Here is a 57671-nt window from a genome sequence, read left to right as displayed (position 1 = left end):
ACGATCGGCGACGACGAGGTCGACTCGGCCACCGGCGTCTCCTACGAGCTCGGCTCGGGCGACCTGCTCGAGGGCATCGACGAGGCGCTCGAGTCCCTCACCGCCGGTGAGTCGACGACCTTCGAGTCGACGCTCGTCGGTGGCGACCGCGAGGGCGAGACCGCCCAGATCGCCGTGACCGTCACCGCAGTCAAGGAGCGCGAGCTCCCCGAGGCCGACGACGAGTTCGCGCAGATCGCGAGCCAGTTCGACACGATCGACGAGCTCAAGGCGGACCTCAAGGAGCAGATCGCGAAGTCGAAGACCTTCGGTCAGGGCGCCGCCGCCCGCGACAAGCTCGTCGAGAAGCTCATCGAGGACGTCAACATCCCGATCTCGGAGAAGCTCATCGAGGACGAGGTGCACCGTCACCTCGAGCAGGAGAACCGCCTCGAGGACGACGAGCACCGCAAGGAGGTCTCCGAGTCCAGCGAGAAGGCCTTCCGCTCGCAGATCCTCCTCGACGCGATCGCCGAGAAGGAAGAGATCCAGGTCTCGCAGGAGGAGCTCACGCAGTACCTCATCCAGGCCGCTGCGCAGTACGGCATGGAGCCGGCCGAGTTCATCCGCGTCATCGACCAGAACGGGCAGATCCCGGGCATGGTCGGCGAGGTGGCCCGCTCGAAGGCCGTCGCGACCGTCCTCTCCAAGGTGACCGTCAAGGACTCCAACGGCGGCGACGTCGACCTCTCCGCCTTCACGGCTGGTGTCGCGCAGACCCCGGCGGAGGACGCTGAGTAAGCGTCCCCACCCTCCGAACGGGAGGCGCGGTGCCAGCTGGCACCGCGCCTCCCGTCCGTTTCCGGGGCGGTGGAACCGCCCAGAGCGAACAGACGCGAAGTGGTGCGTTGCACCCGATAAGTTCGACATCAAGCGACAACTGAACGGGAGCTTTTCCATGGCCGAAGCGACACTGAACCCCAGTGTTTTTGACCGCCTTCTGAGAGACCGGATCGTGTGGCTCGGCTCCGAGGTCCGCGACGACAACTCGAACGAGATCGCAGCGAAGCTGCTGATGCTCGCGGCCGAGGACCCTGAGAAGGACATCTACCTCTACATCAACTCGCCCGGTGGCTCGATCACCGCCGGCATGGCGATCTACGACACGATGCAGTTCGTGCCGAACGACATCGTCACGGTGGGCATCGGCCTCGCGGCCTCGATGGGGCAGTTCCTGCTCTCGTCGGGCACCCCGGGCAAGCGCTACATCACCCCGAACGCGCGCGTGCTGCTGCACCAGCCGTCGGGTGGCTTCGGCGGCACCGCTGCCGACATCCAGACGCAGGCGAAGGTCATCCTCGACATGAAGCAGCGGATGGCCGAGCTCACGGCGGAGCAGACCGGCAAGTCGATCGAGCAGATCCTCAAGGACAACGACCGGGACAACTGGTTCACGGCGCAGGAGGCCCTCGAGTACGGCTTCGTCGACCACCTCCGGGCGTCCTCGAACGAGGTCGTGGGCGGCGGTGGCACCGTCGGTGACGGTGAGACCCCCACCTCGGCTGCCGAGCCCGAGTCCAACTGACCACCACCGAAGAAAAGGAAACGAGAATGCACCTCCCCATGCTCGGTGGCGCGCAGAACGTCCCGGCTCCGTCCGACCGCTACATCCTCCCGAGCTTCGAGGAGCGCACGGCCTACGGCTACAAGCGGCAGGACCCGTACGCGAAGCTCTTCGAGGACCGGATCGTGTTCCTCGGTGTCCAGGTCGACGACGCGTCGGCCGACGACGTCATGGCGCAGTTGCTCGTGCTCGAGTCGATGGACCCGGACCGCGACATCGTCATGTACATCAACTCGCCCGGTGGCTCGTTCACCGCGATGACGGCGATCTACGACACGATGCAGTACATCCGTCCGCAGATCCAGACGGTCTGCCTCGGTCAGGCTGCCTCGGCGGCGTCGGTGCTCCTCGCTGCCGGGACCCCCGGCAAACGACTGGCGCTCCCGAACGCCCGCGTGCTCATCCACCAGCCGGCGACCCAGCAGGGTGGCGGGCAGGCGTCCGACATCGAGATCCAGGCGGCGGAGATCCTCCGCATGCGCACCTGGCTCGAGGAGACGCTGTCGAAGCACTCGAACCGCACGCCGGAGCAGGTCAACAACGACATCGAGCGCGACAAGATCATGTCCGCGGAAGAGGCGTTGGAGTACGGCCTGATCGACCAGGTCCTGACCAGCCGCAAGAACCTGCCGGCGCTCGTCAAGTAGCGCTGCAGCACGAAGGCCCCGCACCGTCCGGTGCGGGGCCTTCGTGCGTTGCGGGCCGGCCGGGAGGCACGGTGCGGGTCCGGCGCGTCGGCGTCAGTCCTCGTCGGGTTCGTCGGGCGACGGCGCTGCCGGGCGTCGGCGGAGGAGCAGCAGCACCGCGACGACCGCGCCGACCAGGACGACCCCGCCCGCGCCGATGAACAGCGCGTCCGTGGTCGCCGAGTCGCCCGAGCCCGACGCGGTGCCGTTCGTCGGTGCCTCGGAGGACCCGCCGGACGCCGTCGCACACGTGGGTGGCTCGGACGCGCCCGACGCCGGGGAGAACCCAGACGGTGCCTTCCAGGTGAAGGTGTACTCGTCCGACACGGTGTGCCCGTCTGCGGAGACGATCTGCCACTCGACCGTGTACTTGCCCGAGGAGCCGAGCGCGGCCTTCGTGGTCATCGAGGGCCCGTCGACGTCGAGGCAGCCGTCCTCGTAGTACTTCCCGTCGGGACCGACGATCCGGTACGCGAACCCGGCGTTCGATCCGCCGATGTCGAGGAGCTTGTCGTTCGTCGTGATCTCGAACGCCTTCGGCAGGGACGTGAGCGTCCCGTCGACCTTCGGCGTCGAGGCGATCATGTAGTTGTGGGCGCTGGCAGGAGCCGCGAGACCGAGGACCGCACCGCCCGCGATCGTGAGGGCCGTGGCAGACACGGCCACGAGCCTCCCGGCCGCACGGAACCGACCGTGCGGTGCACGCGCAGCCGGTCGCTGGAGGCGAGTCGTCACTTGCCGGTCCGTCGGCGGGTCGAGGCGACCGCGACGACCAGGGCGGCCGCGCCGAGCACGAGTCCGCCGAGGCCGAGGAAGCGCCCGACGAGGTCCGGTCCGCTGGCCGTGCTCGACGTCTCGGAGGCGGCGGTCGAGGTCTCCACCGGGTCACCGTCGGCCTCGGTGGCGACGGCCTTGGTCAGGACGATCGACGGGGCGGGGTGCTCGGGCTCCGCCTTGCCGTCCTGCTGCTGCTGGTCCCACTCGGTGGAGCCCTTCTCGCAGGTCTGCGTGACGGGGATCTCGACGCGGTCGCCGGCCTTGCCGTCGGGCAGGGAGAACGACAGCGAGAACGTGTCGCGCTCGTCGGCGGGGAGCGGGGTCTTCGCCGCGTAGGTGACGCTGGTGACGCGCTGGCCGGCGTCCTCGGTGGACTCATCGTCCGCGGAGGCCGAGGGGCTGGTGTACGGCTCGGTGGTCTTCGTGATGGTCCAGTTCGGGTTGACGGTCGGGGTCACCTCGATGATGCTCTCCGGGACGTGGAACGTCAGCTTCGTCGTGGGGGAGCCGTCGCAGCCGTGCGGGACCGAGAACGTCGCGGTCGTGTAGGAGTCCGCCGCGGTGGAGGTGGCGGTGGCCTCGACGTGGGCGCTCGCGGCCGCGGCGGTGCCGAGGACGATCGCGGCGGTGACGCCGAGGGTTGCCGCACCGAGGACGGCGACGCGCTTGGGCATGGTGTTCCTTCCCGGACTTCTACAACTTGTAGAGAAGACTCGGACACGGTAGCAGGATCGAACGCCCTGGGCGAACGCGCATCGCGAAACCGGCCGGGCGTCGCGGTGGCTGTCGTCGGTTGCGGTTAGGCTCGGACACAGCCGGTGGATCAGCACCGGGAGGATCGTCAGGCGTCGGTTCCGACGGAGTCGTCGCACGGCCGAGGGAGGGCACGCACATGGCACGCATCGGAGAGAGCGCTGACCTGCTCAAGTGCTCCTTCTGCGGCAAGAGCCAGAAGCAGGTCCAGCAGCTCATCGCCGGCCCGGGCGTCTACATCTGCGACGAGTGCGTCGAGCTCTGCAACGAGATCATCGAGGAGCGCCTGGCCGAGGCCGGCGAGGACACCACGAGCGGCGACTTCGAGCTCCCCAAGCCCCGCGAGATCTTCGACTTCCTGCAGGAGTACGTGATCGGGCAGGACCCCGCCAAGCGTGCGCTGGCCGTCGCGGTCTACAACCACTACAAGCGCATCCGGGCGCAGGGGCAGATCACCGCCGCCGAGGACCGCGACGACATCGAGATCGCGAAGTCGAACATCCTGCTCATCGGCCCGACCGGCTGCGGCAAGACGTACCTCGCGCAGACGCTCGCGAAGCGGCTCAACGTGCCGTTCGCCGTCGCCGACGCCACGGCCCTGACCGAGGCCGGGTACGTCGGCGAGGACGTCGAGAACATCCTCCTCAAGCTCATCCAGGCCGCCGACTACGACGTCAAGCGCGCCGAGACCGGCATCATCTACATCGACGAGGTCGACAAGATCGCCCGGAAGGCCGAGAACCCGTCGATCACCCGTGACGTCTCGGGCGAGGGTGTGCAGCAGGCGCTGCTCAAGATCCTCGAGGGTACGACGGCCTCGGTCCCGCCGCAGGGCGGCCGGAAGCACCCGCACCAGGAGTTCATCCAGATTGACACGACGAACGTGCTGTTCATCGTGGCCGGGGCGTTCGCCGGGCTCGAGGACATCGTGTCCTCCCGGGTCGGCAAGCGCGGCATCGGGTTCGGTGCTCCGCTGCACAGCCCGCTCGACCAGCAGGACCTCTACGCGGACGTCCTGCCGGAAGACCTCCACAAGTTCGGACTCATCCCGGAGTTCATCGGTCGTCTGCCCGTCGTGACCACGGTGTCGCAGCTCGACCAGGCCGCGCTCATGCAGATCCTCACGGAGCCGAAGAACGCGCTCGTGAAGCAGTACCAGCGGATGTTCGAGATCGACGGCGTCGAGCTGGAGTTCGAGCGGGGCGCGCTCGAGGCGATCGCCGACCTCGCCGTGCTGCGCCAGACGGGTGCCCGCGGCCTCCGCGCCATCCTCGAAGAGGTGCTCGGCCCGGTGATGTTCGACGTCCCCTCGGACGACGACGTCGCACGCGTGGTGATCACCCGCGAGTCCGTGCTCGAGAACGCGGCGCCGACGATCGTGCCGCGGCCGCGCGCGAAGCGCATCGAGAAGTCCGCGTAGCGCACGGCCCGGGGGCGCCGCGTCGCGTCCCGTCGCGTAGAACCACGAAACCGACGTCGAACCGCCCCCGCAGGTGGGTTCGACGTCGGTTTCGTGGTTCGATCCGCTGGCGCCGACGCGGCGCGCCGCAGCGCCGCGCGCTACTCGAGCCCGCGGCGACGGAGCAGCGGCCCGACCTCGGCATCGCGCCCGCGGAAGTCGCGGTACGCCTCGAGCGGGTCCTTCGATCCGCCGACGCCGAGCAGCTTCTCCGCGAAGCGCGCGCCGGCCGAGCGTGAGAGCCCGCCGTTGTCGCGGAACCACTCCACGGTGTCGGCGTCGAGCACCTCGGACCAGATGTACCCGTAGTAGCCGGCGTCGTACCCGCCCGAGAACGTGTGCGCGAAGTACGTCGACGAGTAGCGCGGCGGGACGGCCTCGACGGCGATGCCCGCGTCCTGCAGCGCCTGACGCTCGAAGGCCTCGACGTCGGTGACCGCAGCGGCCGACGCAGCCGAGAGTCGGTGCCACGCCTGGTCGAGGAGTGCGGCGGCGAGGTACTCCGTCGTCGAGAACCCCTCGTTGAACCCCTCGGACTCGCTGAGCCCCAGGACGAGCTCGGGCGGCAGCGGCTCCCCGGTCTCGTGGTGCTTCGCGTAGTTCGCGAGGACCGACGGCCACGACACCCACATCTCGTTCACCTGCGACGGGAACTCGACGAAGTCGCGCTCGACGTTCGTGCCCGAGAACCGCGGGTACGTGGTGCGAGCGATGAGCCCGTGCAGCGCGTGCCCGAACTCGTGGAAGAGCGTCTCGACCTCGTCCTGGATGAGCAGGGTGGGGGAGCCGGCGGCGGGCTTCGCGACGTTGAGGTTGTTCACCACGACGGGCAGGGTGCCGAGCAGGTGGGACTGCTCCACGACCGGGTTCATCCACGCGCCGCCGCGCTTGCCGTCCCGCGTGTAGAGGTCGAGCAGGTAGAGCCCGACCTCGTCCCCGGACTCGTCACGGACCTCGAAGACCCGGACCTCGTCGTTGTAGCCGTGCAGGTACGGGCGCTCGGTGAACGTCAAGCCGTAGAGGGCGTTCGCGGCGTGGAAGACGCCGTCGTGCAGCACCCGGTCGGCTTCGAAGTACGGGCGGAGGGCCGAGCTGTCGGCGGCGAACTGCTGGCCGCGGAGGAGCTCGGTCGCGTACGCCCAGTCCCACGCCTCGACGTCGAACCCGACGACCTGGGACCGCACGGCCCGCTCGTCGTCCGCGTTGGCGGCGGCGGCCCCGACGAGCGAGGAGAGCAGCCCGTCGACGGCCTCTGGCGTCCCCGCGGTCTCGTCGGCAGTGACGACCGCCGCGTGGTTCGGGAAGCCGAGCAGCTCCGCGCGCTCGGCACGGAGCCGGACGATCCGCAGCAGGACGTCCCGGTTGTCGTGCTCGTTGCCGCGACGTCCGCGGGAGAGCGACGCCTCCATGATCCGCTGGCGCAGCCCTCGGTCGGCGAGCGACCCGAGCCACGGGTGCCCGGTGTAGAGCGGCAGCGTGATGAGCCAGCCGTCGAGCCCGCGGTCCGCTGCGGCTCCGGCGGCCGCGGACTTCGCGCCGTCGTCGAGCCCTGCGAGCTCGTCCTCGTCGGTGACGTGCACGGCGAGGTCGTTCGTGTCCTCGAGCAGGTTCCGCTCGAAGGTGGTGGTGAGCGTCGAGAGCTCCTGGTTGATCGCGGTGAGGCGCTCCTTGCCGGCTTCGTCGAGTCCCGCGCCGGCGAGGGTCATCTCGGTGTGCGTGCGCTCGACGAGGCGACGGTCCTCGTCCGTGAGGTCGTCCCGCGCGTCGAGCCCACCACGGACCGCGTCGATGCGGGCGTAGAGGCGGCCGTCGAGCGTGATCGCGTCACGGTGGGCGGCGAGGAGCGGCGAGACCTCGGCCTCGAGGTCGTGCAGCTCGGGCGTCGAGTCCGCCGAGGACAGCGTGAAGAACACGTGGCTCACGCGCGCGAGACGCTGCCCTGACCGTTCGAGGGCCACGAGGGTGTTCTCGAACGTCGGCTCGTCGGGGTCGGTGGCGATCGCCTCGACCTCGGCGCGCTGCTCGGCCATGCCGGCGTCGAAGGCCGGTCGGAAGTGCTCGAGCCGGACGTCGGTGAACGGCGGGAGGGCGTAGGGAAGGGTGCTCGGTTCGTCGAACGGGGTTGCCATGTCGCCACCCTACGGACTGCAGGCTGCGGTCGGGCGGGCGCTCGTGGCGTTGCGCCGGGTCGGACTGGAGGCGCGGGGCGGACCCGACCCGCGCCTCCAGTCCGTCGTCGGCCCGCGTCTCAGGCGCGTGTGGCCGCGTCGATCAGGACCGCGGCGGCCCGGCGTGCGTGGCCCGCGGGCGACGCGTCGCCCGCGATCGCCGCGGTGGTCTGGGCACCCTCGGCGAGCAGCGCGAGCTGCGCGGCGAGTTCGGCGGCCACCCCGCGGTCGGGCACCACATCGGCCGCGAGCTCGGCGACGGACCGTTGGAACGACTCCTTGTGCTCCCGGGCGATCCGCGCCACCGAAGGAGACGTCGCACCGAGCTCGCCGAACGCGTTGATGAAGCCGCAGCCCCGGAAGGTGTCGTCGCCGAACCACTGCTCGAGGAAGTCGTACATCGCGAGCAGCCGGTCACGCGGGGAGGACGCCGCGGCCACGGCCTCGGCGATCCCGTGTTCCCAGTAGTCGTGCCGACCGGCGAGGACGGCTGCGACGAGCTGGTCCTTGCCCGGGAACGCCGCGTAGAGCTTCTTGAGCGACACCCCGGCACGGCTGCGGATCTCGTCCATCCCGACCGACTGGATGCCGCGCGCGTAGAACAGCTCGTCGGCGACCGTGACGATGTGCGCCCTCGTGTCGGCCTCGACCGTGTTGGTGACCATGTCGTACCCCGTTCCCTGCGTGTTCACCGCCCCCGAGTTGCGCGGGGAACGATCGTTCTCTAGTGTAGGCGACATCGCGGAGAACGACCGTTCTCCATCCTTCAGGGAAGAGGCAGGACCATGGGCAGCATCACCGTCGGGACCGAGAACAGCGTCGACATCGCGCTCCACTACGAGGACAAGGGCACCGGGCAGCCGATCGTGCTGATCCACGGCTTCCCGCTCGACGGCAACTCGTGGGAGGGGCAGGTCCCGCCGCTCCTCGACGCCGGGTACCGCGTCGTCACCTACGACCGTCGTGGGTTCGGGCAGTCCTCGCAGCCCTCGACCGGCTACGACTACGACACCTTCGCCGACGACCTCCACGCGGTCCTCGAGACCCTCGACCTGCGCGACGTGATCCTCGTCGGCTTCTCGATGGGCACCGGCGAGATCGCCCGCTACATCGCCCGCCACGGAGAGGACCGGATCGCCAAGGTCGCCTTCCTCGCCTCGCTCGAGCCGTACCTCGCGATCACCGACGACAACCCGGACGGCGCCGGCCCGATGTCCTTCTTCGAGGGCATCGCCGCGGACGTCAAGAAGGACCGGTACGCGTACTTCACGAACTTCTACCAGGACTTCTTCAACCTGTCGGAGAACCTCGGCTCGCGGATCTCGGAGGAGCAGGTCCGCAACGCCTGGAACGTCGCCGCGGGTTCGGGTTCGATCGCCTCCGCCGCGGCACCGCTGACCTGGCCGACCGACTTCCGTCAGGACATCCCGAAGGTCACCGTCCCGGCGCTCATCGTGCACGGCACGTCGGACAACATCCTCCCGATCGACGCCACCGGCCGCCGCTTCACCAAGGCGCTGCCGCACGCCGAGTACGTCGAGATCGAGGGCGCGCCGCACGGCCTGCTCACGACGCACACCGCTGAGGTGAACGAGGTCCTGCTCGGCTGGCTCACGAAGTAGGGCGCACGGCGTCGACGGCGCACGGCGTCGACGGTCGGCGCACAACCGAAGTCACCCTGAACCACGGTTTCCCGCGGTTCGGGGTGACTTTGGTTGTGCGGACGTGGCGCGCGTGTGCGGACGCGTCCCCGGCGCGCCGCTCAGTCCTCTTCCGGCGCGTCGTCCGGGTTCGTCACCTGTGCGTGACCGGCGGGGTCGAGGTGGATCGACGTGCCGTCGTCGAGCTCGACGATCGGCTTGCCCTCGAGGAACGTCAGGGTCCAGCCCCACGTCGCCGTGTCGACGGACTCCGTCGCGAGCTCGTCCTCGACGCCGCGCACGGCGACGACCATCGTCTCGGGCAGTCGCGCGGGTGGCTGCCCACCCACGCTCCATCGCGTACCCAACTGCATCCGTGCCTCCCGTCCGGTGTGGGCCGGCCGGTCGCGGACGCGACCCGGCCGACCCACGCGACCCTACGCCGGCTGGTCCGCCAGCTCGATCTCGGTGACGGCCAGCTCCGACCCGTCCGTGAACGACAGGTCGGCGATGCGGCCGACGGCCGCGAGGTCGACCGCCGCACGCTCGAGGAGCGCCCGCGTCTCGGCCGGGGCCGCGACGACGGCACGCGTCACCGGCGTCTTCTGCGAGGCCTTCGCCGCGGTCTTCGCACCGCGGATGCCGATGAGCGCCTGCCCGACGGCCGCGAGCAGGCCGGTCGGCCCAGCACTGAGCCGGTCAGCTGCACCCGGCCCCGCGGCGGCCGCCAGGCCGCTCGCAGTCGGCCACTGTGCGCGGTGCACGCTGGTCTCGTGGGTCCAGGCCCACACCTCCTCCGTCGCGAACGGGAGGAACGGTGCCAGCAGACGGAGCAGCGCGTCGATCGCTGCGCGCAGCGCCAGGACCGCGCTCGCCTGGGTCTCGTGCGTCGCGTCCGCGGCGGTGCCGTAGGCGCGCTCCTTCACGAGCTCGAGGTAGTCGTCGCAGAACGTCCAGAAGAAGCGCTCGGTGACCTCGAGGGCGCGGGCGTGGTCGAAGGTGTCGAAGGCTGTCGTGGCCTGCTCGATCACGGTGCCGAGCTCGGCGAGCACGTCGACGTCGAGCGCCTCGGTCACGGCGTGGGCGCCCTCGGGGAGCGGGAAGCCGTAGACGAACTTCGCCGCGTTGAGCACCTTGATCGCGAGACGACGGCCGACCTTGATCTGCTTCGGGTTCTGCGGGTCGAACGCCGCGTCGGTGCCGAGCTTCGACGAGGCCGCCCAGTACCGGACCGCGTCCGCACCGTGCTGCTCGAGGATCGACAGCGGCGTGACGACGTTGCCCTTCGACTTCGACATCTTCTTGCGGTCGGGGTCGACGATGAAGCCCGAGATGCTCGCGTGCTTCCAGGGCGCGACGTCGGCTTCGAGCTGGCTGCGGAGCACCGTCGTGAAGAGCCAGGTGCGGATGATGTCCTGCGCCTGCGGCCGGACGTCGTACGGGAACACGAGGTCGTAGAGCGCCGGGTCGGACTCCCACTTGCCCGCGAGCTGCGGGGTCAGCGACGACGTCGCCCAGGTGTCCATGACGTCGAGCTCGCCCTGGAAGCCACCCGCGACACCGCGCTGGGACTCCTCGTAGCCGGGGGCCGGCTCGGACGCGGGGTCGACCGGGAGCTGTGCTTCGGTCGGGACGATCGGCTGGTCGTACACCGGGTTGCCGTCGGCGTCGAGCGGGTACCAGACCGGCAGCGGCACGCCGAAGAAGCGCTGGCGCGAGATGAGCCAGTCGCCGGAGAGCCCGCCGACCCAGTTGTCGTAGCGGACGCGCATGAAGTCCGGGTGGAACGCGATCTCCTCGCCGCGGGCGCGGAGGGCTGACTTCAGCTGTTCGTCGCGAGCGCCGTTGACGATGTACCACTGGCGGGTCGAGACGATCTCGAGCGGCTTGTCGCCCTTCTCGAAGAACTTCACCGGGTGGTTGATCGTCTTGACGTCCCCGATCAGCTCGCCGGACTCGGTGAGGGCGTCCACGACGACCTTCTTCGCGGAGAACACGGTCTTGCCGGCCATCGCGGCGTAGAGCTCCTTGCCGCGGGCGCTCTCGATCCAGGTCGGCTCGTCCGACCGCACGCGACCGTCGAAGCCGATGATCGCGCGGTTCGGCAGCTGCAGCTCGCGCCACCACACGACGTCGGTGGTGTCACCGAAGGTGCAGACCATCGCGATGCCCGCACCCTTGTCCTGCTGCGCGAGGTGGTGCGCGAGGACCGGGACCTCGACGTCGAACAGGGGCGAGCGCACGGTCGTGCCGAAGAGGTCCTGGAAGCGCTCGTCGTCCGGGTGCGCGACGAGGGCGACGCACGCGGCGAGCAGCTCCGGGCGGGTGGTCTGGATGACGACGTCGTCGCCGCCGTCGGTGCGGTGGAAGGCGATGCCGTGGTACGCGCCGGGCATCTCCTTGTCCTCGAGCTCGGCCTGGGCCACGGCCGTGCGGAACGTCACGTCCCAGAGCGTCGGCGCGTCGGCCTGGTAGGCCTCGCCGCGCTCCAGGTTGCGGAGGAAGGCGCGCTGCGCGCTGGCGCGGGAGGTGTCGTCGATGGTCCGGTACGACTGGGTCCAGTCGACCGACAGGCCGAGCGTGCGGAAGAGGTGCTCGAACTGCTGCTCGTCCTGCACGGTCAGGCGCTCGCACAGCTCGATGAAGTTGCGGCGGGAGATCGGCAGCTGGTCGGCGGCCTTGCTCGACTTGTTGTCGCCACCCTCGAACGGCGGGACGAACGCCGGGTCGTAGGGGAGCTGCGGGTCGCAGCGGACGCCGTAGTAGTTCTGGACGCGGCGCTCGGTCGGGAGGCCGTTGTCGTCCCAGCCCATCGGGTAGAAGACGTGCTTGCCGCGCATGCGCTCGTACCGGGCCTTGAGGTCGGTGTGCGTGTACGAGAACACGTGACCGATGTGCAGCGAGCCGGAGGCGGTCGGCGGCGGGGTGTCGATCGAGTAGACGGCGTCCTTCGTCGCGCTGTCGCGGTCGAAGCGGTAGGTGCCGTCCTGCTCCCAGACGGGGCCCCAGGCGTCCTCGAGACCGTCGACGGTCGGCTTGTCGGGGATGGGCTTCGTCATGGCAGCGCCTTTCGATCGGTATGTGCGGCACCGAGTCCGTGGTGAGGTGCCTGAGTGTCCGCACGCATCGCGCGGTATCCCTGATCGTAGCGGTTCGGACCGTCATCGCCGACGGCCGGTACCACACCGACCTGACGGACACGCCGGGCGTTTGATAGTCTGTCGGAGTTTGTCCGGCGGACGCGGGGTTCGCGAGGACTGCAGTGACGCTTCCGCCGGGCGCCCGAAGGCAAGACACAGCACTACCGGAGGAACGACTTGGCACCGAACGAAGCACACGCGAACGGCGATCGGCCGCTGCGCACGAAGGGCGCCGTGAAGCGCGCCCGCCGCAAGCTGACGAAGGACGACGTCACCGTCGTCGAGGAGTCGCTGCTCAAGCGCGCCGTCGCGGCCGCCGCCCTGGGCAACGCCATGGAGTGGTTCGACTTCGGCATCTTCGCGTACCTCACCGTGACGATCTCGCAGGTCTTCCTGCCGAAGGGCGACCCTGCTGCGAACATCGTCGCGACGTTCGGCTTCTTCGCGGCGGCCTTCATCGTCCGCCCGATCGGCGGCGCGGTGTTCGGACCCATCGGCGACAAGATCGGCCGGCAGAAGGTCCTCGCGCTGACGATGATCCTGATGGCCGCCGGCACGCTCATGATCGGCCTGATCCCCTCGTACCAGTCGATCGGCTTCTGGGCCCCGGTCCTGCTGCTCGTCGCCCGCTTCGTGCAGGGCTTCTCGACCGGTGGTGAGTACGGCGGCGCCGCGACCTTCATCGCCGAGTACTCACCGGACAAGCGCCGTGGGTTCATGGGCTCGTGGCTCGAGTTCGGCACGCTCGCGGGCTACGTGCTCGGCGCCTCGATCGTCACCGGCCTGCAGTTCGGCCTCTCCGAGGAGGCCCTGCTCAGCTGGGGCTGGCGCATCCCGTTCATCGTCGCCGGACCGCTCGGGCTCATCGGCCTGTACCTGCGGCTCAAGCTCGAGGAGACCCCGGCCTTCCAGAAGCAGCAGGAGCAGGCCGCCGAGCGCGAGTCGCAGAAGACGCCGTTCCTCAAGCTCTTCGCGGAGAACTGGCGCGGGCTCATCATCTGCATCGGCCTCGTCCTGGTCTTCAACGTGACCGACTACATGCTGCTGTCCTACATGCCGACGTACCTCGAGCAGAACCTCGGGCAGAACGCCACGTTCGGCCTCATCCTGATCGTCATCGTGATGATCCTCATGATGGTCGTCATCACGTTCGGCGGACGGCTGTCCGACAAGTTCGGGCGTCGTCCGGTCCTCGCGGCCGGCTGCATCGGCTTCATCCTGCTGTCGTGGCCGTCGCTCAAGCTCGTCCAGAGCGGCACCGGCATCGGCGTGTTCTTCGGCCTGCTCATCCTCGGCCTCGTGCTCGTGACCTTCACGTCCACGATGCCGTCGACGCTGCCCGCGCTCTTCCCGACGATCATCCGATACGGCGCCCTCGCGATCGCGTTCAACGTGTCGGTCTCGCTGTTCGGCGGCACGACCCCGCTGGCGACCTCGGCGCTCATCAACGCGGCCAAGGACGCCGGGTACGGCTGGGCCGAGGACATCCCCGCGTTCTACCTCATGCTCGCGGCCGTGATCGGCCTCGTGGCGGTGTACTTCACGAAGGAGACCGCCGCGACACCGCTCATGGGCTCCGGCCCCACCGTCGCGCACGAGGACGAGGTCGCCGCGGTCATCGAGGACTACAACGACCCGGAGTCCGACCTCGCGCAGTCCGAGTGGGCGAAGGACTTCTCGACGAGCGAGATCCCGATCATCAGCGGCGACGCCCCGACGTCGGGTGACGAGCACAAGGAGCCCGCCGGCTCCTGACGATCGGCCTGGAGGCTCCCCACCGGCACGGCCGGCCCGCCGCTGGCGCGTCGGTCCGGAACCGGCGGCGTGGGCCCTGGTGCCGGTCCGTCCCGCACCGCGCCTCCGTCATCTGGTCGCGTTGGTGCCGCTGCCGCGCTGCCCCGAGTCTCGGGTGGGCGGACAGTTTCGCGAGCGTCCGACCGCGGAACTGTCCGCGGGGCCGAGTCTCGGATCCGGAGGTGGAGCGTGCGTCAGGCCGCGGGGCCGGTGGCGAGCACCTCAGCGGCGTGCAGCAGCCGCGCCGTGACGGGGTGCGCCGGGCGAGCGAGGACCGTCGCCGCGGGACCGTGCTCGACGACGGCGCCCTCGTGCACCACGAGCACGTCGTCGGCCATCCGCCGGACCGCCCGCAGGTCGTGCGACACGAACACCATCGCCACGCCGGTCTCGTCGCGGAGCCGTTCGAGCAGCCCGAGCACGGCGTCCTGCACGGTCGCGTCGAGCGCCGTGACGGGTTCGTCGAGCACGAGGACCTCGGGCTCCGTGGCGAGCGACCGGGCGATCGCGAGCCGTTGCCGCTGGCCGCCGGAGAGGGTGAGCGGCGACCGGGACCGCAGTGCCGAGTCGAGCCCGACCTGCCGGAGCGCGGCGTCGACCCGGCTGCCGAGGTCGCCACGGGTTCGTCGTTCCGCGCCGCGCGAGAACGCGTCCGCGAGCACCCGTTCGACGTCCCACCGTTCGTCGAACGTGGCGCCGGGATCCTGCACCACCGCGGCGACCCGGTGCCGGCGCGCACGACGGTCGCGCTCGCGGAGTGGGGCCCACGGCGCACCGTCGAGCGTCACGGAGCCGGCGTCCGGGGTCTCGAGGCCGAGCAGGATGCGTGCCAGCGTCGTCTTGCCCGATCCCGAGGCGCCGATGACGCCGAGCACCCGTCCGCGGTCGAGGGCGAACGAGACGTCCCGGACGGCAGCGGTGTCGTCGAAGCGGCGGTCGAGGCGGTCGGCCACGACGACGGTGTCGGGGGTGTCGGCGGTCGCCCGGGTCGCAGGACCGCTCGCCCCGGCCCGCGCAGCGTGCACGAGGGCTGCCGTGGCGGGGTGCTCCGGTGCGGAGAACACCCGCGCGACCGGACCCTGCTCGACGATGCGCCCGTCCGACACCACGGCCACGCGGTCGGCCCACCCGGCGACGAGCCCGAGGTCGTGGGTGATGACGAGCAGCCCGGCACCGCCTCGCTGCGCTCGGCGCAGCTGCTCCATCACCGTGACGGCCACCCCGGCGTCGAGCGCCGTCGTCGGTTCGTCGGCGACCACGAGCGCGGGCGAGCCGATGGTCGCGGCGGCGATGAGCGCCCGCTGCCGCATGCCGCCCGAGAGCGTCCCGGCGAGCCGTCCGTCCGTCGCGATCTCGGGATCGAGCCCCACGCCCGCGAGCGCGGCCCGCACGGCGTCGACCCGTTCGGCGGCGGTCATCGACGTGTGCAGTCGCAGGGCGTCCCCGACCTCGCGACCGACCGGGCGGAGCGGGTCGAGGGCGCCGAGGGCCTCCTGACCGACGTACCCCACCGACGCACCGCGGAGCTTCCGCCAGCCGCGCTCCCGCAGGGTCCGGGCGTCGGTGCCGGCGACCTCGAGCCGTCCCGCGTTGACGACCGCCCGGTCGGCGGAGAGCCCGAGGAGGGCCCGGGCGGTGACGGTCTTGCCCGAGCCGGAGGCCCCGACCAGCGCGACGCACTCGCCCGGTTCGATGTGCAGTGAGACGTCGGACACGATGCGGACGCCGTCGATCGTGACCGAGAGCCCGTCGACCGCCAGGACCGCGGTCACCGGGCATCACCCCGCCGTCGGAGCGCACGGCCGAGCACGGTGACGGCGGTGGCGAGCACCACGATCGCGAGTCCGGGGAAGGTGCTCATCCACGGTGCGGTCTGCAGGTACGTCCGGCCGTCCGCGAGCATCGCGCCCCACTCGGGCGCCGGCGGCGGGGTGCCGACGCCGAGGTAGCTGAGCGCCGACGCCCAGACCACCGCCTGCCCGACGCCGAGCGTGCCGACCGCGACGACGGGCCAGAGCGCGGCGGGCAGGACGTGGCGGACGACGATCCGCGCGGGGGAGCGGCCGAGCAGGACCGCGGTCTCGACGACCTGCGACTCCCGGGCGGTCCGCACGAGGCCCCGGACGATCCGTGCGTAGCCCGGCGCGGTCGCGAACCCGACGGCGAGCACGGCCGGGACCGGGCCCGGCCCCGTGACGGCGATCACGACGAGGGCGACGAGCAGCAGCGGGAGGGCGAACGCGACCTCCGTCACACGGCCCACGACGGCGTCGAGCACCCGGCCGCCGAGCGCGGCGACGAGCCCGAGCAGCACCCCCGTGACGGCTCCGACGAGGGTGGCCGCGACGCCGACGACGAGCGATGCACGCGTGCCGGCGACGACGCGGGCGACGACGTCCCGGCCGGACTCGTCGGTCCCGAACGGGTGCGCACCGGACGGCGGGAGCAGGGCCTCGTCGGGGTGGACCGCGAGCGGGTGCGCACCGCCGAGCACCCCGGGCGCGACGGCGGCGACGACGGCGAGGAGCACGACCGCGGTCGCGACCCATCCGGCGGTGCCGAGCGTCCCCCCACGGCGTCGCTCGGCACCCCCGGACGGAGCGCGGGTCGGGGTCGTGTCGTCCGGCGACACGGCGGGGTCGAGGATGCCGCTCACCGGACGACCGCCGTCCGGGTTCGACCACGTCTCGTCCCGACGGCGCCGGGACGACGGGGCCGACGGTCCACCGCGCGCTCGGCGAGGTCGGCGACGGCGAGCACGACGACGTACGCGGCCGCCGACACGAGCGCGATCCCGGCGACGAGCGGCATGTCCCGCTGCGTCACGGCGGTGACCAGGGCGCGCCCGATGCCCGGCAGGGCGAAGACCGACTCGACGACGACGGCCCCGGACACCAGCGAACCGAACGCCCAGGCGGACAGCGCGAGGCCGGGCAGTGCGGCGTGGCGGAGCGAGTGCCGCAGGAACACCCCGAGCCGGTGCTCGCCGCGACCCCGGGCGGCGAGGGCGAAGGCGGAGCGTTGCGCGTCGACGATGCCGTCGCGGACCGTCTCGGCGAGGTACCCGGCGACCGGGACCGCGACCGTGACCACGGGGAGCACCCAGCCGCGGACCGTGCCGTCGCTCACCGCGGGGGCCCACCCGAGCGCGGTCGCGAACACGACGATGAGGACGCTGCCGAGCCAGAAGTGCGGGACGACGCTGGCGGTGACGGTGATCGCCCCGGTGATCCCGGCGGCGACCCGACCGCGCTGCGTCGACCACCAGGCGGCGACGAGCGCGAGCGCCCAGGCGACCACGAGCCCGGCGACCGCCAGGGTCAGTGTGACGGGGAGCTCCTGGGCGAGGAGCGTCGCGACCGGGGTCCGGAACGCGTAGGAGTCGCCGAGCTGCCCGGTGGCGAGTCGGCCGAGGAACACCGAGTACTGCACGAGGAGCGGCCGGTCGAGTCCGTACTCGTGCCGGACCTGGTCGACCGCGGCGGCCGACGCCTGCGACCCCGGCCCGCCGAGGATCGCGAGGGCCGGGTCACCGGGGATGAGTCGGATCGCGACGAACACGATCGTGGCGACGGCCCAGAGCACACCGATGCCGCCGGCCAGGCGACCGAGGCCCCACAGCGTCCACCGCGACCACGCGCCGGAGCCGCGGGGGCGCGTCGGGGTCATGCCGTGCCTCCAGTCCGGTCGTGCCGCGCGTGAGCGCGCGTCAGCGGTCGATCCAGGCCGAACCGAACCACGGCGTCGAGACGGCCGTGGTGTGCACGTCGTGCACCTTCTCCCCGACGAGGAAGTGGTTCTGCTGGTCGTAGAGGGGCAGGACGGTCGCGCTGGCGAGGATGTCCTTCTGCGCCTGTTCGTACAGTTCGCCGCGGTCGTGCGTGTCGGCGGTCCGTGCGGCGCGCTGCAGCAGCGAGTCCACCGTCGGGTCGTCGAGCTGCGCGAGGTTCGCGAAGTAGCCCGAGGGGGCCGGCTCGATGCTGGCGCTGTCGTAGAGGATGCGGAGGACGTCCGCACCGACCTTCGTGTACGGCGCGCTGACGACGTCGTACTGGTTCGCCGCGAGGGCCGCGTACCAGCTGGAGAGGTCGAGCTCCTTGATCTGCACGTCGAAGCCGACCTCCTTCTCGGAGGCCTGGATCTGCTGGAACAGGCTGCGCTCGGCGGGGATCGACTGGTTCGTCGACACCGGGAACGTCACCGTCAGGCGCTTCCCGTCCTTCGTGCGGATGCCGTCCGAGCCCTTCTTCCACCCGGCCTCGTCGAGCAGCTTGCCGGCCTGAGAGGCGTCGTGGTCGAAGAGCTCCTCGCCGTCGGCGGACCAGGCGAACGGCTCGACGCTCGACAGCAGCGAGTACGAGCGCTTCGCGGTGCCGAGGAACAGGGACTTGATGCCAGGGTCGACGTCGGCGCCGTGGATGAAGGCCTCGCGGACCGCTTCGTCCTGGAACACACCGTGGCCGGAGTTCAGCTCGAGGCGGTTGGAGGCGCCGGGGCGCGGGGCGTCGAGGTCGCGGATCGACCCACCGGCCCCCGCCGCACGGATCTGGTCGGGCTGGGCGTTGTCGATGACGTCGACCTGGCCGGACTGCAGTGCCGCGAAGCGCGAGGTCGAGTCGGGCAGGAAGCGCCAGGTGATGCCGTTCAACCGGGGCTTGGTGGTGCTGCCGGCCGGCTTGCCGAGGGGCGTGTAGTCGGCGTTCTTCTCCAGCGTGACCCGGTCGCCGTGCTTCCAGTCCGTGATCCGGAACGGCCCCGTGCCGACGGGGGACTCGCAGTTCTGCGCCTGCGAGCGTTCGAGCGCCTTCGGGGACTCCATGCCGACCCAGGGCTGCGAGAACGACTCGAGCAGGGCGCTGTCCGGACGGCTCAGGGTGAGCGTGACCGTGTGGTCGTCGGTCGCGGTGGCCTTCGTGATCGACTGGAGGGCGAGGTACCCGGTGCTCGACGCGGTCTTCGGGTCCTGCACGTGCTCGATGTTCGCCACCACGGCGGCGGCGTCGAACGGGGTGCCGTCGGTGAAGGTCACGTCGTCGCGGAGCCGGAAGGTCAGGGTCGTGCCGTCGCTGCTCCTCTTCCACGACTCGGCGAGCGCGGGGACGGGTCGGCCGTCCTCGAGCGCGGTGAGCTCCTCGATGTACTGACTGGACAGCAGCGCCTGCGGGTAGTTGCCGCCGACGTGCGGGTCGAGGCAGGTCGGTTCGGCGTCGCCGGACGCGTAGACCAGGGTCCCGCCCGCGACCGGCGTGCTGCTCGTCGACCCGCCTCCGCCGCCGGTGCAGGCGGTGACGGCCAGGAGGATTGTGGCGGCGCCCGCCAGGGAGGCCGCGACGCGCGCGCGGCTTTTCTGTACTGAGTCCAACTTCATGGCTGGTCGAGTCTAGCGGTTTACTGGGCGCATGGACCTCGAGCGTGGCGACGACGACCGTGCTCGCCGCGGTGGCCGGCCACGCCGGTCCAGCGCCGACGTCCTCGCCGACGCTGCGGCGGAGCTCTTCCTCGAGCAGGGGTACGGCCGGACCACCGTGGACCAGATCGCCGCACGTGCCGGGGTGAGCCGCGCGACGTTCTTCAACTACTTCGCCGCGAAGTCCGACGTCATGTGGCTCGAGCTCGACGCCGCGGTCGCCGCGATCCCCGGGCTGCTCGACGCGTCCGCCGAGCCGAGCCCGGTGCGTGCCGTCGAGGACGCCCTGCTCGCCGCGGCGCGCCAGCACGACCCGGAGCGGGTGCCGTGGGCCGTCGCGCAGGCCGAGGTCATGGGGATCGGCCCCGAGCTCGTGGCGAGCGTCGCCGCACGGGTGATGCAGCAGCACGGCGCGGTCGCGGCGTTCGTCGCCGGCCGCACCGGCGACCGGGCCGGGGCGCTCTGGCCCCAGACGGTGTCCGGCGCGATGCTCGGTGCGGCCGCGGCGGCGTTCGGTGTGTGGGTCGGTGACGGCGTCGGCAGGGGTCCGCTCGTCGAGTACGTCGCGGCGGCGCTCACGCCCGTCGCGGACGGCCTCGACGCCGCCTGACGCACGCTCGCCACGCGAGCCCGGTCCGTCCGGCACGCGCTCGGCGCGGCTCCGATCGGGCCGGTGCCTGAGCGCTTCCGCGGGAACGCACTGCTCTGCCACGGGCCACGGCCCCGGGCTGGTCACTACGATCGAGCGCCGTGCACCTCGTCCTCCGCAGCCCTGAACGCCGCACCGCGGCCAGGGCCGTCGCGCTGGTCGTGGTCGTGGTCGCCGGGGTGTACGTCGCGTACGCGAACCTCGGGCGACAGACCGAGTACGTGGACGAGTTCACCTACGCCGGAGCCGGGTGGCAGTACGTGCACGGGGCGTTGACCGGCAACCTGCAGCACCCGCCCACGGCGAAGTACCTCTACGGTCTCGCGCAGCTCGTCCTCGGCGAGGGCGTCGGCGCAGCTCGCGTCGTCGCGGCCACGGCCTCGTTCGGCACCGGGGTCGTGCTCTTCGCCTGGCTGCGTCGACCGATCGGGTTCTGGGGTGCGCTCCTGGCCGCGGGGTGGTGGTGGTGCACCCCGCGCGCGGCCGCGGCCACCTGGGCCGACGTGGCCTCCGGTGCCGGCGTGCGGATCGACCGACTGGCGCTGCTCGAGCCGCTCATGGTCTTCTTCGCGGTGGCTGCCGTCGCGGTCGCGTGGCACGCGGTGACCCGGGAGTCGGACGACGACCACGGTCGGTGGCGGGCCGCGGGGTGGTGGGCGCTGTCCGGTGCGCTGTTCGCCCTGTCCGTGACGTCGAAGGTGTCCACCGCGGTCGTGTTCCTCGCGATCGCCGCGCTGCCCGCCCTCCACCGACGGTGGCGCGCGTACGCGATCGGCGCGCCGGTCGCCGCGGTGTCCTTCCTCGTCGTCTTCGCGGCGGTCTACCTGCCGGTCGGTGGGGTCCGGGCGATCCGGTTCATGCTGGCGTTCCAGACGGCGCACGACGTGAACGGTCACACGACGACGTTGCTCGGCCGCCAGTACCAGTTCGCGCCCTGGTGGGCGAACGCCGCCCGGGTCGTCGAGGGGGTCGGCTGGCCGACCGTCGTCGTGCTCGTGCTCGGGCTCCTCGCCGCCGTGCTGGTCCGGCCCGACCCGCTCGTCGGCGTGCTCGGCACCGCCCTCGCCGCCCTGGTGGTCTTCTACTGCACGGCACAGGTCGCCCTGCCGTACTACTACGACGCGTGGATGCCCTGGACGATCGCGCTCGCGGCGACCGGGCTCGTCCGGGCCGCCCGGCTGCGCCCTCCGTGGACGACCGTCGTCGCACTCGTGGCCGTCGCCGCCACCGTGCTCCCCGCCGTGGTCGTGGTCCGCACCGTCGCCGAGAGTCGGGAGACCGGGTTCGCCCGGCTGAGCGCCGCACTCGACCACCGCGGTGTGCCGTCGGACGACCGCATCCTCGTCGCGGGGTCGCCGCGTGCCGCGTTCTCGCACTGGACCGGACGTCGTGCGTCCACGGACGCGGCGGCGCGCGGGGACTTCGGGGTCGTCGTCGCCGGAGCGGACGAGCGGTTCCCGTTGCGTCCTGCGCTCAGTCGCCTGCTCGCCGACGAGCCGGGTCGGTTCACGACGTTCCGGGTGGACTTCCTGCGGGTGTGGGTGGTCCGGGGCGACGCTGCCGTCCGGGTGCGGGACGGGCGCACCGCCCTGGTCGACGAGCGCTGACCGCCGGCGGCGCGCGGCGGGTGGTGCCCGCCGCGCCCCTCCCGCTCGGTGCTCCTCCCGCGCGGTGTTCCCACCGCTCGGTGTTCCTACCGCTCGGTCCGCAGGGTGCCGGCCCCGCCCGCCGCGACGTCCTCCACCGTGCCGTCCCGAACCGTCGCGGGGACCTCGCCGTCACCACGGGACACGAGCGACTCGTCACCGGGGATGCTCAACGTCAGCACCGCCTCCTCGATGTACCGGCTCTCCTCCAACGACGCCTCCACCCGTCGCAGCCGCACGGCCACGTGGTCCTCGTCCTCGTTGCCGGTCAGGTCGACGGCGGCCACGAGGAACACCCGCGACGGTCCGACGAACTCGAGGTGCAGGTAGGTGACCCGCTCGACCTCGTCACGGCGGAGCAGCTCGGACAGCACCGCGTCCTCGAGCTCCGGCGACGTGGCCTCGCCGACCAGGAAGCGGCGGTTCCGCTCGATGAGGACGATCGCCACGACGCCGAGCAGCAGCCCGACCGCGATGGAGCCGATCGCGTCGAACACCGCGAGCCCGGTGACCTGGTGCAGGAAGACGCCGAGGAACGCGATCACGAGGCCGATGAGCGCCGCGGCGTCCTCCGCGAACACCGCCCGGAGCGTCGGGTTCGACGACTGCAGCACGTGGCGGAGCACCGGGACGCGGCGCTTCGTGGCGGCTCCGTGCGCCTGGCGGTACGCCTGCACGAAGCTCGTGCCCTCGAGCAGGAACGCGACGCCGAGCACGAGGTAGTTGAGCAGGAGGTCCTCGGCGGGGCCGGTCTCGCCGAGCTCGGTGATGCCGTGCCAGATCGACACCACGGCGCCCGCGGTGAACAGGCCGAACGCGGCGAACATCGACCAGATGTAGGTCTCGCGGCCGTAGCCGAGCGGGTGCTTCGTGTCCCGGGGCTTGGCGCCGCGACGCTCGGCCACGAGCAGGAAGATCTCGTTGCCGGTGTCCGCCCACGAGTGCGCGGCCTCGGCGGTCATGGACGCCGACCCGGAGATCAGCGAGGCGACGGTCTTGGCGATCGCGACGAGCAGGTTCGCGGCGAACGCGATGATGACGGTGAGGAGCGATTCGGGGCGCTCAGGCTCATCGGAGGAGGGCATCGCTCCAGCATGCTCCGCTCGGGTAGACTCGTCCCAGCAGGCGTCGAACCGGCCATCACCGGGGAGCCTCCGGAGGAACCCGGCAGTCGGCACGACCGACGGCCGGCAGTAGAACCGGGCGGACCGGACCGCACCCCTTCCGGCGAACGAGCGGTCGGACGCAGCGCGAGCGGTGTCCGGCAAGCGAGGTGGTACCGCGGAGCACGCTCCGTCCTCGTGGAGACGAACCGAACCCACAGGAGCCCACGGTGCGCTACCCCCTCAACCGTCCTGCAGACGACACAGCAGCCGGCGTCACGCCGTCCCCGTCCTTCCCCGCCGTCGAGCAGGGGATCCTCGCCTTCTGGAAGGGCGACGCGACGTTCCAGGCGTCCATCGACCAGCGCGAGGGCTGCCCGGAGTGGACGTTCTACGACGGCCCGCCGTTCGCCAACGGCCTGCCGCACTACGGGCACCTGCTCACCGGGTACGCGAAGGACGTCTTCCCGCGCTACCAGACCATGCGCGGCAAGCAGGTCCACCGCCGCTTCGGCTGGGACACGCACGGCCTGCCCGCCGAGCTCGAGGCGATGCGGCAGCTCGGCATCACCGAGAAGCACGAGATCGACGAGATGGGCGTCGACGTCTTCAACGCGGCCGCCAAGAAGAGCGTCCTGCAGTACACCGACGAGTGGCAGCGGTACGTGACCCGCCAGGCTCGCTGGGTCGACTTCGAGAACGACTACAAGACCCTCGACGTCACGTTCATGGAGAGCGTGCTCTGGGCCTGGAAGCAGCTCTGGGACAAGGGCCTGGCGTACGAGGGCTTCCGAGTCCTGCCGTACTGCTGGAACGACCAGACACCGCTGTCGAACCACGAGCTGCGCATGGACGACGACGTCTACCAGTCGCGGCAGGACCAGTCCGTCACGGTCGCGTTCCCGCTGCGCGGGACCCGCGCCGAGGCGCTCGACCTCAGCGGGGTCCGTGCGCTCGCCTGGACGACGACCCCGTGGACGCTCCCGACGAACGCGGCCCTCGCGGTCGGTCCGGCGATCGCGTACGCGGTCGTCCCTGCAGGGCCGGGAGGCGCGGCTGACGGTGGTGCCGCCGGCTCGGCCACGTACCTCCTCGCGTCCGACACCGTGGCCGCGCACGCGAAGGACCTCGGCTACGAGAGCGCGGACGACGCGCTCGCCGCCGTGCTCCGCACGGTCGCCGGCGCCGAGCTCGCCGGCGTCGAGTACGAGCGGCTGTTCGACCACCTGGCCGACCAGGAAGGGTACGAGAACGCGTGGCGAGTGCTCGTCGCCGAGTACGTCGAGACGGGCGAGGGCACGGGCATCGTGCACCAGGCTCCGGCCTACGGCGCCGACGACCAGGAGGTCTGCGCGGCCGCGGGCATCCCCGTGGTGCTGTCGCTCGACGAGGGCGGTGTGTTCACGTCGCAGTTCGGCGAGGTGGCCGGCATGCTGTGGTCGGACGCGAACAAGCCGCTCACCAAGGCCGTGCGCGATGCCGGGCGCCTGCTCCGCCAGGCGTCCTACGAGCACAGCTACCCGCACTGCTGGCGCTGCCGCAAGCCGCTCATCTACAAGGCCGTCTCGTCGTGGTTCGTCCGGGTCACCGACTTCCGCGACCGCATGGGCGAGCTCAACCAGGACGTCAACTGGGTGCCGGACAACGTCAAGGACGGCCAGTTCGGCAAGTGGGTCGGGAACGCGATCGACTGGTCGGTCTCCCGCAACCGGTACTTCGGCACGCCGATCCCGGTGTGGCAGTCGGACGACCCGGCGTACCCGCGTACGGACGTCTACGGTTCGCTCGAGGAGATCGAGCGCGACTTCGGCCGGCTGCCGTTGAACGCCGAGGGCGAGGTCGACCTGCACCGTCCGTTCATCGACGACCTCACCCGACCGAACCCCGACGACCCCACGGGGAAGTCGACGATGCGCCGGATCACCGACGTGTTCGACGTCTGGTTCGACTCCGGGTCGATGCCGTACGCGCAGGTGCACTACCCGTTCGAGAACCGGGAGTGGTTCGAGGCGCACAACCCGGCCGACTTCATCGTCGAGTACATCGGGCAGACGCGCGGCTGGTTCTACGTGATGCACGTGCTGTCCACCGCGCTGTTCGACCGCCCGGCGTTCCGCAACGTCATCAGTCACGGCATCGTCCTCGGCTCCGACGGGCAGAAGATGTCGAAGTCGCTCCGCAACTACCCGGACGTCTCCGAGGTGTTCGACCGCGACGGCGCCGACGCGATGCGCTGGTTCCTCATGTCGTCGTCGGTGATCCGCGGCGGCAACCTCGTCGTCACGGAAGAGGGGATCCGTCAGGGCGTGCGCGAGTTCCTGCTCCCGCTCTGGTCGACCTACTACTTCTTCACCCTCTACGCGAACGCGTCGGGGGAGTCCGGCGCAACAGCATCCGAGGGGTACGGGGCACAGCGAAGCACCGCGAGCACCGACGTGCTCGATCGGTACCTGCTCGCGAAGACCCGCGTGCTCGTCGCGGACGTCACGGCGCACCTCGACGCCCTCGACACCCCGCTCGCCGCGCAGGCCGTCCGCGACTTCGCCGACGTGCTCACGAACTGGTACGTGCGACGCTCGCGCGACAAGTTCTGGGCCGGTGCGGCGTCGAGCCCCGAGGCCCGGGCGGCGTTCGACACGCTCTACACCGTGCTCGAGACCCTCACACGCGTCGCGGCGCCGCTCGCACCGCTCGTCACCGAGGAGGTCTGGAAGGGCCTCACCGGCGGCCGGTCGGTGCACCTCGAGGACTTCCCGTCGGCCGACGAGTTCCCCGCGGACGACGCCCTCGTCGCCGCGATGGACCGCGTGCGCGACGTCGCCTCGAAGGGCCTCGCGCTCCGCAAGTCGACCGGCAAGCGCGTCCGACTGCCGCTCGCGACGCTCACGCTCGTCGTCCCGGACCCGGCGGCGGTCGAGCCCTTCGCGGACATCCTCCGCGACGAGCTCAACGTCAAGCGCGTGGTGCTCGAACAGCAGGCCGAGGAGTCGCTGGCGCAGTACGGCATCGAGCGGAAGCTGACCGTCAACGCCCGCGCCGCCGGCCCGCGCATCGGCAAGCAGGTGCAGCAGGTGATCCCGGCGGCGAAGCGCGGCGACTGGGTCGCGACGGACGTCGGCGTGACGGTCGGCGGCATCGACCTCGTCGCGGGCGAGTACTCGCTCGACCTCACCGTGGCCGACGACTCGGTGGCGGTGGCGTTCCTCGACGGCGGCGGCTTCGTCGTCCTCGACACCGTGACGACCCCCGAGCTCGAGGCCGAGGGCCTGGCGCGCGACGTCGTCCGTGCCGTCCAGCAGGCCCGCCGCGACGCCGACCTCGACGTCAGCGACCGCATCACCCTGACGCTGGGGGTGTCCGACGACGCCGCCGAGGCGGTCCGGGTGCACCGCGACCTCATCGCGGGGGAGACCCTCGCGACCGCGGTCGAGGTCGTCCCGCTCGCCGCGGGCGCGACGACGACCGACGTCGGCGAGGCAGCGACGGTGTCCGTGGAGGTGGCACGCGCATGAGCGACCAGAACGAGCACGAGTACGACGACGAGAACGCCGAGGGCATCGAGATCCCCGCGGGGCCCGCGAGCCCGGCGCCGGTCGACCCGTCCCCGGTCGACGGGGACGACGACGAGGTCCGCCGCGTCCAGGCGGCCCTCTACGCCCGGATCGGCGAGCAGGCGCCCGAGCACCGGCTGAGCGCGACCCGACGCGCGGTCGAGCTCCTCGGCGACCCGCACCTGTCCTACCCCGTGATCCACATCACCGGCACGAACGGCAAGACGTCGACCGCCCGGATGACCGAGAGCATCGTCCGCGCCCACGGCCTCCGCACCGGGCTCATGACGAGCCCGCACCTGGTGTCGATCCGGGAGCGCATCGTCGTCGACGGCGAGCCGATCGCCGCGGACCGGTTCGTCGAGAACTGGGACGACATCGCGCCGATCCTCGAGATGACCGACGAGGAGCTCACGGCGAAGGGCGAGCTGCCGCTGACGTTCTTCGAGGCGCTGACCGTCCTCGCGCTCGCGTGCTTCGCCGAGGCGCCCGTCGACGTCGCCGTGATCGAGGTCGGCATGGGCGGCGAGTGGGACTCCACGAACGTCGTGCAGAGCCAGGTCGCGGTGTTCACCCCGATCGCGATGGACCACGCGAAGCAGCTCGGCAGCACCGTCGCCGAGATCGCCCGCACGAAGTCCGGCATCATCAAGCCGTCCTCCGCGGTCGTGTCGAGTGCACAGACGCCGGACGCCCTCGCCGAGCTCGAACGGGCCGCCGAGCTCACCGAGTCGACGCTGTCGGTCGAGGGCACCGGCTTCCGGGTCACGAGCGACACGCCCGCGGTCGGTGGGCAACTCGTCAGCGTGCAGGGCCTCGCCGGCACCTACGACGACCTGTTCGTGCCGCTGTTCGGCGCGCACCAGGCCCACAACGCCGCCGTCGCGATCGCCGCCGTCGAGTCGTTCCTCGGGCGCGGCTCGCAGGCGCTCGACGAGGACGTGCTCTCCGAGGGGCTGGCCGCGGCGACGAGCCCCGGGCGCCTCCAGCCCATCGCGCAGGACCCCGTGGTCGTCGTCGACGCCGCGCACAACCCGCACGGAGCCAAGGCCCTCGCCGACGCGCTGCCGGTGGCGTTCCCCTCCGAGCACGTCGTCGGCGTCGTCGGGATCCTCGGCGACAAGGACGCCCGCGGGTTCGTCCGGGCGCTCAAGGACACCGTGCAGACCTTCGTCGTCACCCAGCCGCCGGGGGAGCGGGCGCTCGATGCCGACGCCTTCGCCCGCATCGTGGTCGACGAGGTCGGCGCCGACCGAGTCGTCGTCGAACCGGCGCTCGACCAGGCGCTCCAGGAGGCCCGGGACCTCGCGGACGAGGCGGAGGCCGAGGACGCGCTCGTCCTCGTCGCCGGTTCCATCGTGATGGTGGGCGCGGTCATGGACCTGGTGCACGCGGACGGCGCGACGAAGTGACCGAGCCGAACCGCGCCTCCAGGCCGGTCCGTCAGCGGAAGCCGCGGCGCGACCGCGGCGCCCGCGAGAGCCTGCTCGCGATCACCCTCGGACTCGAGGCCGTGATGTTCTTCTTCCCGATGCTCGTGACGTTCGGGAAGCAGACGCTGCCGCCGGCCGTGGCGTTCGGCGGCGGCATCGGCGCGATCGTCGTGCTGGCGCTGGCCTCGCGGCTGACCGGCAACCGCGCCGGTGTATGGTTCGGGTGGCTGCTGCAGGCGGCCATCCTCGCCACCGGCTTCATCGAACCGTTCATGTTCGCGGTGGGCGCGGTGTTCCTGGCGCTGTGGGTCTACTGCTTCGTCAAGGGCGGTCAGCTCGACCGGCAGAACGCCGCACGACGAGCCGCTGCCGGCGAGGGCTGACCACCACCCCACGACCCCGTCAAGGAGTTCTGCATGTCCGACTTCGAAGAGACCCTGGTCCTCGTCAAGCCCGACGGCGTCGCCCGCCAGCTCACCGGCGAGATCCTCCGTCGGATCGAGGCCAAGGGCTACGAGATCGTCGACCTCAAGATGCTGACCGCGCCGCGTGACCTGCTCGACGCGCACTACGAGGAGCACCAGGGCAAGCCGTTCTTCGAGCCGCTCGTGGAGTTCATGCAGTCCGGCCCGGTCGTCGCGGTCCGCGTCGCGGGCAACGGCGTCATCGCGGGCTTCCGCTCGCTCGCCGGCACCACCGACCCGACCTCGGCCGCGCCCGGCACCATCCGCGGTGACCTCGGCCGCGACTGGGGCCTCAAGGTCCAGCAGAACCTCGTGCACGGCTCGGACTCCACCGAGTCCGCGGCCCGTGAGCTCGGCCTCTGGTTCGCGTGAGCGACGACCGACACGCGCGACCGCAGGAGCGAACGGCATGACGAACAACGACCGACCGACCAAGAACGAGCGGCGCGCCCACGCACGTGACGTCGCCCGCCAGCGCGCCGAGGCGGAGCGCCGTCGCAAGCGTCGCAACAAGTGGTTCCTGCAGGGTGGCATCGGCCTGGGCATCATCGCGATCGCGGCCATCGTCGCGATCGTGGTGGTGAACGTGAACAGCGCGAACACCGTCTCCGCGACGGGTCCGAAGAACATGATCACGGGCGCGATCCAGTTCACGGGCAAGGACGGCAAGGTCACCCCCGTGGAGACCGGCGCCGTGGCGGCGAACGCCACCGCCTCGCCCGCACCGACGGCGAACGCCGACGGGGCGGCCTCCGTCGTCGAGTACGTCGACTGGGCGTGCCCGGTGTGCAAGCAGTTCGAGGCCGCGTACGCCGACCAGATCCTCGACAAGGTGCAGTCCGGCGACGCCACCCTCGCGATCCACCCGGTGTCGATCCTCGACCGCAACTACCAGAACTCGCGGTACGCCAGCCGGGCCGCGAACGCCGCGATGTGCGTCGCGAACTACGACCCGGACAAGTTCCTGGACGTCCAGACGCAGTTCTTCGACAACCAGCCTGAGGAGGGCACGAAGGGCCTCACGAACGACCAGATCGCGGACCTGGTCAAGAAGGGCGGAGCGACCGGCTCGAAGCTCTCGGAGTGCCTGTCGACCGAGCAGTTCAAGGGCTGGGTGACGAAGACCACCGACGCCGTGCTCGCCGACCCCGCGCTGCAGGGCACGCAGGGCTTCGGGACGCCGACCGTCGTCGTGAACGGCGAGAAGCTCGCGAACCTCACGGACGTCATCACGAAGATCGACGCCGCCGCGAAGTAGGACCCGCACGACGGACACGACGCCCCGCTCCGGACCGGAGCGGGGGCGTCGTGCACGCGGCAGCGATGCACCGGCCGGCCGCGGACTGCCGGCCCGGCCGATCGGCGCCGGGGCGGAGCCGACGGACCGATGGAGCGGAGGCGAGTTCGGTTCCGCTCCTGGCCGATGGGGTGTGCCGAGTCCGGGGTTCGCGAACCGGAACGGCCAAGAGCGTCCGGGGAGGACCCGTCACTCGGTCCGCCCGCCGCCTGCCGCCTGCCGCCTGCCGCCCGCCGCTGGCTGCTCCGGGCCCGCTGCTCGCCGCCCGCAGCGAGCAGCCCCTGTGCCGTCCATGGGGGACGGCGCAGGGGCTGCTCGTGGAAGTGCGGGGTGCTGGCCCTTACGCCTTGCCGCCGTTCTGCAGCACGAACGCCGAGAACGCGTCGGTGTCGGTGAGCGAGCCGCTGTACTGCTTCCCGTTGACGATGACGGTCGGCGTCCCGGTCAGCTTGTCGAGCGACGAGTTCGGGAGCTTCTCGTTGAGCACCCGGTCGGTGGCGTCCGCGACCCACCCGGCGAACCTCTGGTCGGTGATGCACGTCGCGACGTCCTTGCTCGTTGCCCCGGCCTTCGCCGCCAGGGACGCGAGCTCGTCGTTCGTCAGGCCGCGGGTGTTCTCCGACGGCTGGTTCGCGTACAGCGCGGTGTTGTACGCGAGGAAGTCGTCCGGGTCGTCGTTCGCGACGCACGCGGCCGCGGCGGCGGAACGCGTGGAGTACTTCGAACCCTGTGACACCCGGTCGAGCAGGTTGAAGGGGTGCAGCTCGAGCGTCGCCGAACCGTCCTTGACCCACTGCTGGATCTGGGACATCTGGGCGGTCTCGAACTGGTTGCAGTACGGGCACATGTAGTCCGAGTACACGGTGATGTTCGCCACCGAGTCGTCCTGCTTCGTCGGTGTCGGCTTCCCGCCCTCGGGGATCGCCTTCGTCGTGACCGGTTCGATCTTCCCGTCGACGCCGTGCAGCACGATGCCGTCGCTCGCCATGTTCGCCGGACCCGGGCCCGCCGGTTGCACCGAGTTCGCGATGACCAGCACGATCGCACTGACGACCGCGAGGCCACCCACGATGATGCCGCTGATCGTCAGCGTGCGGTTGCGGCGCCTGCGCGCCTGCTGCTTCTCGCGAGCGATCCGGGCACGCTCCCGTGCCTCGGCCCGCCGCGCCTTCTTGCCCTGGTCGTCACTCATCGTTCCCGAGCGTAGGTGCCCCGGCGGCGTGGATCGGCCGTCCTGGCTGGGAAGGCCCCACGAATCCGGTGACGTGTCACCGAGAGGGGTCGATCCTGCCTAGAAGCTCTGGAAGATGCGCGGGAAGACGATGATGATCGAGACCGCGATGACGAGGTAGTTCGCGAGCGGGAACGCCCAGCAGAACGGCAGCAGGATCTTGCCGACGCGCTGGACCCCGGCGCCGAAGCGGCCCTGTGCGGCGTTCCAGATCGTGAACACCCAGAACATCGGGATCGTCATCGACCACACGAGCATGCACCACGGGCAGAGGGCCCCGATGAACCACACGGTCTGCGTGAACAGCCACGTCACGAAGACCCAGGCGAGGAACACCCCCGCGTTGAACACGACCCAGAACCACCGGGATCCGTTCCGGAAGCCGGCGAGCAGCATGACCGCCACGGCGATCGGGGCGACGAAGCCCATCACACCGAGGAGCGGGTTCGGGAAGCCGAGCAGGTGCCCCTGCGCGCTCGTCATCACGTCGGAGCAGTTCACGAACACGTTGACGTCGCACGACAGGGCGGTCTTCGGGTTCTCGTACTTCGCGAACTCGTCGAGCACGAGTCGGAAGGACGCGTACAGCCCGACGACGCCGGTCACGAGCAGGAACACCCCCATCGCGATCGGACGGCGGTGGAGGGTACGCGGCGTGCTCACGCGGTCATCATCGCACGCGCGATCCGGTCGTTTCCGTGAGGGGCATGCGATGATGGTGAGGTCGCACGACCGGACACGGTCACGCGGCGTGAGCTTTCCGGGCTGGTCCCGGACCGAACAGGCACGGTGAGAGCGTGCCGCGACCGGAACACGCGTCACTCCGACGCTCCGCGAAGCCCGGGCCGGGTGCCCGGGGACGAACGGGCGCGGACGCACCACAAGTTGCCGCGGACCGGTCGCGAACGACAACGAGCACGGGGGCGTGGACGCCACCCGCCACACGAGAATTCCCGCCGCCCGACAGGGCGCGAGCGGGGCCGAGGAGTGCACCAGTTCCATGGTGGAGCAGAACAACAACGACAACACGAAGAACGACGAGACGCCGAAGCGCCGGAGCCGCCTGTTCGGCGGTCGCCGAGCCCGCTCGGCCGACCTGGAGGCCCGGGGTGACGTCGAGCAGTCGGCCCCCGTCGAGCAGGCGGCCGGCTCGCAGGCCGTCGCCGCGTCGGCCGCGGAGGCGCCCGTCGCCGACGCTCCGGCGGAGGTCGGCACCGAGACCGTCGCGCTGACCGACGACGCGGCACCCGCGGTGTCGGTCGCGGTCGAGGCGACGGCGGGCGGTGACGAGCCGCACGACGTGAGCACCCTCACCGGCGACCTGCCGGTGGTCGCCACGGACGACGCCGCCACGGCGGTCGCCGCCACACCGGAGACGGACGTGACCGCCGCGGCGGACGCGAGCAGTGCCTCCAGTCCGGCGGAGCCTGCGGACGAGCCGTTCGTCCCCCGCGCGACCAGCACGACGAGCCTGATCTTCCACGCGCCGGTCCTCCCGGACCTGCCGCAGCGTGCGCCCCGCTCGGCTCCCGAGGACGACGAGGACGAGCAGGGCGGCGGCCGTCGCCGTTCCCGCCGTCGCGGGGGCAGCTCGTTCGGTGGTGCCGCCGAGCAGGCCGAGCCGCGCCGTCGTGAGCGCGAGCGCGAGCGCGAGCGCGAGCCGGAGCTCATCACCGAACCGCAGCGCATCAAGGGGTCGACGCGACTCGAGGCCAAGAAGCAGCGCCGGCGCGACGGCCGTGACGCCGGCCGTCGCCGTCAGGTGATCACCGAGGACGAGTTCCTCGCCCGCCGCGAGAGCGTCGACCGCCAGATGATCGTGCGCTCCAGCTCGCAGAAGATCGAGATCGGCGTCCTCGAGGACGGCGTGCTCGCCGAGCACTACGTGACGAAGTCGCACAACGTGTCGCTCATCGGCAACGTCTACCTCGGCAAGGTGCAGAACGTGCTGCCCTCGATGGAGGCGGCGTTCGTCGACATCGGCCGCGGTCGCAACGCCGTGCTCTACGCGGGCGAGGTCGACTGGAACTCCGTGGACACCAGCCACGGTCGGCGCATCGAGTCGGCGCTCAAGCCCGGCGACAAGGTGCTCGTCCAGGTCACGAAGGACCCGGTCGGCCACAAGGGTGCCCGCCTGACCTCGCAGGTCTCGCTGCCGGGTCGCTACCTCGTCTACGTGCCGAACGGCTCGATGAACGGGATCTCCCGCAAGCTGCCCGACACCGAGCGTGCGCGCCTGAAGAAGATCCTCAAGGAGGTCCTCCCCGAGCACGCCGGCGTCATCGTCCGCACGGCTGCCGAGGGCGCGACCGAGGAGCAGCTCACCCGCGACGTGCAGCGCCTCACGAGCCAGTGGGAGGCGATCCAGAAGAAGGTCGCGAACGGGCACGCGCCGGTCATGCTGCACTCCGAGCCCGACCTGCTCGTCAAGATCGTGCGGGACGTCTTCAACGAGGACTTCACCAAGCTCATCATCGACGGCGACGCCGCACGCGGGACCATCGAGGACTACCTCGACGCCGTCGCGCCGGACCTCAAGGACCGCGTCGAGATCTACGACGGCCCGGACTCCTTCGAGGAGTACCGCCTCAACGAGCAGATCGAGAAGGCCCTCGACCGCAAGGTCTGGTTGCCCTCCGGTGGTTCGCTCGTCATCGACCGCACCGAGGCCATGACGGTCGTCGACGTCAACACGGGGAAGTTCGTCGGGTCCGGCGGCAACCTCGAGGAGACCGTCACGAAGAACAACCTCGAGGCCGCCGAGGAGATCGTCCGTCAGCTCCGTCTGCGGGACATCGGTGGCATCATCGTCGTCGACTTCATCGACATGGTGCTCGAGTCGAACCGCGACCTCGTGCTGCGTCGACTCGTCGAGTGCCTGAGCCGCGACCGCACGAAGCACCAGGTCGCCGAGGTCACCTCGCTCGGCCTCGTGCAGATGACCCGCAAGAAGATCGGCGTCGGGCTCCGCGAGTCGCTCGAGGAGGTCAACGCGAAGGTCAACGACAACAACGCCGACCCCGGCCCCTCGAAGGGTCGTCGGAAGAGCCGCGGCACCAACGGCGGCGGGTCGAACGGCAACGGTGGCAACGGCAACGGCAACGGTGGCTCGAACGGCAACGGCGGTTCCTCGTCGAACGGCCACGGCTCGCAGACCCACCAGATCACCGACGACGTGAAGAACGCGCTGTCCCGCATCGCGGCGTCGACCCTGCCGCACGAGGAGCGCGCAGCCGCCGAGGCCGCCGCTGTGACCGGCGTCGCCGTCACCGGTGTCGCGGACCCGGCCACGCCGGAGTCCGCTCCGGAGGCACCCGCCTCGTCGACGTCCTCGTCCTCGTCGTCGTCGTCCGAGGCTCCCGCCGAGTCCTCGGGTGCTCCGAAGCGCCGTCGTCGTCGTGGCAGCCGCAGCGGCGGCGAGCCGCAGGTCACCGGTGTCTCGACGTCCGTCGACGAGTCCGGGGCCGTGGCCGTCGGCGAGTCGACGTCGTCGAGTGCGGACGCGGACGCGTCGGCCGATGCCGCTCCGGTCGCGGACGCCCCCGTCGCGGCGGCACCGAGCGCCGAGGCTGCCCCGGCTTCGACCGCCCCGGTCCGTCGTCGGGTCAGCTCGAGCGCCCCGGTGACCCCGACCGAGAACACCGTCGCGATCCTCGACATCCCCGTCGCCGTCACGAAGCGCGAGCCCCGCGCCGTGCCCGCAGCGGACGCGGAGTCGCTGCTCGACTCGGTCCTCAACGCGCTCCCGGAGCCGAAGCAGCCCGGTCAGGGCCGCTCGCGCTCCCGACGGGTGTCGTCGCCGAGCATCAGCGCACCGGCGTCCACCGAGGGCGACGCGCCCGAGGACGGCGCCGTGATCGTGGGGAACTGAGCGTGACGAACGCGGGGGACCCGGGGCAGCACGACCGCGGGTACTACGGCGTGGGCTGGCAGCAGCCCGCGCCGGTGCCCGGGCCCGGGCCGGGGCCGTCGACCGGTGTGCCGTACGCGCCGCCGGCACCCCCGCAGCGTCGCCGTCCGACCGGCGACCCCCGGCGCGCGTTCGCTCCGGGCGCGTCCGTGACGAACACGACGGGTGCGCTCATCGCGGTCGTCTCGGTGATCGTGGTCGAGTTCGTGTCCGGACTCGTCGGGCTCCTCGGCACCTCCCTCGTGGTGAGCCCGTTCGCGCGCTACGGCGCGGGGGACAGCATCGTCGCGGGGTTCGTGCACGGGGTCTTCCTCGCACCCCTGCCGTTCCACGTCGGGGCGTTCCTCGCACTCGCGTTCCTGGTGCCGGTCGCACGGCGGAGTCCGCTGCCCGTGATCCTCCTGCGTGCCGTGCTCGCCGGGGCAGCGGGGACGATCGCGCTCGCGCTCGTCGGGGTGTTCACCGGCGCGTTCGGCGCGGTCCGCGGGTTCGGGGCAGCTCGACTCGTGACGAGCATCGTGACGGTGCCGCTGCAGAGTGGCCTCCCGCTGACGCTCATGCTCGTGGCCACGACGACGGCCGCGTGGCTGTGGCTCGGACGCCCGCGGGGCGGTACGCGGCGGCCGCTGGGTGCCCCCGGGACGCTCCGGCAGCCCGATGCCGTGCCCGCGGCCACCGTCCAGGGCGCGGGAGGCCCCCAGCAGCAGCCGAACCCGTACGCGCCGCCCGGCGGGCAGCAGCAGCCGAATCCGTACGCGCCGCCCGGCGGGCAGCAGCAGCCGCCGATCACGCAGCAGCCGCCCGTCGGGCAGCAGCAGCCGCCCGCGAACCCCTGGGTGCCGCCGCAGCGCTGACGCGACCACGCGCACGTCCCGGCGGGCGTGGCGGCGCTGACCCGCGCCTCCAGGCCGGCGCCGGAGTCGAGCCGTGCGCGTCCGGGCGCCGTCCCGCAGGACGGGCGGCCGCCTCAGGACGGGCGCTTGTCCCGCTGCGCCACCCGGAGGCCGCTGCGGATGAGCCGGAGCACGAGCTCCCGACCGGTCACCGGGGTCGCTCCGGCGGCCACGAGCTCGTCGTAGCGGGCCATCGGCACGTCGTAGTGGTCGTGGTCGAACCCGCGACGGGGGAGACCGGCGGCACTCGCGAAGGCGTGCAGTTCGTCGTACGATTCGTCACTGACGAGGTGCGACCACAGTGTGTCGTGCGCAGGCCACGTCGGCGGGTCGATCAGGACGGTCACCCGCCAATGGTACGTGTGTCGCCGTTTGACCGGACCCGGTCGGATCGAGTATTCTCGATCCCTGGTGTCAGCGGGCCGTTCTGCCTGCGTCGCCGATCGGGCCCGGCCTCCCCGGGAGCCGCTCGTGCAGCAGTGGGCACCCGAGACTTCCCTCAAGCAGAGTACGTAAGGAATTCCACGTGGTTTACGCAGTAGTGCGCGCCGGCGGCCGTCAGGAGAAGGTCGAGGTCGGCACGATCCTCACGATCGACCGTGCCAAGGCCGACGACAAGGGCAAGATCAAGCTCGCTCCGGTGCTCCTCGTGGACGGTGACACCATCACGTCGGCCGCGACCGAGCTCGCGAACGTGACCGTCACCGCCGAGGTGCTCGAGGACCTCCGCGGCCCGAAGGTCGTCATCCAGAAGTTCAAGAACAAGACCGGGTACAAGAAGCGCCAGGGCTTCCGCGCTGAGCTCACCCGCGTCAAGATCACCGAGATCGCGTAAGGCGGGAGTAGAAGATGGCACACAAGAAGGGTGCGAGCTCCACTCGCAACGGTCGTGACTCGAACGCACAGCGCCTCGGCGTGAAGCGCTTCGGTGGCGAGGTCGTGAACGCCGGCGAGATCATCGTCCGCCAGCGCGGCACGCACTTCCACCCGGGCGCCAACGTCGGCCGCGGTGGCGACGACACGCTGTTCGCCCTCTCGGCCGGTTCGGTCGAGTTCGGCACCAAGGGCGGCCGCAAGGTCGTCAACATCGTCGGCGCTGCGTAAGCGACCCACGATCTGACTCTGCGGGAGGGGCGGGCCACGTGCCCGCCCCTCCCGTTCTCTTTTGCAACACCAAGGAGTGGACCCATGGCGACCTTCGTCGACCGCGTGACCCTGCACCTCAGCGCGGGGGACGGCGGCAACGGCTGCGTGTCGGTCCGCCGTGAGAAGTTCAAGCCCCTCGCCGGCCCGGACGGCGGCAACGGCGGCGACGGTGGCGACATCGTGCTCGTCGCCGACCCCCAGGTGACGACGCTGCTCGGCTACCACCGGTCCCCGCACCGTTCGTCGAAGAACGGCCAGCCGGGCATGGGTGACATGCGGAGCGGGATCAGCGGCGAGACGCTCGAGCTCCCCGTCCCGATCGGCACCGTCGTGCACGACGAGCGCGGCGAGGTCGTCGCCGACATGACCGAGCCCGGCATGCGCGTCGTCGTGGCCGCCGGTGGTCAGGGCGGTCTCGGGAACGCGGCGCTCGCGACGACGAAGCGCAAGGCGCCCGGGTTCGCGCTCCTCGGCACCCCGGGTGAGTCCGGCGACGTCAGCCTCGAGCTGAAGACGATCGCTGACGTCGCCCTGGTCGGGTTCCCGAGCGCCGGCAAGTCCTCGCTGATCGCCGCGGTCTCCGCCGCGAAGCCGAAGATCGCCGACTACCCCTTCACGACCCTCACGCCGAACCTCGGCGTCGTCGAGTCCGGTTCCACCCGCTTCACCGTCGCCGACGTCCCCGGCCTCATCGAGGGTGCGTCGGAGGGCAAGGGCCTCGGGCTCGAGTTCCTCCGCCACGTCGAGCGCTGCGAGGCCCTGCTCCACGTCATCGACTGCGCCACCATGGACCCGGGTCGTGATCCGATCAGCGACCTCGACGTCATCCTGGGCGAGCTCGAGCGCTACCCGGTCCCGGAGGGCCAGGTGCCGCTGCTCGAGCGTCCGCAGCTCGTCGCGCTGAACAAGATCGACGTGCCGGACGCCGCGGAGCTCGCCGACTTCGTGCGCGCCGAGCTCGAGGGCCGCGGCTACCGCGTCTTCCCGATCTCCACGGCCTCGCACAAGGGCCTCCGCGAACTGACCTTCGCCCTCGCCGACATCGTCGAGCGCGCCCGTGCCGAGCGCGCCGTCGAGCCGCAGCCGGAGCGCATCGTCCTCCGCCCGAAGGCCGTCGACGAGGTCCCCTTCACCGTCCGGGCCGAGGGCGGCGAGGAGCACCGCTTCTACCGCATCCGCGGCGCCAAGCCCGAGCGCTGGGTGCAGCAGACCGACTTCACCAACGAGGAGGCGATCGGCTACCTCGCCGACCGCCTCGCCAAGCTCGGTGTCGAGGACGGCCTCTTCAAGGCCGGGGCTGTCGCGGGCTCCACGGTGGTCATCGGCGGCGACGGCGGCACGGTCTTCGACTGGGAGCCGACGCTCACCTCGACCGCCGAGCTCATCACGAGTGCACGCGGCACGGACTCCCGCATCGGCGCGACCTCGCGACCGACCCGCAACGAGCGCCGCGAGGAGTACTTCGAGCGCATGGACGCCAAGGCCGCCGCGCGCGCCGAGCTCGAGCAGGAGCGCATCTCCGGCCTCTGGGCGGACGACGACGCGGACGACGCCGACCCGTTCTCCGGCGAGGTCGAGCGCCACCACGAGGGCAAGGACTGACCGGGGCATGACCGAGGCGACCGACACCGACCTGGGCCGGGTGCGCTCGCGTGCTGACATCCCGGGTGCGCGACGACTCGTCGTGAAGGTCGGGTCGTCCTCCGTGAGCGGCGACAACGTCGGGCAGATCGGCGCCCTCGTCGACGCGCTCGGTGCCGCCCACGCCCGCGGCACCGAGGTGGTGCTGGTCTCGTCGGGCGCCATCGCGACCGGGTTCCCGTTCCTCGGGCTCGAGGGGCGCCCCGACGACCTCGCGACCCAGCAGGCCGCGGCGGCGACGGGACAGAACGTGCTGATGTTCCGGTACCAGAAGGAGCTCGACCGGCACGGGGTCGTCGCGGCGCAGATCCTGCTGACCGCCGGTGACCTCCAGAACCCCACGCACCGGGTGAACGCGCAGCGGGCGATCGACCGGCTGCTCGCGCTGCGGGTGCTGCCGATCGTCAACGAGAACGACACCGTCGCGACGCACGAGATCCGCTTCGGTGACAACGACCGGCTCGCGGCGCTCGTCGCCCGGCTGCTCGGGGCCGACGCGCTCGTGCTGCTCTCCGACGTCGAGTCGCTCTACACGAAGCCGCCGCAGCAGCCCGGCGCGGAGCCGATCGAGCACGTCCCGTACGGCGACGAGCTCGCGGGGGTGACGTTCGGGTCGATCGGTGCCGCGGGCGTCGGGACCGGGGGTGCCGGCACGAAGGTCGCGGCCGCTCGGCTCGCGGCGGACGCCGGGACGTCGGTGCTCGTGACGGCGACGTCGTTGGTGGCGTCGGCACTGGCGGGCGAGGACGTCGGCACCTGGTTCGAGGCGGCGCCGCGCGCGTAGGTGCGCGGCTGGCGCCCGGGTGCGGCCCGGTGCGGCCTGGAGGCGCGGCGCGGCCCCGGCGCGCCCGGGTGCGTCCGGCGGATGGGCACCATGCGTCGGTTCCGCGACCGGAGAGCGACCGTTCCCGCCCGCCCCGCGCCACGCACGCGGCGTGTCGTGACCGACCGACCCGCCGGTCGCGAGTGCCGCTCGCCCGTGTCGGGACGCGAACGACGTGCGGCGATCCCTGCACCCGCGGCGCGCCTCCAGGCCGGATCCACAGGCGTACGACCCACCACGTCATCGCGGGGGAGGCGGACCTATGATCGAGCCATGTCGCTGACCGCACCCGCTCCGACCCTGACCGACAAGCTCGTCGCCGCACGCGACGCGGCGTCGGTGCTCGCGACCGCGACCACGGCCGTCAAGGACGTGGCGCTCGGCGCGATCGCCGCGGCGGTGCGCGCCGCGACGGACGAGATCGTCCGGGCCAACCACGAGGACCTCGTCGCGGGGGAGGACGGCGGGCTGTCGTCGGGCCTGCTCGACCGCCTCCGGTTGGACGCGGCACGGATCGACGCCCTCGCCGTCGCCGTCGAGCACGTCGTCGGTCTGACGGACCCGGTCGGGCAGAACGTCCGCGGCTCGGTGCTGCCGAACGGCCTGCAGCTGACCCAGGTGCGGGTGCCGTTCGGCGTCGTCGGCGCCATCTACGAGGCGCGGCCGAACGTCACCGTCGACATCGCGAGCCTGGCGCTGAAGAGCGGCAACGCCGTCGTGCTCCGGGGTGGGTCGGCGGCGCAGCGCACGAACGCCGTGCTCGTCGCGCGCATCCAGGACGCGGTGGCCTCGGTCGGGCTGCCGCGCGAGCTGGTCCAGACGATCGACGAGTTCGGTCGCGCGGGCGCGACGGAGCTCATGCGGGCCCGGGGGCTCGTCGACGTGCTGATCCCGCGGGGGAGCGCGTCGCTCATCCAGACGGTGGTCACGGAGTCGCAGGTGCCCGTCATCGAGACCGGAGCCGGCGTCGTGCACGTCTTCCTCGACGAGTCCGCTCCGGAGGACCGCGCCGTCGACATCGTGCTCAACAGCAAGGTGCAGCGGCCGAGCGTGTGCAACGCCCTCGAGACCCTCCTCGTGCACGAACGGGCCGCGGGACGCCTGCTGCCGGTGCTCGCCGACCGGCTCCGCGCTGCCGGGGTGACCCTCCGCGGTGACGAAGCCACCCGGACGATCGTGCCGGGCGTGCTCCGAGCGACCGACGCCGACTGGGCGACGGAGTCGATGGACCTCGACCTCTCTATCCGCGTCGTCCCGGACGTCGACGCAGCGATGGCGCACATCGCGACCTGGTCGACGCACCACACCGAGTCGATCGTGACGAACGACGTCGACACGGCGGAGCGGTTCCTCGCCGGCGTCGACTCGGCGGTCGTGATGGTGAACGCCTCCACCCGGTTCACGGACGGCGGCGAGTTCGGCTTCGGGGCAGAGGTGGGCATCTCCACGCAGAAGCTGCACGCCCGGGGGCCGATGGGCCTGCCCGAACTCACGAGCACCAAGTGGATCGTGCGCGGTCAGGGCCAGATCCGCGGCTAGACTGAACGGCGTCTTTCCACCGACCGAACGGAGCACATGACGATGACCCTCCTCGCCGAAGCCGCAGAGAACGCCTCCGGGGTCCCCGCGTACGTCTTCCCGCTCGTCGGTGCCCTCTTCTTCGCGTTCCTCGGGTTCGTGACGTGGAGCTTCCGTGACGTCGCCTACCGCCACTCGCACAAGTTCGAGGCCACTCGCCACCACGAGACCGGCGTCGACGAGTTCGGCCACACGAAGCTCTGATCCGTCACCCCATGCTCGAGAGCTCGGGGCGGCCGCGCATCGGTGTGATGGGTGGCACGTTCGACCCCATCCACCACGGCCACCTCGTGGCAGCGTCCGAGGTCGCGCGTGCGTTCGACCTCGACGAGGTGGTGTTCGTCCCCACCGGTCAGCCGTACATGAAGTCCGACGTCACGGACGCCGAGCACCGGTACCTCATGACGGTCGTGGCGACCGCGTCGAACCCGATGTTCACGGTCAGTCGGGTCGACATCGACCGACCGGGTCCGACCTACACGGTGGACACCCTGCGCGACCTCCACGAGCAGCGGCCGGACGCGCAGCTGGTCTTCATCTCGGGCGCGGACGCCGTTCAGCAGATCCTCGACTGGAAAGACCATGATGGCCTCTGGGACCTCGCGCACTTCGTCGCCGTGACGCGCCCAGGCCACGCCCTGAGCATCACCGGCCTGCCGGAGCGGGACGTCAGCCTGCTCGAGGTGCCCGCGCTGGCGATCTCGTCGACCGACTGCCGCGATCGGGTCAGGCGCGGGTTCCCCGTCTGGTACCTGGTGCCCGACGGGGTCGTCCAGTACATCTCCAAGCACCATCTGTATCGGAGCGTTGCATGAGTTCGTCCGACGCGCAGCCGCCACTGTCGCGGCGCCAGGCGCGCGAGCGGGAGCGCGCTGCCGCCGCCGGTGGCCAGCCCGCCACACCGCCGCCCACCGTCGCCGCACCCGCGTCCACCGACCGTTCGGAGCAGGCCCGCCGTCGGCCTGGTTCGCACGTTGCACCGGCACCGTCCGGAGCCGCACAGGCCGGCGTGCCCGACGTGCCCCCGGCGTCCGCGACCGAGATCGTCCCCGGTACGGGTGGTCTGACCCGCCGTCAGCTGCGTCTCATGCGCGAGGCCGAGGTCCAGGCCGTCCTGCCCGTGCCGCTGCAGGCGCCGACGCCGCAGTCGTCGGACCGGACGGTCCAGGACGTCATCGGCTCGGTGTCCACCCTCGAGGACGAGCCCGACGCGCCCGCCGGGTCCACCCCCGGTCCGGTCGCGTCCGCGCCGACGGCTGCTCCGGCCGAGGCTGCGGCGTCGCCCGTCGAGCTGGACGAGGCTGCCGTGCAGCAGGCGACGGAAGCCGACGGTTCGCCGGACGCGGTCGAGCCCCTCGAGGAAGCCGCCGCGCACGCCGAGGAGCCCCGTCGCCACCGCTCGACCTGGGCGCCGCACGATGCCGACACCGACGCCGCGTCGCCCGAGGGCACTGCACCGACGGACGACACCGCAGCGACCGACGACACCGCACTGACGGCCGCGGACGAGCCGACCGCTGCCGCGGCAGCGTCCCCGGCAGCGCCGATCGCACCGAAGCTGCCGCCCGTGGACGCCGCGACGCCCGGGGTCTTCCCGCTGTCCCTCGACGACGACACGAACGAGACGCCCGTGCAGCGGCCCGCCGCCGATCCCGCGGCGTCCTCGAGCGTGCCGCCGGCGTTCCAGCGTCCGGTCGAACCGAAGCCCGTCACGACCGCGTTCCAGCCGGCGGCCGGGCACTGGTCGGCGCTCGCACACGACTCGAACGACGCCGAGGTCCACGACGAGGAGACCGGCACCCGCCGTGTCGCCACCTCGAACCCGAACGCGATCGTGCTGCCGAACTCGGCGCTCGCGGACCCGACCGGTGCGCTGAACGCCACCGGCGAGGTCATCCTCACCGGCTCGATCGACCTGCCGGCGTCGCTCTCCTCGACCGGGTCGCACCGGCCGATCGACGGCGCGGAGGTCGACCGTCTGCTCGAGCAGCACGACGAGCAGCCCGAGACCGATGCCAGCCCGATCCGTGCGAGCCGCGCGGTGTCGAGCCACACCTCCACACGGCAGGTGGTCCTCGCGGCGGCGAAGCCGAAGGAGTCGAAGACCCCGATGGTCCTCGCGATCTCGGTCGGCGCCGTCGGTGTCGCGGCGGCCGCGGTGATCATCGTCGCGCTCCTCACGACCCACCCCTTCGGCTGAGCCGTCCGGGCGATGCCGAACGCGTCGGAGCCGGCTGGCCGGTGTCCGACGTCTGACCTATGATGACGGGGCCGATCCCCTCGGCACCCCAGCCCGGCACGACGTCGGGCGACGACCGGAAGGACCTGCGTGCCCGCCTCCTCACGCGCACTCGAACTCGTGCAGATCGCCGCGACCGCGGCCGACGCCAAGCAGGCCGAGGACCTCGTCGCACTCGACGTGACCGGGCCGCTCCAGCTGACGGACGTGTTCCTCCTGGCGACCGGCCGGAACGAGCGCAACGTCCTGTCGATCGCCGACGAGGTCGAGGAGCGTCTCATCGAGGCCGGCGCGAAGCCGCTGCGTCGTGAGGGCCGCTCCGAGGGACGCTGGGTGCTCATCGACTTCGGGGACATCGTCGTGCACGTCTTCCACGAGGAAGACCGTCAGTACTACTCCCTCGAGCGCCTCTGGGCGGACTGCCCGACGATCCCGCTCGAACTGCCCGTCGAACAGGGCTGACCCGTACCGAGGCACGACGCGCCCGGGTGGCGGTGACGATTTCGTTCCCGGGCGTTCGCATGGTGTACGCTTCTATGGTGCCTCCGGGGAACCGGGAACACGAAGCAACACCCAACGGGTCTGTGGCGCAGCTGGTAGCGCACCTGCATGGCATGCAGGGGGTCAGGGGTTCGAGTCCCCTCAGATCCACCATCGAAAGCCCCGCCGTTCTCCGGAACCGCGGGGCTTTCGCCGTTGCAGCGCCCGGTACGAGCGAGTCCGGCCGGCCCGATACGCTGGCCCCATGAGTGCTGAGCACGTGGGCGAGGGTGCCCCGCTGTCCGGATCGCAGCTGACGATCACCGCCGACGGGTACACCGCCGACATCGCCACGGTCGGCGCATCGCTCCGCACCCTCCGGCACGAGGGACGCGACCTCGTGGTGCCCTTCGACGCCGACGAGGTCCGTCCGGTGTTCCGCGGAGCCGTCCTCGCGCCGTGGCCGAACCGCGTCGTCGACGGTCGCTACACGTTCGACGGTGCGGAGCAGGAGCTCGCCCTCACCGAGCCGACCCGCCAGCACGCCCTGCACGGCCTGGTCGGCTGGACCGACTTCGCCGTCGAGGCCCACGAGCCCGACCGGGCAGTGCTGACCACCACGGTCCCCGCACAGCAGGGCTACCCGCACCGCGTCGTCGTGACGGTCGAGTACCGCGTCGACGCCGAGGGACTGCACACCGCGGTCGCCGGTCGGAACACCGGCCCTTCCCGGGCGCCGTGGGGGACCGGACCGCACCCGTACCTCGTCGCGGGTGCCGGGTCGGTCGACGACTGGACGCTCACGCTGCCCGCCGCCGAGGTGCTCGAGGTCACGCCCGACCGCCTCGTCCCCACCGCCCTGGTGCCGGTGCACGACGAGTTCGACCTGCGCGAGCCCACCCTGATCGGCCCGCGGTTCATCGACCACGCCTTCACCGGCTTCGTCCGCGACACCGAGGGCACGGCCGTCATCGACGTCGTGGCCGCGGACGGGCACGGCGTCCGTGTCTCCTTCGGAGCGGAGTGCGGCTGGGTGCAGGTGCACACCGCCGACCACGTCGTCCCCGAGTACCACCGGTCGGGCCTCGCGGTCGAGCCGATGACCTGCGCCCCGGACGCCTTCAACACCGGCGCCGACCGCGGGCTCCTCGTCCTCGAACCGGGCGCCGCACACACCGCAGCATGGACGATCGCCGCGATCTGACCCACGACCGCCGCGATCCGACCCACGACCCCGGGGTGCGGATCGAGGTCCGACGCCTCGCGGGCTCGCCAGACCTCGGACGGCTCGCCGACGGCGCCGCCGACGTCGTGTGGCTCGATTCCGGCCTGCCCGACGGCGCACCCGCGGTGGCGGCGGAGCGGGCGGCCTGGTCCGTGCTCGCGGTGACCGACGGGCCGTTCGCCACGCGGTTCCGGCACGAGCAGCGGCAGGCGGTCCTCGACGTCGCCCCGGCCGCCCTGGCGTGGTTCGGGCCGTCCCGGACCTCGGACGAGCCCGCGTTCGCCGTGCTGGACGTCCTGCTGGGGCGGACGCCGCGGCTGCCCGAGCCGGTCGCAGGGTGCGGCTTCGCACTCGGCTGGGTCGGGTTCCTCGGCTACGAGCTCGGCCGTGAGTCCGGCGGGCCCGACCGGACCGCCGCCGACCACCCCGACGCGGACCTCCGGTTCGTCGACCGAGCGGTGGTCACCGGTCCGGACGGCACGTCGTGGGCGCTCGCCCTCGTCGCCGACACGGAACCGGACGCCAGCGCGGCGAACCGTGTCTGGCTCGAGGAGGCGACCGCCCTGCCCACGCGCCCCGACGTCGTCGACGTGCCCCCGGGCCTCCCGGCCGTCCCCGCGCAGGGACGCGTCACGCGCGCCGCTTACGAGGCGGCCGTCGAGACGTGTCGCCGCGAGATCCGCGAGGGCAACGCGTTCCAGGTCTGCCTCACCACCGCGTTCGCGGTGCCCGGTCTGGAGGCACGGGTCGCCCCCGGCACGGATCCCCACCTCGTCGAGTACCTGCGGCTGCGGGCTGCGGACCCCGTGCCGTTCGGGGCGTACCTCCGCCTCGGGACGCTCCGCGTCGCCAGCCGGTCGCCGGAGCGGTTCCTGCGGATCACGGCGGACGGCGTGGTCACCGCGGAGCCGATCAAGGGGACCCGGCGTCGTGTCGCCGACCCCGTGGCCGACGCGGCGGTGCGGGCGGACCTCGTGGCGAGCGCGAAGGACCGCGCGGAGAACGTGATGATCGTCGACCTGCTCCGCAACGACCTGCTCCGGACGGCGGTGCCCGGGTCGGTGCACGTCGACCGGCTGTGCGCGGTCGAGACGTACACGAGCGTGCACCAGCTGGTGTCGACGGTGTCCGCGGTGCTGCCGGTGGGGGCGTCGCGGGCCGCGACGGTGCGAGCGGCGTTCCCGCCGGGGTCGATGACGGGCGCGCCGAAGAGCAGCGCCACGGCGATCGCGGACCGCCTCGAGGGCGCGCCGCGCGGGGTGTACTCGGGTGCGGTCGGGTACTTCTCGGCGAGCGGCGCTGTGGACCTGTCGGTGGTCATCCGCACACTGGTCACGGTGGTCGACGACGGCCGTGTGCTCGCTCGGACCCTCGGGGCCGGCGGTGCGGTGACCTGGTCGTCCGATCCTGCGGACGAAGCGGACGAGGTCGAGACGAAGACCCGGTCGGTGCTCGGCGGGGTGGGAGCGGTCGCGCGCTGGTGAGCGGTGCGCGCTCCGGCTGACGTTCCTGACTGAACCCGGCGTGTCGAACGTCCGTTCGAGTGGACTGTCCACAGGATGTCGGACCCGATTGACATCATCGAACACATGTTCGAATATGAGGGCATGCAGTCGGCAGCGGCACTCGCGTCGCCGGGGGACCCAGGCGGGTCTCCCCGGACGGACCGGGCTGCCCGGCCCGTCCGGCGGGTCGACCACCTCGGGGACGCCCGTGCGGCACTCGAGCGGATCACGAGCCTGCGGTCCCGGGTCGCCGAGATGGAGGCGACGCGGGTCGACACCGTCGTCGGGCTGCCGACGGCGCCGGCGATCGCGCCGCTGCTGCCCGGCGGTGCGATCCGGGTCGGGGGCACGTACGCCGTGCAGGAGTCGGTGCTGCTGGCGATGACGATGCTGCAGGCGGCCTCGGCCGAGGGGGCCTGGTGCGCGGTCGTCGGGGTGCCGTCCTTCGGGGTCGAAGCGGCAGCCGCGGCGGGGATCGACCTCGAACGGCTGGTGCTCGTGCCGGACCCGGGCGACCAGTGGCTGACGGTCACGGCCGCCCTCGTCGACGTCGCGCAGATCGTGCTCACCCGGCCACTCGGTCGCGTGGTGCCCGGGGACGTCTCCCGGCTCGCTGCCCGGCTCCGGCAGCGCGGTGGTGCGCTCGTCTCGCTCGGGTCGTGGCCGGGGGCCGACGTCTCGCTGCAGGTCACCGCCTCCGACTGGAGCGGCATCGGGCACGGGCACGGCTACCTGACCGAGCGTCGGGCCACGGTGACGGCCACCGGCCGCGCCGGTGCGGTGCGTCCGGTCAGCGCCGAACTGCTGCTGCCGGCGGCCGACGGCGCGGTCCGTCCCGTGGAACCGGCAGCGGCGTCGCGTCCGGTGCTGCGTCCGGTTGCGGTGGCGTCGTGAGCCCGCGGGGTCGGGCCGGCTCGTCGCGTGGTGCAGCGCCCCGTGTCGGGCTGCCCCGCACCGGGGTGTCCGGCGCGGGGGCGGCGCTGCACGGGGGGAGTGCCCCGGTGCTGCGCAGCGGGGCGGTCCCCGAGGCCCCGCCGACGCGCACGATCGTCCTCTGGTGCCCTGACTGGCCGGTGGTCGCCGCTGCCCGTGCGGCCGGCGAGCCACCGGAGCAGCCGTTCGCCGTCGTGGCCGGCGGACAGGTGTTCGCCTGCTCCGCGAGCGCCCGGCAGCACGGGGTGGCACGCGGGCTCCGGGTGCGCGAGGCCCAGGCGCGCTGCCCGGGGCTCGTCGTGCAGCCCTACGACGACGCCCTCGACCACCGCGCCTTCGAGCCCGTCATCCGTGCGGTCGAGGCGGCGGTCCCCGGCGTCGAGGTCCTCCGCCCGGGGACCCTCGCGCTCCGGTCACGCGGTCCGGCTCGGTACTACGGCGGTGAGCGGGCCGCGGCCGCCACGCTCGCGGGCATCGCGGCCGACCACGGTGCCCCCGGGGTGCGGGTGGGCGTCGCGGACACCCCGTTCGCCGCCGAGCAGGCTGCCCGAGCCCGTCCGGTGCGACCGGGGGAGCGGACCCGGATCGTCCCGGTCGGCGGGTCTGCGCCGTTCCTCGCCGACCTCCCGCTCGGGGTGCTCGGGGACACCGACCTCGCCATGCTCCTCGGTCGGCTCGGCATCACGACCCTCGGCGGGTTCGCCGCCCTCGGTGACGAACAGGTGCGCGACCGCTTCGGGCAGGCCGGCGCCTTCCTGCACCGGCTCGCGGGTGGACGCGACCCGCGCGAGATCGCCGCGCGTGAGGTCCCGCCGGAGCTCCGGGTCGAGGCGTCGTTCGAGCCGCCGCTCGACCGCGCCGACCAGGTCGCCTTCGCGTTCCGGCGCTCGGCGGACGACTTCGCCGAGCGCCTCCGCGTCGCCGGACTCGTCGCGACGAGCATCCGGGTGGGGATCGTCGACGAACGCGACATCCTGCTCGAACGGGTGTGGGTGCACCCGCGCTGGTTCGACGCGGCCGACGTCGTCGACCGGGTCCGGTGGCAGCTCGCGGGCGGGGCCGACCCCACCGGGCTCGAGGCTCCCGTCGTGCAGGTCGTGCTCGAACCCGTCGCGGTCGACGACACGGCGAACCACGAGCGCGGGCTCTGGGGCTCCGGGCCCGACGAACGGGTGCACCACGGGCTCGCGCGGGTCCAGGGACTCGTCGGGCACGACGGCGTCGTGACCCCGCGGATCGGTGGCGGGCGCACGCTCGCCGAACGGGTGGTGCTCGTGCCGTGGGGAGACGCCCCCGTCGGTGGGGAGCGCGCACTGGCGACCATCCGTGACCGTCCGTGGCCCGGCAAGCTGCCGGGGCCACCACCGGCGACGGTGCTCGACCGTCCACGCCCGGTCGACGTCGAGACCGCGTCCGGCGTCACCGTCGACGTCGACGACCGCGGCGTGCTCACCGGCGAACCCGAGCGCTTCCGGGCCGAGGGCGAGCGGGGCGGCCGGTTCGGTCCGGTGACCGCGTGGGCAGGGCCGTGGCCGCTCGTCGTGCGCTGGTGGGAGTCCGGCGGCCGACGCCTGCACCGGCTCCAGCTCGTCGACGACGGGGGACGGGCCTGGTACCTCGTGCTGGCAGACCACCGGTGGTGGGCCGAGGCCGTGGCGACGTGAGGAGCACCTGATGGGCTACAGCAACCCCCCGATCCCGTGGTCGCAGTTCGAGCGTGCCCTGTCCGACCGTCGCAGTCCGGGCAGCACGCACGCCGGCGACGGTGGTGACAGTCCCGCCTGGTCGCGGAAGCGCGAGAAGTACGTGCCGCCGTCGCTCCGACGCGACGACTCCGGCCCCGTCGTGCCCTACGCCGAGCTGCACGCGCACTCGACGTTCAGCTTCCTCGACGGCGCGAGCTCGCCCGAGGAGCTCTTCGAGGAGGCCGCACGACTGCGCCTGCACGGCCTCGCACTGACCGACCACGACGGCTTCTACGGCGTCGCCCGGATGGCCGAGGCCGCCGAGTCCTACCCGGGGCTCGCGACCGTCTACGGCACCGAGCTGTCGCTCGGGCTCACCGAGCCGCAGAACGGCGTCCCCGACCCCGAGGGAACGCACCTGCTGCTCCTCGCCGACGGGCAGGACGGCTACCACCGGATGGCCGGGGCGGTGACGAACGCCCACCTGGCCGCCGGCGCCGAGAAGGGTCGGCCGCAGTACGACCTCGACGACCTCGCGGAGCGGGCCGGCGGCCACTGGCGGGTGCTCACCGGCTGCCGCAAGGGTGCCGTGCGGCAGGCGCTCGAGCGCGGTGGCGAGTCCGAGGCCGAGGCAGCCCTGCGCCTCCTGCTCGACCGGTTCGGCACCGACCACGTCGTGGTGGAGCTCACCGACCAGGGCGACCCGGTGGACTCCGCCCGGAACGACGTCCTCGCCGCGCTCGCCGCTCGGCACGCCCTGCCCGTCGTGGCGACGGGCAACGTCCACTACGCGACCCCGGCCCGGTTCCCCGTGGCCTCGGCACTCGCGGCGGTACGGGCACGACGGAGCCTCGACGAGATCGACGGCTGGCTGCCGGCGGCCGACACGGCGTACCTGCGCTCGGGGGCCGAGATGGCCAGACGCTTCGCCCGGTGGCCGGGTGCCGTCGAGTACAGCGTGACCCTCGCCGACGAGCTCGGGTTCACGCTGAAGACCGCGCGGCCCGGTCTGCCGAAGCTCGACGTCCCGGAGGGGCACACCACCATGTCCTGGCTCCGCGAGCTCACGTGGGAGGGCGCCCGGCGGTTCTACCCGGGCAGCGACGACGGGGTCGACCCCGCGAAGCGGACCCGCATCGAACGCGAGCTCGCCGTCATCGAGGACAAGGACTTCCCGGGGTACTTCCTCATCGTCCGCGACATGGTGCAGTTCGCCCGGCAGCGGGGGATCCTCTGCCAGGGCCGGGGCTCCGCCGCCAACTCCGCCGTCTGCTACCTGCTCGAGATCACCGCCGTCGACTCGATCCGGTACGGGTTGCCGTTCGAGCGGTTCCTGTCGGCCCTGCGCGACGAGGAGCCCGACATCGACGTCGACTTCGACTCGGACCGTCGTGAAGAGGTCATCCAGTACGTCTACGAGAAGTACGGCCGGTTCAACGCGGCACAGGTCGCGAACGTCATCACCTACCGGCCGAAGGGTGCCGTGCGTGACATGGCGAAGGCGTTCGGGCACAGCCCCGGGCAACAGGACGCCTGGTCGAAGCAGGTCGAACGGTGGGGGTCGGTGACCGAGAGCCAGGACCACGACATCCCCGCGCCCGTGGTGGACATGGCGCAGCAGGTGCTCGGGTTCCCACGGCACCTCGGCATCCACTCGGGCGGCATGGTGCTCACCGACCGACCGGTGGGCGAGGTCGTCCCGATCGAGCACGCCCGGATGGACGGCCGGACCGTGCTGCAGTGGGACAAGGACGACTGCGCCTACATGGGGCTCGTGAAGTTCGACATGCTCGGGCTGGGGATGCTCGCCGCACTCCAGTACGCGTTCGACCTCGCCGCGGAGCACTGCGGGGAGCGGTGGGACATGCACACCATCCCGAAGGAGGAACCGGGCGTCTACGACCAGCTCTGCCGCGCCGACACCATCGGGGTGTTCCAGGTCGAGTCCCGCGCGCAGATGGGGTCGCTGCCGCGGCTGCTGCCCCGCGAGTTCTACGACCTCGTCATCGCGGTCGCGCTCGTGCGTCCCGGGCCGATCCAGGGCGGCGCCGTGCACCCGTACATCCGCCGCCGGACCGGTGCCGAGGAGATCACCTACCCGCACCCGCTGCTCGAACCCGTGCTCGCCCGGACCAAGGGCGTCCCGCTGTTCCAGGAGCAGCTCATGCAGATGGCGGTGGTCGTCGGCGGGTGCACGGGCGACGACGCCGACCTCCTCCGTCGGGCGATGGGGTCGAAGCGCGGACACGAGAAGATCGAACGGCTGCGCGAGAAGCTCTACGAGGGCATGGCGCGCAACGACATCCACGGTGCCGACGCCGACGCGATCTACGCCAAGATCCAGGCGTTCGCGAACTTCGGCTTCGCCGAGAGCCACTCGATCAGCTTCGCGCTCATCGTCTACGCCAGTGCCTGGATGCGGTTGCACTACCCCGGGGTGTTCCTCGCGGCGCTGCTCCGGGCGCAGCCGATGGGGTTCTACTCCCCGCAGACCCTCGTGGCGGATGCCCGACGACATGGCGTGCGGGTGCTCCGGCCGGACATCCTGCGGTCGGAGGTCGACGCCACGATGGAGCCGCTCGCCGGTGCCGGTGCCGGTGCCGGAGCAGGTGTCGGTGCCGGAGCGGGTGTCGGTGCCGGTCCCGACGGGCCGGTGACGACCGGCGACGACGGGTGCCTGGCCGAGGAGCAGCCCGAGGTGCCGCCGTTCGACCGCTCGGTGCCGGACGACACCGCCCGGCACCGCCGCGACGGTGCGTTCGCCGTCCGGCTCGGGCTCGCCGAGGTGACCTCCCTCGGCCGCCGCAGCGCGGAGCGGATCGTCGCCGAGCGTCGGGCGAACGGCCCCTTCACCGACATGTCCGACCTCGCCCGCCGGGTCGGGCTGACGACGGCGCAGCTCGAGGCGCTCGCAGCGGCGGACGCGTTCGCCTCCCTCGGCGAGGACCGCCGCAGCGGGATCTGGTCAGCCGGGCAGGCGGCCGGGGAGCGTCCCGACCAGCTGCCCGGCACGCAGGTGGTCGTGCAGCCACCGCTGTTCGGGCAGATGACGAGCGGGGACGTCCTCATCGCGGACATGTGGTCGACGGGGATGACGACCGACGACCACCCCGTCCGGCACGTCCGAGCGGTGCTCGAGCGCCGGGGCGTGCTGAGCGTCGCGGACACCATGACGGCGGAGAACGGCCGGCGGATCGAGGTCGGTGGGATCGTCACCCACCGGCAGCGTCCGGCGACGGCATCGGGCATCACGTTCATGAACGTCGAGGACGAGACCGGGCTCGTGAACGTGATCTGCAGCGTCGGGGTGTGGGGGCGCTACCGCCGCACCGCTCGCGAGTCGCCCGCGGTGATCGTGCGGGGGATCCTCGAACGGTCGGACGAGGGCGTGGTGAACGTGGTGGCGGACCGGATGGAGCACCTGCCGTTGGCGGTGCGGACCCGGTCGCGGGACTTCCAGTGACCGGAGTGCCGGGTCGCTACCGGGCCTCGGGGATCCGGATGGTGACCTCGAGGCCACCGGACCGGACGTTGCGGAGGGATGCCGTGCCTCCCGCGCGTTCCGCGACCGCCCGGACGATCGCGAGCCCGAGTCCGGAGCCACCGGGCATGGTGATCGCGCCCGTGGCGGGGTCCGGGTTCGGCCGTGACTTGCGGGCTTCGTCCGGTCGCGTGAACCGGTCGAAGGCCACCGGGATGAACGACTCCGGGACGCCGGGGCCGTCGTCCGTGATCTGCAGGACGCCCTCGCCGTCGGCGCTCCGCCAGGAGACGAAGATCCCGCCGCCACGGGGGAGCGCCGCGACCGCGTTGCCCGCGACGTTCGTGACGAGCTGCGCCATCCCGCCGGTGTCGAGCCGGTACCGCGGCTCCACCGTGCCGCCACCGATGCCCGGGCCGGAGCCACCCACGGCGACGGGGGGCTCGAGGTCGAAGTCGACCGTGATGTCCTTCCCCGAGGCGATGAGCCGGACGCGGTCGACGGCGGCCATCACCTCGTCGCCGAGGTCCGACCAGCCCGTCGTGGGCTGCTCGGCGCCGTCCTGCTCCCGGCGCTCCGACTCCTCGATGCGGGAGAGCGCGAGCAGGTCGTTCGCGAGTCGCGACAGGCGGGCGACGCTGTGCTTGGCGCGCTCGATGTGGGCCGCCAAGGCGGTCGCGTCGTCGCCGTCCAGCGATGCCAGGTCGAGTTGGGTCGTCAGGATCGCGAGCGGCGTGCGGAGCTCGTGGCTCGCGTCACTGACCATCTGGCGTTCGCGCTCCGTGGCCTGCCGGGTGCGGGCGAGGAAGGCGTTGAGGGTGGTGGCGAGCGACGCGAGTTCGTCCTGCGCCGGGCCGACCGGCAGTTCGGCGCGCTCCGGGGCGACCGAGAGCCGCTCGGCCTCGCGCCGCATCCGGTTCACCGGACGGAGCGCCGTCGTCGCCAGCACCCACGACGCGACACCGAACGCGATGAGGATCGCCAGGCCGGTGAGGGACAGGGTCGTGGTGAGGTCGTCGACGACGAGGGCCTCGGCCTGCGAGTTGCGTGCCGCGACGACGGTCCACCGGCCGGCGCGGTTGACGGGGTGTTCGACGACGACCCGGTACTGCGAGCTCGCGACGTCGATCACGCGCGTGCCGGCCTGTTCCTCGGCGAGGCTGCCGAGTGCTCGCTCCAGACGGCCCGGCATGGTCGAGAGCACGATGTCGCCCGAGGGGGAGACCACCGCGACGAGTTGGGCGTTCCCGGGCTGCGAGAGGTCCGGGTCGCTGTCGACCTCGAGCGTCGCGACGTACGGATCGGCATCGGCGTCGAGCAGCGTCCGGGTGGCGCTCGCGACCACGCTGACGACCTGGAAGCGCATGACGAGCACGAGCAGGACGATCACCACCGCCGCGATCGCCGTCGACCCGATCGTGATCCGGGCCCGCAGCGAGAGCAGTCGGAGCGGGCGCACGAAGCCCCGGCGTCCGGTCGGCGCGTCCGACCGTCCGTCCGGGGTCGTGGTGCTCACGCTCCGACGAGGTCGAGACGGTAGCCGCGTCCGCGGACCGTCGAGATCGCCACGGTGGCCTCGTGCGCGGTCAACTTCTTGCGGAGGTACGAGATGTACTGCTCCACGACGTTGGGGTCGACGTGCTGCGAGCCGTCCCAGACCTCCTCGAGGATCTTCGGACGGTCGACGACGCTGCCCACCGACCGCGCGAGCAGGCGCAGGAGCGCGAACTCGGTCGGGCTCATCGCCACGCGCTGGCCCTTGATCGCGACGCGACGCGCCTCGGAGTCGATCGCCACGTCACCGACCTCGATCGTGCGGGGCGCGCCGGCGGTCTCGCGGCGGCCGAGCGCGCGGAGCCGGGCGGTGAGCTCGGCGAAGGCGAAGGGCTTCGTGAGGTAGTCGTCCGCGCCGGCGTCGAGACCGAACACGCGGTCGTCGACGGCATCACGCGCGGTGACCAGCAGGATGCGCACGGGGTCCTCCCGCTCGCGGATCCGTCGGGCGAGCTCGAAGCCGGACATGCCCGGCATCATGACGTCGACGACCGCCAGGTCGAACGACTGCTCCCCGAGTGCGATGAGCGCCTCGACACCGTTCTCGACCGCGACCACGCGGTACCCCTCGGCAGCGAGTCCGCGTTCCATGAGGGCGCGCATCTCGTCGTCGTCCTCGACCACCAACAACCGCATAGTGGACCTCCTCGACCCCATCGTGGCATCGAACCTGTACGCGCGGGAGATCCCTGCGCCGATCCGGCTGAATCTCGTCACAGAACAGTCCGGCAGTAGAACGTTCTGTCCCGCGTTCGAGGGACATGAGGACTGCTCTCTTCATTGCTAGAGTGCGATCGGACCGAGCGCGCCCGACGCTGGGTCCGCACGGGGGCACCACCATGACCATGACCGAGACGCCGGACCACCCGGCGATCATCCGGCTCCGGATCGAACTCGACGCAGCGTGGAAGAGCGTCTGCGCGCTCGAGGGCCTCGCGGACGACCGCCGGGGGAGGGTCGTCGCGGAACTCCGGACGGCCGTGCCCGACGTGGCGAGCCGCGCGGCGCTCGAGGCCGGGACGGACGCGGCGGTCGCGGAGATCAGCCGCTTCGCGGAGGCCGAGGTCGTCCGGGTCGACGTGTTCGACGCGGGTGCCGTCGTGCCGTCGAGCGTCCTCTGGGACGACATCGTGCACACCGCCGCCGAGGCCGCCGTCGCCCGACGCTGACCCGGTGCCCGGTGCCCGGTGCCCGGTGCCCGGTGCCGCGAGACTCGCGCTGCGCGACACTCCTCGCGGCCCGGAGCGCGAGAACCGTCGCCGCACGCGAGACTCGGCCCCGCGAAGCGGCGCACGCCCCACCTCACGCGAGACTCGGCCCCGCGAAGCGGCGCACGCCCCGCCTCACGCGAGACTCGGCCCCGCGAAGCGGCGCCGACCCCGCGAAGCGCCCCGCGCCGCAGCGTCAGTCGTCCTCTCCGAGGAGCTCCTCGCGCACGCGCCGGATGTCCTCGAGCAACGCCCCGATCAGGATCCAGTGCTGCGAGTTCGGCCGCAGCACCTCGAGCGGCGCCGTCAACGCCGGCTCCTCCACGACGGGCAGCTCGCTCGCCTCGACCCGCTGGCTGAGCGCCCGGACGTCCGACCCGATCCGCGCGACCTCGGTGGCGATCCGCCCGACGACCGGATCGGCCACGAGGTCCGGCCCGGTGTTGTCCTGGATCGCCCGCGTCATGCCGGTGACCCGGGTGACGAGTACCCGCAGGTGCTCCGCGACCGCGGCGTCCCGGTCGAGGACGTCCCGGTGCCGACTCCGCCGCGGGTTCATCGTGAGGGACTCGCGCGCGGCCCCGATCGACGCCTCGGCGCGGAGGTGCTGGGACCGCAGGGCGCGGGCCTGCAGCAGCGCTTCGTGCCACCGGTCGTGGTCCCACCCCTCGGTGAGCCCGACCGCGATCCGTTCGAACGCTGCCGCGGTGTCGCGCGCGAGCCGGGCGACCGCGAGGTGCGCGGGTTCGAGCAGCACCGGCGGTACGAGCGCGGCGTTCACCACGAGGGCGACGACCGCGCCGACGACGGTCTCGAGGATGCGGTCGGCCGAGTAGTTCGGCGTGACGACACCCGCGGTCAGCACGAGCATGCCGCTGATGCCGACCTGGGTCGCGGACGTCGGGGTCAGACGCAGCGCCCAGGCGATGAGGATCGCGAGCACGACGACGAGCAGCACCACCCAGACGCTGTCCCCGAGCAGCAGGTGCACCCCGGTCGCGAGGACGACGCCGAGCACGACGCCGGCGCTCCGCTCGAGTCCCTTCACGAAGGACTGGTTGATGCTCGGCTGGACGACGAGCAGCGCGGCGATCGCGGCGAAGGTCGGGAACGGCCCCTGGATGAGCAGTCGGCACAGGAGCACCGCCGCGACCACCGCGACCGCGGTCTTCACGACCTGCAGGAAGGGGGTGCGGCTGGAGCTGCGGAGCCTCGCGACCGGGTTCACGTCACACACGGTAGCCACGAGCCGCACGACGGGCCGTGCACGAACGCGACGAAACCGCGCGGACACGGTTGACTGATCCCGTGTGGCCCAACCACGAGCGCGTCATCCCGCAGGCCTTCGCCGGCTCCGGGACCTCCGTCGTGGCCGCGCGCGCCCACTCGGTCGAGCCCTCGGGCAACGGCTACCTCTACGGCTACGAGGTCGACACGGTCGACCGCGGAGGGCAGCGGGCGACGGTGCTGACGTACGTCGACACCGGCGGCACCCACGACCAGAACAGCGCGATCGTCACGGACCCCGCCACCGGGGAGCCGGTCTCGGTGTGGGCCTACCCGAACGACCCCGGCCTGCCGGTCCTGCCGCAGGTGACGTACCGCGACGCCGTCGCCGAACTCCTCACCACGCTCGGCATGCCGGTCACCGACCCGACGCTGACGGTCGCCGCGTACCGACCCGGCAAGCGCGCCGTGGTCCGCGTCGACGCCCCCGAGGGCACGGTGTTCCTCAAGGTCGTCCGTCCGCACCGCGTCGCGCCGATCGTGCGGTCGCACGAACAGTTCGTCGCGGCCGGCCTCCCGGTGCCGCGCGTGCTGTCGAGCCGCGGCGACGGGCTGCTCGTGCTCGAACGCATCCGCGGGGTCCCGGCGGGCAGCCGCATCCTCGACATCGCCGACGACCCGCGCTTCGTGGCGTCGCTCGCCGCGCTCTCCGGGCGGATCGCCACGGTCCCGATGACCCAGCAGGCCCGAGCGGACGCCATGGACCACGCGGACTGGCACCGTCGCACGCTGGTCGCCGCGCTGCCGCAGGACGCCGAGGAGATCGACCGGCTGTACGACGCGATCGGCCGGCGCTCGATCGGGTGGACGAGCGGCACGAAGCAGGTCGTACACGGTGACCTCCACCTCGAGCAGGTCTTCGTCGACGAGGACGAGCCCTGGCGCATCTCCGGCCTCCTCGACATCGACACCGCGGGTTGGGGCTACCCGGTCCGCGACGTGGGCGCCGTGGTCGCACACCTGGTGGTCACCGGGCTCTGGCACCGGTCCCGCGGCGACGCCGACCGCGGTGCGGCGGCGGAACGGCTCGCGGACGCGATCGCCCGCGACTGGGTCACACGGAACCCCGCCGAGGCCGACCGCATCGGTCCCGCGATCGGCGCGCAGCTGCTCGCGCACGCGGGCGGTCAGGCGACGACCGGCTCCGCGACCGGCATCGCCACGGCGGAGCAGCTGCTCGCGGCGACGCGCGCCGCGCTCGCCGAGGCGACCCCCGTCGCCCCGTCCGACGGCGTCGTCCGTCCGCGCTCCGCACCGCGGGTCTGACGCCGGTCCGCCGGTC

The 57671-nt window shown here is 72.0% G+C and carries 48 protein-coding genes and 1 tRNA gene (1 of these 49 running past the window's edge); 32 read left to right on the top strand and 17 right to left on the bottom strand.

All coding sequences use genetic code 11. The features are described 5' to 3' along the window. The 3 genes from tig to QPJ90_RS17380 all read left to right on the top strand — a co-directional run. Positions 1-780 carry the 3' portion of a trigger factor gene (tig, locus tag QPJ90_RS17390; RefSeq protein WP_290132378.1) on the top strand. 528 nt of this gene lie to the left of the window's left edge, so only the last 780 of its 1308 coding nucleotides appear in the window; its start codon lies beyond the left edge, outside the window; the stop codon is at positions 778-780. Positions 781-937: 157 nt separating this feature from the next. Further along, positions 938-1564, top strand: a complete 627-nt coding sequence (locus QPJ90_RS17385) for an ATP-dependent Clp protease proteolytic subunit (RefSeq protein WP_290132377.1) — start codon at positions 938-940, stop codon at positions 1562-1564. Positions 1565-1590: 26 nt separating this feature from the next. Further along, positions 1591-2250: an ATP-dependent Clp protease proteolytic subunit gene (locus QPJ90_RS17380; protein ID WP_290132376.1), complete on the top strand. Its 660-nt coding sequence runs from the start codon at positions 1591-1593 to the stop codon at positions 2248-2250. A gap of 93 nt (positions 2251-2343) precedes the next feature. Here QPJ90_RS17380 and QPJ90_RS17375 read toward each other — a convergent pair whose 3' ends face one another. Beyond that, the gene (locus tag QPJ90_RS17375; protein ID WP_290132375.1) at positions 2344-2949 is read right to left on the bottom strand and encodes a copper resistance protein CopC; all 606 of its coding nucleotides are present in this window, start codon (positions 2947-2949) and stop codon (positions 2344-2346) included. 71 nt (positions 2950-3020) lie between these two features. Continuing rightward, positions 3021-3740: a YcnI family protein gene (locus QPJ90_RS17370; protein WP_290132374.1), complete on the bottom strand. Its 720-nt coding sequence runs from the start codon at positions 3738-3740 to the stop codon at positions 3021-3023. A 218-nt stretch (positions 3741-3958) separates the two neighbouring features. Between QPJ90_RS17370 and clpX the strand changes: the two genes are divergently transcribed. Continuing rightward, positions 3959-5239 carry an ATP-dependent Clp protease ATP-binding subunit ClpX gene (gene clpX / locus QPJ90_RS17365; RefSeq protein WP_290132373.1) on the top strand — a complete coding sequence of 427 codons (1281 nt, stop codon included), beginning with the start codon at positions 3959-3961 and terminating at the stop codon, positions 5237-5239. A 140-nt stretch (positions 5240-5379) separates the two neighbouring features. Here the strand turns inward: clpX and QPJ90_RS17360 are convergent, their stop codons facing one another. Further along, the gene (locus QPJ90_RS17360; RefSeq protein WP_290132372.1) at positions 5380-7407 is read right to left on the bottom strand and encodes a M3 family metallopeptidase; all 2028 of its coding nucleotides are present in this window, start codon (positions 7405-7407) and stop codon (positions 5380-5382) included. A 119-nt stretch (positions 7408-7526) separates the two neighbouring features. After that, positions 7527-8111 carry a TetR/AcrR family transcriptional regulator gene (locus QPJ90_RS17355; RefSeq protein ID WP_290132371.1) on the bottom strand — a complete coding sequence of 195 codons (585 nt, stop codon included), beginning with the start codon at positions 8109-8111 and terminating at the stop codon, positions 7527-7529. A 120-nt stretch (positions 8112-8231) separates the two neighbouring features. Here QPJ90_RS17355 and QPJ90_RS17350 point away from each other — a divergent pair, with 120 nt between their 5' ends. Then, positions 8232-9068 carry an alpha/beta hydrolase gene (locus tag QPJ90_RS17350; protein ID WP_290132370.1) on the top strand — a complete coding sequence of 279 codons (837 nt, stop codon included), beginning with the start codon at positions 8232-8234 and terminating at the stop codon, positions 9066-9068. Between the two features lie 140 nt (positions 9069-9208). Here the strand turns inward: QPJ90_RS17350 and QPJ90_RS17345 are convergent, their stop codons facing one another. Continuing rightward, positions 9209-9436 carry a hypothetical protein gene (locus QPJ90_RS17345; RefSeq protein WP_290132369.1) on the bottom strand — a complete coding sequence of 76 codons (228 nt, stop codon included), beginning with the start codon at positions 9434-9436 and terminating at the stop codon, positions 9209-9211. Positions 9437-9523: 87 nt separating this feature from the next. Beyond that, positions 9524-12145 (bottom strand): valine--tRNA ligase, encoded by a 2622-nt coding sequence (gene valS / locus QPJ90_RS17340; RefSeq protein ID WP_290132368.1) that lies wholly within the window; start codon positions 12143-12145, stop codon positions 9524-9526. Between the two features lie 258 nt (positions 12146-12403). Here valS and proP point away from each other — a divergent pair, with 258 nt between their 5' ends. Continuing rightward, positions 12404-13981, top strand: a complete 1578-nt coding sequence (gene proP / locus QPJ90_RS17335; RefSeq protein ID WP_290132367.1) for a glycine betaine/L-proline transporter ProP — start codon at positions 12404-12406, stop codon at positions 13979-13981. Positions 13982-14214: 233 nt separating this feature from the next. On the opposite strand, the gene QPJ90_RS17330 is transcribed toward proP, so the two are convergent. The 4 genes from QPJ90_RS17330 to QPJ90_RS17315 are packed head-to-tail and all read right to left on the bottom strand — an operon-like array spanning position 14215 to position 19388. Beyond that, positions 14215-15792: an ABC transporter ATP-binding protein gene (locus tag QPJ90_RS17330; protein WP_290132366.1), complete on the bottom strand. Its 1578-nt coding sequence runs from the start codon at positions 15790-15792 to the stop codon at positions 14215-14217. After that, positions 15789-16676 (bottom strand): ABC transporter permease, encoded by an 888-nt coding sequence (locus QPJ90_RS17325; protein WP_290132365.1) that lies wholly within the window; start codon positions 16674-16676, stop codon positions 15789-15791. The genes QPJ90_RS17330 and QPJ90_RS17325 overlap by 4 nt, the downstream gene beginning before the upstream one ends. Continuing rightward, on the bottom strand, positions 16673-17689 hold the full coding sequence (locus QPJ90_RS17320) for an ABC transporter permease (RefSeq protein ID WP_290132364.1): 1017 nt from the start codon (positions 17687-17689) through the stop codon (positions 16673-16675). The genes QPJ90_RS17325 and QPJ90_RS17320 overlap by 4 nt, the downstream gene beginning before the upstream one ends. 40 nt (positions 17690-17729) lie before the next feature. Beyond that, positions 17730-19388: an ABC transporter substrate-binding protein gene (locus QPJ90_RS17315; protein ID WP_290132363.1), complete on the bottom strand. Its 1659-nt coding sequence runs from the start codon at positions 19386-19388 to the stop codon at positions 17730-17732. A 31-nt stretch (positions 19389-19419) separates the two neighbouring features. Between QPJ90_RS17315 and QPJ90_RS17310 the strand changes: the two genes are divergently transcribed. Both QPJ90_RS17310 and QPJ90_RS17305 read left to right on the top strand, forming a co-directional pair. Then, positions 19420-20037 (top strand): TetR/AcrR family transcriptional regulator, encoded by a 618-nt coding sequence (locus tag QPJ90_RS17310; RefSeq protein WP_290132362.1) that lies wholly within the window; start codon positions 19420-19422, stop codon positions 20035-20037. 140 nt (positions 20038-20177) lie between these two features. Next, complete coding sequence (locus QPJ90_RS17305) at positions 20178-21683, top strand: hypothetical protein (protein ID WP_290132361.1); 1506 nt, start codon at positions 20178-20180, stop codon at positions 21681-21683. 86 nt (positions 21684-21769) lie between these two features. Here the strand turns inward: QPJ90_RS17305 and QPJ90_RS17300 are convergent, their stop codons facing one another. After that, positions 21770-22807: a cation diffusion facilitator family transporter gene (locus QPJ90_RS17300; protein WP_290132360.1), complete on the bottom strand. Its 1038-nt coding sequence runs from the start codon at positions 22805-22807 to the stop codon at positions 21770-21772. 248 nt (positions 22808-23055) lie between these two features. Between QPJ90_RS17300 and ileS the strand changes: the two genes are divergently transcribed. From ileS to QPJ90_RS17275, 5 genes are read left to right on the top strand one after another with little or no spacing between them, the layout of a single operon-like run. After that, the gene (ileS, locus tag QPJ90_RS17295) at positions 23056-26337 is read left to right on the top strand and encodes an isoleucine--tRNA ligase (RefSeq protein ID WP_290132359.1); all 3282 of its coding nucleotides are present in this window, start codon (positions 23056-23058) and stop codon (positions 26335-26337) included. Further along, positions 26334-27788 (top strand): folylpolyglutamate synthase/dihydrofolate synthase family protein, encoded by a 1455-nt coding sequence (locus tag QPJ90_RS17290; protein WP_290132358.1) that lies wholly within the window; start codon positions 26334-26336, stop codon positions 27786-27788. Before ileS ends, QPJ90_RS17290 begins: the two co-directional genes overlap by 4 nt. Continuing rightward, complete coding sequence (locus tag QPJ90_RS17285) at positions 27785-28192, top strand: DUF4233 domain-containing protein (RefSeq protein ID WP_290132357.1); 408 nt, start codon at positions 27785-27787, stop codon at positions 28190-28192. The genes QPJ90_RS17290 and QPJ90_RS17285 overlap by 4 nt, the downstream gene beginning before the upstream one ends. Before the next feature lie 33 nt (positions 28193-28225). Next, a complete protein-coding gene (gene ndk, locus QPJ90_RS17280) occupies positions 28226-28645 on the top strand; it encodes a nucleoside-diphosphate kinase (RefSeq protein ID WP_175327866.1) in 420 nt (139 codons plus the stop codon). Between the two features lie 37 nt (positions 28646-28682). Then, positions 28683-29531 (top strand): thioredoxin domain-containing protein, encoded by an 849-nt coding sequence (locus QPJ90_RS17275; RefSeq protein WP_290132356.1) that lies wholly within the window; start codon positions 28683-28685, stop codon positions 29529-29531. A gap of 379 nt (positions 29532-29910) precedes the next feature. Here QPJ90_RS17275 and QPJ90_RS17270 read toward each other — a convergent pair whose 3' ends face one another. After that, the gene (locus QPJ90_RS17270; RefSeq protein WP_290132355.1) at positions 29911-30762 is read right to left on the bottom strand and encodes a thioredoxin domain-containing protein; all 852 of its coding nucleotides are present in this window, start codon (positions 30760-30762) and stop codon (positions 29911-29913) included. A 99-nt stretch (positions 30763-30861) separates the two neighbouring features. Beyond that, entirely contained in the window at positions 30862-31464 is a 603-nt protein-coding gene (locus tag QPJ90_RS17265; protein ID WP_290132354.1) for a vitamin K epoxide reductase family protein, read from the bottom strand. 337 nt (positions 31465-31801) lie between these two features. On the opposite strand from QPJ90_RS17265, the gene QPJ90_RS17260 reads away from it, so the two are divergent. Both QPJ90_RS17260 and QPJ90_RS17255 read left to right on the top strand, forming a co-directional pair. Continuing rightward, on the top strand, positions 31802-34672 hold the full coding sequence (locus QPJ90_RS17260) for an Rne/Rng family ribonuclease (RefSeq protein WP_290132353.1): 2871 nt from the start codon (positions 31802-31804) through the stop codon (positions 34670-34672). Positions 34673-34674: 2 nt separating this feature from the next. Beyond that, complete coding sequence (locus QPJ90_RS17255) at positions 34675-35565, top strand: hypothetical protein (protein WP_290132352.1); 891 nt, start codon at positions 34675-34677, stop codon at positions 35563-35565. 113 nt (positions 35566-35678) lie between these two features. On the opposite strand, the gene QPJ90_RS17250 is transcribed toward QPJ90_RS17255, so the two are convergent. Beyond that, complete coding sequence (locus QPJ90_RS17250) at positions 35679-35951, bottom strand: DUF4031 domain-containing protein (RefSeq protein ID WP_290132351.1); 273 nt, start codon at positions 35949-35951, stop codon at positions 35679-35681. Positions 35952-36130: 179 nt separating this feature from the next. On the opposite strand from QPJ90_RS17250, the gene rplU reads away from it, so the two are divergent. The 15 genes from rplU to QPJ90_RS17175 all read left to right on the top strand — a co-directional run bounded on the left by rplU (position 36131) and on the right by QPJ90_RS17175 (position 52322). Next, on the top strand, positions 36131-36439 hold the full coding sequence (gene rplU / locus QPJ90_RS17245) for a 50S ribosomal protein L21 (protein WP_058724856.1): 309 nt from the start codon (positions 36131-36133) through the stop codon (positions 36437-36439). Positions 36440-36453: 14 nt separating this feature from the next. Continuing rightward, a complete protein-coding gene (rpmA, locus tag QPJ90_RS17240; RefSeq protein ID WP_096898671.1) occupies positions 36454-36708 on the top strand; it encodes a 50S ribosomal protein L27 in 255 nt (84 codons plus the stop codon). An 84-nt stretch (positions 36709-36792) separates the two neighbouring features. Then, positions 36793-38352: a GTPase ObgE gene (obgE, locus tag QPJ90_RS17235; protein ID WP_290132350.1), complete on the top strand. Its 1560-nt coding sequence runs from the start codon at positions 36793-36795 to the stop codon at positions 38350-38352. Between the two features lie 7 nt (positions 38353-38359). Further along, positions 38360-39175: a glutamate 5-kinase gene (gene proB, locus QPJ90_RS17230; protein ID WP_290132349.1), complete on the top strand. Its 816-nt coding sequence runs from the start codon at positions 38360-38362 to the stop codon at positions 39173-39175. Positions 39176-39487: 312 nt separating this feature from the next. Continuing rightward, the gene (locus tag QPJ90_RS17225; RefSeq protein WP_290132348.1) at positions 39488-40753 is read left to right on the top strand and encodes a glutamate-5-semialdehyde dehydrogenase; all 1266 of its coding nucleotides are present in this window, start codon (positions 39488-39490) and stop codon (positions 40751-40753) included. 36 nt (positions 40754-40789) lie between these two features. Continuing rightward, positions 40790-40996 carry a hypothetical protein gene (locus tag QPJ90_RS17220; protein ID WP_058724852.1) on the top strand — a complete coding sequence of 69 codons (207 nt, stop codon included), beginning with the start codon at positions 40790-40792 and terminating at the stop codon, positions 40994-40996. 11 nt (positions 40997-41007) lie between these two features. After that, positions 41008-41607, top strand: a complete 600-nt coding sequence (gene nadD / locus QPJ90_RS17215; protein ID WP_290132347.1) for a nicotinate-nucleotide adenylyltransferase — start codon at positions 41008-41010, stop codon at positions 41605-41607. After that, positions 41604-42992 (top strand): hypothetical protein, encoded by a 1389-nt coding sequence (locus QPJ90_RS17210; RefSeq protein ID WP_290132346.1) that lies wholly within the window; start codon positions 41604-41606, stop codon positions 42990-42992. The genes nadD and QPJ90_RS17210 overlap by 4 nt, the downstream gene beginning before the upstream one ends. Positions 42993-43121: 129 nt before the next feature. After that, positions 43122-43493 carry a ribosome silencing factor gene (rsfS, locus tag QPJ90_RS17205; protein ID WP_058724849.1) on the top strand — a complete coding sequence of 124 codons (372 nt, stop codon included), beginning with the start codon at positions 43122-43124 and terminating at the stop codon, positions 43491-43493. Positions 43494-43609: 116 nt separating this feature from the next. Beyond that, a tRNA-Ala gene (locus QPJ90_RS17200) sits at positions 43610-43685 on the top strand. Positions 43686-43776: 91 nt separating this feature from the next. Further along, positions 43777-44715, top strand: a complete 939-nt coding sequence (locus QPJ90_RS17195) for an aldose 1-epimerase family protein (protein WP_290132345.1) — start codon at positions 43777-43779, stop codon at positions 44713-44715. Further along, complete coding sequence (locus tag QPJ90_RS17190) at positions 44694-46220, top strand: anthranilate synthase component I family protein (RefSeq protein WP_290132344.1); 1527 nt, start codon at positions 44694-44696, stop codon at positions 46218-46220. The genes QPJ90_RS17195 and QPJ90_RS17190 overlap by 22 nt, the downstream gene beginning before the upstream one ends. 105 nt (positions 46221-46325) lie before the next feature. After that, positions 46326-47135: a hypothetical protein gene (locus QPJ90_RS17185; protein ID WP_290132343.1), complete on the top strand. Its 810-nt coding sequence runs from the start codon at positions 46326-46328 to the stop codon at positions 47133-47135. 107 nt (positions 47136-47242) lie between these two features. After that, positions 47243-48838 (top strand): DNA polymerase Y family protein, encoded by a 1596-nt coding sequence (locus QPJ90_RS17180; protein ID WP_290134270.1) that lies wholly within the window; start codon positions 47243-47245, stop codon positions 48836-48838. A gap of 10 nt (positions 48839-48848) precedes the next feature. Then, a complete protein-coding gene (locus QPJ90_RS17175; RefSeq protein WP_290132342.1) occupies positions 48849-52322 on the top strand; it encodes an error-prone DNA polymerase in 3474 nt (1157 codons plus the stop codon). Positions 52323-52338: 16 nt separating this feature from the next. Here the strand turns inward: QPJ90_RS17175 and QPJ90_RS17170 are convergent, their stop codons facing one another. Next, complete coding sequence (locus QPJ90_RS17170) at positions 52339-53856, bottom strand: HAMP domain-containing sensor histidine kinase (RefSeq protein ID WP_290132341.1); 1518 nt, start codon at positions 53854-53856, stop codon at positions 52339-52341. Further along, positions 53853-54530 carry a response regulator transcription factor gene (locus tag QPJ90_RS17165; RefSeq protein WP_058724844.1) on the bottom strand — a complete coding sequence of 226 codons (678 nt, stop codon included), beginning with the start codon at positions 54528-54530 and terminating at the stop codon, positions 53853-53855. The genes QPJ90_RS17170 and QPJ90_RS17165 overlap by 4 nt, the downstream gene beginning before the upstream one ends. A gap of 209 nt (positions 54531-54739) precedes the next feature. Between QPJ90_RS17165 and QPJ90_RS17160 the strand changes: the two genes are divergently transcribed. After that, complete coding sequence (locus tag QPJ90_RS17160; protein ID WP_290132340.1) at positions 54740-55063, top strand: hypothetical protein; 324 nt, start codon at positions 54740-54742, stop codon at positions 55061-55063. A 235-nt stretch (positions 55064-55298) separates the two neighbouring features. Here QPJ90_RS17160 and QPJ90_RS17155 read toward each other — a convergent pair whose 3' ends face one another. Continuing rightward, positions 55299-56330, bottom strand: coding sequence for an aromatic acid exporter family protein (locus QPJ90_RS17155; RefSeq protein WP_290132339.1), 1032 nt, complete (start codon positions 56328-56330; stop codon positions 55299-55301). An 80-nt stretch (positions 56331-56410) separates the two neighbouring features. On the opposite strand from QPJ90_RS17155, the gene QPJ90_RS17150 reads away from it, so the two are divergent. Beyond that, complete coding sequence (locus tag QPJ90_RS17150) at positions 56411-57655, top strand: aminoglycoside phosphotransferase family protein (protein WP_290132338.1); 1245 nt, start codon at positions 56411-56413, stop codon at positions 57653-57655. Positions 57656-57671 lie beyond the last annotated feature (16 nt).

The organism is Curtobacterium sp. 458 (assembly GCF_030406605.1).
Taxonomy (GTDB): domain Bacteria; phylum Actinomycetota; class Actinomycetes; order Actinomycetales; family Microbacteriaceae; genus Curtobacterium.
Note: the sequence above shows the minus strand (reverse complement) of the source record. Positions and strands in the feature narration are given on the sequence as shown.

Coding starts and splice junctions, on each gene's coding strand:
- QPJ90_RS17385 (WP_290132377.1), top strand. CDS start 938: ATGGCCGAAGCGACACTGAACCCCAGTGTTTTTGACCGCCTTCTGAGA.
- QPJ90_RS17380 (WP_290132376.1), top strand. CDS start 1,591: ATGCACCTCCCCATGCTCGGTGGCGCGCAGAACGTCCCGGCTCCGTCC.
- QPJ90_RS17370 (WP_290132374.1), bottom strand. CDS start 3,740: ATGCCCAAGCGCGTCGCCGTCCTCGGTGCGGCAACCCTCGGCGTCACC.
- clpX (WP_290132373.1), top strand. CDS start 3,959: ATGGCACGCATCGGAGAGAGCGCTGACCTGCTCAAGTGCTCCTTCTGC.
- QPJ90_RS17360 (WP_290132372.1), bottom strand. CDS start 7,407: ATGGCAACCCCGTTCGACGAACCGAGCACCCTTCCCTACGCCCTCCCG.
- QPJ90_RS17355 (WP_290132371.1), bottom strand. CDS start 8,111: ATGGTCACCAACACGGTCGAGGCCGACACGAGGGCGCACATCGTCACG.
- QPJ90_RS17350 (WP_290132370.1), top strand. CDS start 8,232: ATGGGCAGCATCACCGTCGGGACCGAGAACAGCGTCGACATCGCGCTC.
- valS (WP_290132368.1), bottom strand. CDS start 12,145: ATGACGAAGCCCATCCCCGACAAGCCGACCGTCGACGGTCTCGAGGAC.
- QPJ90_RS17320 (WP_290132364.1), bottom strand. CDS start 17,689: ATGACCCCGACGCGCCCCCGCGGCTCCGGCGCGTGGTCGCGGTGGACG.
- QPJ90_RS17315 (WP_290132363.1), bottom strand. CDS start 19,388: ATGAAGTTGGACTCAGTACAGAAAAGCCGCGCGCGCGTCGCGGCCTCC.
- QPJ90_RS17310 (WP_290132362.1), top strand. CDS start 19,420: ATGGACCTCGAGCGTGGCGACGACGACCGTGCTCGCCGCGGTGGCCGG.
- QPJ90_RS17300 (WP_290132360.1), bottom strand. CDS start 22,807: ATGCCCTCCTCCGATGAGCCTGAGCGCCCCGAATCGCTCCTCACCGTC.
- QPJ90_RS17290 (WP_290132358.1), top strand. CDS start 26,334: ATGAGCGACCAGAACGAGCACGAGTACGACGACGAGAACGCCGAGGGC.
- ndk (WP_175327866.1), top strand. CDS start 28,226: ATGTCCGACTTCGAAGAGACCCTGGTCCTCGTCAAGCCCGACGGCGTC.
- QPJ90_RS17275 (WP_290132356.1), top strand. CDS start 28,683: ATGACGAACAACGACCGACCGACCAAGAACGAGCGGCGCGCCCACGCA.
- QPJ90_RS17270 (WP_290132355.1), bottom strand. CDS start 30,762: ATGAGTGACGACCAGGGCAAGAAGGCGCGGCGGGCCGAGGCACGGGAG.
- QPJ90_RS17260 (WP_290132353.1), top strand. CDS start 31,802: ATGGTGGAGCAGAACAACAACGACAACACGAAGAACGACGAGACGCCG.
- rpmA (WP_096898671.1), top strand. CDS start 36,454: ATGGCACACAAGAAGGGTGCGAGCTCCACTCGCAACGGTCGTGACTCG.
- obgE (WP_290132350.1), top strand. CDS start 36,793: ATGGCGACCTTCGTCGACCGCGTGACCCTGCACCTCAGCGCGGGGGAC.
- proB (WP_290132349.1), top strand. CDS start 38,360: ATGACCGAGGCGACCGACACCGACCTGGGCCGGGTGCGCTCGCGTGCT.
- QPJ90_RS17225 (WP_290132348.1), top strand. CDS start 39,488: ATGTCGCTGACCGCACCCGCTCCGACCCTGACCGACAAGCTCGTCGCC.
- QPJ90_RS17220 (WP_058724852.1), top strand. CDS start 40,790: ATGACGATGACCCTCCTCGCCGAAGCCGCAGAGAACGCCTCCGGGGTC.
- nadD (WP_290132347.1), top strand. CDS start 41,008: ATGCTCGAGAGCTCGGGGCGGCCGCGCATCGGTGTGATGGGTGGCACG.
- QPJ90_RS17210 (WP_290132346.1), top strand. CDS start 41,604: ATGAGTTCGTCCGACGCGCAGCCGCCACTGTCGCGGCGCCAGGCGCGC.
- QPJ90_RS17195 (WP_290132345.1), top strand. CDS start 43,777: ATGAGTGCTGAGCACGTGGGCGAGGGTGCCCCGCTGTCCGGATCGCAG.
- QPJ90_RS17190 (WP_290132344.1), top strand. CDS start 44,694: ATGGACGATCGCCGCGATCTGACCCACGACCGCCGCGATCCGACCCAC.
- QPJ90_RS17185 (WP_290132343.1), top strand. CDS start 46,326: ATGTTCGAATATGAGGGCATGCAGTCGGCAGCGGCACTCGCGTCGCCG.
- QPJ90_RS17175 (WP_290132342.1), top strand. CDS start 48,849: ATGGGCTACAGCAACCCCCCGATCCCGTGGTCGCAGTTCGAGCGTGCC.
- QPJ90_RS17165 (WP_058724844.1), bottom strand. CDS start 54,530: ATGCGGTTGTTGGTGGTCGAGGACGACGACGAGATGCGCGCCCTCATG.
- QPJ90_RS17160 (WP_290132340.1), top strand. CDS start 54,740: ATGACCGAGACGCCGGACCACCCGGCGATCATCCGGCTCCGGATCGAA.